Below are 45,799 nucleotides of genomic sequence, written 5' to 3' on the forward strand. Positions count from 1 at the left end.
TAACAAACGACTATGGCGTCAATCCTTTATTTTGGGCGATGTTTTGGTCCCACATAATGCCATCTCGAAGCATAGAGTTTAGGATGACCACCATCTTGCGAACGCAGGCAATAATTGCCACTTTCTTTGGTTTTCCAGCTTCGAGTAATCGAGCGTAAGTGTCCTTGAAAACAGGGTTACATTGCATGGCTGACATCATGGCCATGTACAAAACGGTTCTCACCTGTGCGCGGCCTCCTTGGATGACTCGTTTCCCTTTGTAGCGTCCGCTTTCTCGTGTAATAGGGGCGACGCCGATGAGTGAAGCCGCTTGTTTGTTGGTAATGTAGCCTAACTCAGGCACATTGCTGATGATAGACGCAGCGGCGATATTGCCAATACCAGGTACGCTTTGTAAGAGGGTATTTTTAGTTTGGTATTCGGGGCAATCTTCGATGAGTTTAACAAGCTTATTTTCAATCTTTGAGACCTGATTTTTTATCGCAGTCAGGATGGGTGTCATTGTCGAATGTAGGTGCTTAGGCAAAATTTGAATACGATTTTTCTCCATGGTCTGCATCGCGAGCAGCTGATTGCGGCGAATTACTAAGTCACTCATTAAACGTATGTTCTTAGCCTTTATGACCGTCAAATCAGGTTTAATGGCTTCACCATAATGGGCGATAAGCTGTACATCTAAGCGGTCATTTTTGGCTCTACGACCAATAGCACCGGCAAAGCGTTTGATATGAACAGGATTGGCACGAACAATAGGCAACTTGGCCTCGGTACACGCTAACACGAAGGGCATTTCTAGGCGCCCAGTCGCTTCGATAACGATACGCTGTGGGTTGTGTTTTTTGATAGTAGTTAAGGCCTGTTTGATACCCTTTTCGTTGTTTGGCACGGTAAAAAAGACATCGAGTGGACGGATGTAAATGTCGAGCTGTGATTTGCCAGTATCAACACCAATATTAATGTTTTGAAGTGGGTTTGTATTCATAATAAGCTAGCTCTTGCTTGCGAAATGCGGGTTCGAGACCCAGTCGACTATTCGAGGTTTATGCTTGGAGTCCTATGAGGCGTTCATGTTTGTTATCGGTCTCTCGACAGAGGAGCCAGCGTTCAACCGAACTGCCACATAGAAAGCTTTAGTTGCCGCTAAAGCCTGGGTCTCACTTTACCCTTTTGGCTTGCTTATTATCCATACAAGCGTTTAAGGCGGATTCGCAACGCTTGGCAGTTTCGCTTCGCTCAAGTTTAGCCAAGCGCTGCTCACACCTTAATGCGGCGTTATGTTTTAAGGTAGAAATCGGACATTGGAACAAATAACCGCCATCGCTACATTCTTTTTTGGAATTCTATTTGTCGTTGCCGCCATCTTTTTGTTTGTGATGGGCGTTAAGGAACAGAAACTAGAATCAAAGGGTTTTAGTTCATGGTGTAAAACTATTTTGGTTATTAGTATCTGCTTGTTTGCTGCCTACAACACATTAATAAGCGGCTACCTGAAAATGATAAATACTGGGATATTAAATTGAGTGTTTTAAAACATAACAAGCCAAGTCATCGGAAAACCACTCGCTGGCTGCGCCAAAACGCTCGCGTTTTCCGCTGCTTGGGGCGTTAAAAGGAAAAGGAGATCATTAGATGACTGTAGAATTCGAAGATATAAAGATCACTGGTGTCGACACTGCTGCCTCCGGAGGCGGTGATGGTAGCTCAGCCTTAGTTGATGTGGTTCTCACTTTGTCAAAAAGCACTCCTGCGGATTGGGCTTCATACTTCAATTCTCGTTGGGAGCAACACATCTATATGATGAAGAGACGAGCAAGAGTATCTGGTGGCCTACTGACGATTCACTGCGTTCCAGATGAGTTAGAAAATGATCACTTGCCGGAACTTAGGAAAATCGCAGATGAAACAAACGAGCGATATAAAGCGTATCTTGCTCAAAAGGAGCGTGATGATCGGCGGGAACAAGAGCGTGCCAATGCTCAAAAAGCTGAAATCGATAAGCTCAACAATATCAAGTTCGACTAAATGATTTTAACAAGGCCAGGCACGGCGACCGCTTTTCTGTTACGGCTTCGCCTTCACTACAAAGCAGCGCGTGCTGGCAGCGTTAGCCCATAAAAATTCTTATCTGAAATTCGCCTGATTTAGCCACCATCCTAACAAACTTTTGTCCAAACCTACGCTACAGCTAGCATGATACTTTAATACTCAGCTGTGGCCGGGCCCAGATAGGGTGTCCACGGCGAGTGTGAACCTATATCGCTTTCCTACAAATATCCCAAAAACTTTCACATGTGAAAGTGCTAACAGCGCTATCTAATCACCGCAAGCGCTCAAACTGCCCTCATTGGTACATTACAGGCATTAGGATCTCGATAGCTGTAGTCAATACTGGATGGCCTTTGGCGTTTCATATCCTCTGACATTTTTCTGCTTGCCTGACCGCAGCGGATGTGGAGTAGACTCAAGGCAGGCGTTTGCCCTTCCCATTCAAGCATTGCATCAAGGAATTTTACATGTTCAAACATAATCTACTGGCGCTGCTGACCATAGCGGCGCTAACCGGTGGATTGGCAGCGTGCCAATCGTCAGCCACGGCTGACCATCATCAAGAGGCCGCCAATGCTACCCATGGCAACATCGGTATCAGTCTGGCGGCCATGGATACCTCGGTAAAACCCGGCGATGATTTTTACAACTACGCCAACGGCCAGTGGATGCGGGATACGCAAATTCCGGCCGACAGGGCCTCTACCGGTGCTTTTATGGTGGCTTTTGACGCCACCGAGCGCCACAAGGCCGCATTGATAGCCGAGCTGGTGAATGCACCCCACCCGGCGGGCAGTGATGAAGCCCGCATTGCCGATTTTTATCGCGCTTATGTCAATACCGATGCCATTGAAAAAGCCGGGTTACAACCACTGCAGGCCGATCTTGCAAAAATCGCGGCGCTGCAAAACAAACAGCAGTTATCGGCAACCCTCGGAGCGACGCTGCGCGCCGATGTGGACCCGTTAAACGCCACCCATTACCACACCGAAAATCTGCTGGGGGTATTCGTCACCCAAGGCTTGGCCACGCCGGGCGAAGTGCTGCCTTACCTGCTACAGGGTGGATTGGGATTGCCAGAACGGGAATATTACCTGTCTGATGACCCCAAAATGCAGCAATTGCGCCAGGCATACCGCCGTTACATTGCCACCTTGCTGCAAACCGCCGGGATCAGTGACGCCACCTCCCGCGCTGAGCGGATTTTTGCGCTGGAGATGAAAATTGCCGCCGCCCATGTGAGCCGTGAAGCCAGTGAGGATTTTGCCAAATCATCTGCCGTATGGCACCGGGAAGATTTTGACACCAAGGCACCGGGCATTGACTGGCAAGCATTTTTTGAGGCGGCTCACCTGGGGCAACAATCCCGCTTTGCCGCCTACCACGGCCCGGCCATCAGCGGCCTTGCAGCACTGGTGGCAACTGAACCACTGGCAAGCTGGCAGGATTGGTTAACCTTCCATCAAATTAACAGCCATACCGACGTGCTGCCCCGGGCGCTGGATGATGCCCATTTTGCCTTTTACGGCACCACTTTGTCTGGCACGCCCATGCAGCGCAGCCGTGACAAGCGGGCACTGGCAGCGCTGGATAACTATCTGGGCGATGCGGTAGGCCGCGCCTATGTAAGCCGTTATTTCCCGGCATCGGCCAAGGCCAAAGTGAGCGAGCTGGTAGACAATATTGTGGGCGCTTTCCACAACCGGGTGGCCGCCATTGACTGGCTCACACCCGCTACCAAACAAGAAGCGCTGGCCAAGGTGAATACCCTTGTGGTCAGTGTGGGGTATCCGGATAACTGGCGCGACTACAGCCATTATGCGGTTGGCCACAGCGCCTATGCCAATGCCCTGGCCGGTGAACGGGCAGAATATGCCCACCAGCTGGGTAAAATCGGCAAGCCCCAGGACAAGGGCGAATGGTGGATGAATGCGCAGATTGTCAATGCGGTAAACCTGCCGGTGCAAAATGCGCTGAATTTCCCGGCCGGGATCCTGCAACCGCCATTTTTCGATGCCAAGGCTGACGATGCCTATAACTACGGCGCCATTGGCGCGGTGATCGGCCATGAAATCAGCCACAGCTTTGATAACAACGGCGCGGCCTTTGATGCAACCGGCGCCATGCGCAACTGGTGGACCCAGGCGGATTTTGACCATTTTGCCGCCCAGGGTGACGCCCTGGCCAAGCAGTTTGACCGCTATGCACCGTTTCCAGATCTGCATGTGAACGGCAAGCTGACACTGGGCGAAAACATTGCTGACGTAGCCGGCCTTGCCGCCGCATATGATGCCTACCGCGCTTCGCTGAATGGCCAAGCGGCACCGGTGATTGCCGGATTCAGCGGCGATCAGCGCTTTTTCATCGGTTATGCCCAGACCTGGGCCACCAAAATGCGCGACCAGGCCATGCGCCAGCGGATTGCCACCGATGGCCATGCACCCGGCAACTACCGCGCCCTGACCGTGCGCAATCTGGATGCCTGGTATCGGGCTTTTGATGTAAAACCCGGTGACGCCCTGTATCTGGCACCCAAAGACAGAGTGCGTATTTGGTAACACACGGGCCACTCCCTGCCTATCAGTTAAGGCCACCCATGGCGGTGGCCTTTTTCGTCCGACCGTGCCAGAGCCCCATCATGGCACCCAGGGCTCCCAGTGCCTCCCCTTTTACCCACGCCCGCTTTTGCAAATGCCGGCGGCTTATTGCACAGTAAGCTCAACAAGGCCACCGGAAAGGGAACATGTATGCAATGCTGGCAGGCGCTGATCATCCTGACACTGCTGGGCGGGCTTGCCGCCTGTAGTACGGTGCCGTCTTCTCAGACAACCGCCCAGTTGCGCCACGCAAACCACATGCCCCTGTCATCGGGGTTGCAGGCCATTGGCCAGGAGTGGCAAGGCGTGCCCTATCGTTTGGGTGGCATGAACAAAAAGGGCATTGATTGCTCCGCCTTTGTGAGCATGACCTATCAGCGGCTCACCTCCCTGATGCTGCCACGCACCGTTGCTGCCCAACAGCAACTGGGGGTTAAAGTGCCCAAACACCAGATGCAGGTGGGGGATTTGCTGTTTTTCAAAACCGGCTGGCGCAGTCGCCATGTGGGCATTTATCTTGGCAATCATGAATTTTTACATGCCTCGACCAGTCAGGGCGTAATGGTGTCGTCATTGGATAATCCCTATTGGCAGCAAACGTTCTGGCAGGCAAGGCGCCTGCTGTAGCACCGGGGGAGTGCCGCATGGACAGTTTGTTATTGGCAAAAATCATCACCGCCATACTGGCCGTACTGGGGTTGTCGCTGGTGGCGGAGCGGGTCAGCCCCAAAGTTGCCGGGGTATTATCCGGATACCCCCTGGGCACCGCCATTGCACTGTTTTTTATGGGTATTGAATTGGGGACCACATTTGCAGCGGCCAGTGCCACCGCTGCACTTTCAGGGTTTATTGCCTCGCTGCTGCTGGTATGGGGTTACTCCTGGGGCATGCGCCTGAGTGGCCAAAAGCCGCGGGTCATGGTGGCTTTGCTGGGGTCGAGCCTGGGGCTGCTGGCCTTTGGCATCAGCGGTTATCTGTTAAGCCTGCTGCAACTCGGGCTGGCAGGCGGCAGCGTGGCGCTGCTACTGGCCTTGTGCTTCATGGGCCACATACTGGCCAAAATGCCCGATGCCACGGTTGTCCGCCCGGTCAGGCTCAGCCCGTTGGTACTGCTGCTCCGGGCCGGTGGCGCCGCGCTGCTGGTATTGGCCATCACCGCTGCCGCCAAATGGCTGCCCCCGGCAGCAGCGGGCATTCTGGCGGCCTTTCCCATCACCCTCTACCCGTTTTTGCTGATTATCCATTTAGCCTACGGCCCGGCGCAGGCCCAAACCATCATCAAACACTATCCTCGGGGGCTTGGCGCCCTGATGTGCTATGCCATTAGCGTCAGCTGGCTTTATCCGGTCGTGGGCATTGCCGGTGGCACGGTGCTGGCATTTGGCGTTGCCACTCTTTATCTGCTGGGGCTGAGCGGTTGGCCCCATTTTAGGCGTGCCAAAAGGCAAAATCCCACCCTGCCGGATGAGCCACAATAGGGAATTGTGATATGTTATGCGCCATTGCAACGCATTATTTTTGCCAAGGGGAACAACATGGAAAAAGCCAAAATCGGGATTGTCACCGTGAGCGATCGGGCCAGTGCCGGTATTTACGAGGATCTGTCAGGCAAAGCGATTATGGATACCCTGAAAGAGTATCTGGTGAGCCAATGGGAAGCGGTTTATGAGGTCATTCCCGACGAGCGCGAACAGATTGAAGCCACGCTGAAACGCATGGCGGATGAAGATGGCTGCAGCCTGATTGTGACCACCGGCGGTACTGGCCCAGCCAAACGCGATGTCACCCCGGAAGCCACCGAAGCGGTATGTGACCGCATGATGCCCGGTTTTGGTGAGCTGATGCGGCAGGTGTCCCTCCAGTATGTGCCTACCGCCATTTTGTCGCGGCAAACTGCCGGACTGCGGGCCGATTCCCTGATTGTTAACCTGCCGGGGAAACCCAAATCCATCCGCGAATGCCTGGATGCGGTGTTCCCTGCCATTCCTTACTGCATCGACTTGATGGAAGGGCCTTATCTCGAATGCAATGAAGCGGTGATAAAACCCTTCCGCCCGAAAAAATAAGGGCCGTTGCCTCAAAAGATGAAACCATGAAAACCAATACCGGGCAGGCAGCCCGGTATTTTTGCATTGGCCTTTAGCGCAACTACGGCCGCAGCTTGATATACAGCTCGCCATCACGGATTTGGATGTCTTCCACACCGTCGGCAAAGGTTGTCCAAAACCCGCCATCCCCAAACTCACTCACCAGGTTGACGTTTTTCATGTTGCCAAGCCAGGCATTGGGGATGGGAACCCCCATCAAGCTCACGCCAACCAGAGCCACCACCGGGCGGCGCTGGGCATCCAGATGGATGTCCAGCCCGGCATTCACCCGCAAAATCTCACCGGCCATCACCGGAAAATCCGCCGGAATGGGAACCAGCACCTTGGCGCTGGCAAGACTATTGGAAAAATCGATGGCCACCCGCTTGGCAAAATCCGGACTGCGGCCAATCATGGCATTGACCTCTTTTTCGCTGAACGTCACCTGCCGTTTGCTGGGATCTTCCCGGTAAGGCTCTGGCGTCAACTCGGCGCTTTCCGCGTTTTTTGGGGGCGTTCTGGGTGTCACCTGCCACCCCAGTTGCTGCAGTTTGTCATCAAGCACCCGGGTTTCGTTGGCATTAAGCTTTACCGGTGTCAGCGGTTTGGGAAAAATGTAAGTGCGGATCACCACAAAACTCACCACGGCGGTCAGCACCACGGCAGCCAGTAACAACAGCATGACCTGCATGCCGGTAAAACCGCGCTGTTGGCGTCCAAAAACGATAACGGGTGGCATCATGGGGCATCCATGGCAAAAGAAAACATGGCTTAATAGTACAAGCTGCCGCCAAGGAAAGGCAAAAACTTACCCCTTGCAGCGCCCTGATGCCGCCTAAACGGCTAAAGGCAAACATGACGGGCTGGCCGCCATGTGCCCACTCACCGGCCATCAGCCTGCTGGTCAAAGCTGCCGATAACGATTAGTATCTGTGTGCTGTCGCAGATCAAAAGATTATGGAGTATCAACCTCATGGGCATCAGAGCCATTATTGTGGACACAGCAGGAACCACAACCGATCTCAACTTTATTCAGGATGTATTGTTTCCCTATTCCGTAAAGGCGTTGCCCGACTTTTTGCAACGCCACCAACAAAATTTTCTGGTGGATGCCTGTATCAGCGATACCCGGGATATTGCACTGGAAGCCGATGCAGACTTGCCCAGAGTGGCCGAAATCCTGCAGGGCTGGATTAAAGAAGACCGCAAGGCCACTCCATTGAAAACCCTGCAGGGATTGATCTGGAAAGAAGGCTATGCCCAAAATGACTTTACCGGCCACATCTACCCGGATTTCATTGAGGCCATAAAACTGTACCGGGCCCAAGGGCTGCGGGTATACAGCTTCTCCTCCGCATCGGTGGATGCGCAAAAATTGCTGTTCAGTCACAGCGATGGTGGCGATCTTACCGAGCTGTTCAACGGCCATTTTGATACCCGGACCGGCGGCAAACTGGACAAACAGGCCTACTGCAACATTCTCAACACCATCAGCCTCACGCCCAAGCAGGTGCTGTTTGTCTCCGATCTGCTGGGCGAACTCAAGGCGGCCGCCGCCGCTGGCATGCAAACCTGCCAGATGGTACGGGACAGTGCGGTCACAACCGCGGATTTCCGTATCGCCCATGACTTCAGCGAACTGCCCATCGACTAACCCGAAGCATTTTCCAGACACCGCAGCGGCACGAATTTGCCGCTGCGGTTATCTGCCCGCCCTGCTTGAATCAATGCGCTTGTGCCACCGCCACGGGGTTGTTATGCTGGGGTAAATTTCAAACGAGCGTTTTATTATGGATGATTTCAACCGCCGCTATCCCAATGCCTGCCAGGTGAAAGTCGCATGGGGGGATATGGATGCCTTGCAACACGTGAATAATGTGGCCTATTTTCGTTATTTTGAAGATGCGAGAATTGAGTTTTTTAACCGGGAGTTTCCGTTAACCGACATGTATCAGCGCGGTATCGGCCCGGTGATCAGTGAAAACCATGCCAGTTACCGGCGGCCGGTGGTTTACCCGGACACCCTGCTGGTGGGCATTTACGGCAGCGATATCCAGGAAGACCGCTTTACCCTTCATTATGAGGTTTTCAGCACCCAGCAGCAGCGGATTACCACCACCGGCAGCTCCGTGGGAGTCATGTTCAACTTTGCCCAAGGTAAAAAAATCCCGTTACCGGCGGATTTGCGGGCAATTCTGCAACGGTTGCAGCAATAATGGGATAACAGCCCTTGCGGCACGGGGACATTAAATTACACTTGGGCCAATCTTTTCATCCGACCCCTGCTGTAGGCCGATGTTTATGAGAGCAAAATTCCTGTGCTGCCTGTGTTGCTTGTTGGTTTTCCCTTTTGGCCTTGGTGCCAAACCGCTGCCTGACAGCCACCAGCCCCTGGCCGCCGTTAGCGCCCTCTTGGTGGATATTAACAGCAACGAAGAGCTGTACGCAGAACAGGCCGACATGCCCCTGCCCATTGCCTCCATCAGCAAACTGATGACCGCGCTGGTGGTGCTGGATGCCCAGCAACCCTTGCGTGAACGGATTGCGGTGAATGTGAGCGACATTCCGGGCATGGCCAATGTGGTCTCGCGCCTGCGCATAGGCAGCACCCTGCAACGCAAAGAGGCCATTGCACTGGCGTTGATGGCTTCTGAAAACCGCGCAGCCGCCACCTTGGCCCATCATTATCCCGGCGGGTTTCCTGCGTTCATCAAGGCGATGAATGCCAAAGCCAAAGCGCTGGGCATGCAGCAGAGCCATTTTGTGGAGCCCACCGGGCTTTCCAGCGCCAATGTGTCCAGCGCCCGGGATTTGGTCAAGCTGCTGGTGGCCAGTCGTAGCTATCCGCTGCTCGGGAAACTCAGCAGCGCCAAAAATCGCAGCGTTACCTTGCGCAAGCCCCGTTACAGCCTGGCCTTTTACAACACCAATCCATTGGTGAACAAACCGGGCTGGAAGATACAACTCACCAAAACCGGTTACACCGATGCCGCCGGACATTGCCTGGTGATGCTGACGGAAATGGCCGGTCGGCAGGTGGCTTTTGTGGTGCTGGACGCCTTTGGCAAATACACCCATATTGGCGATGCCGGACGGCTGAAACGCTGGTTGCATACCGGAAAGGTCAGCAAGGTGCCGCCCCAGGCGCTGCGGTACAAACAGGAAAAACGCGCCCTGCAGCAGCAAGCCGCCGCCCATTAACCCTCATCCAGACATGAAAAAGGCTGCATCACTGCAGCCTTTTCATGTTTGTGCTTAATGGCCGTACATGGCATTAATTTCGTTGGCGTATTTGTGGTAAATCATCTTGCGCCGCAGTTTCAGCGTTGGCGTGATAAGCCCCGCTTCCATGGAAAACGCCTCCGGCAACAGGGTGAATTTCTTGATTTGCTCAAATCCCGCCAAGCCTTGTTGCAACTGTTTTAGCCGCTCATCAAAATGGGCCACCACGGCAGAATGGCGGATCAACTCCATGGGCGATTCATAGCTCAGGCCTTTCTGTGTGGCCCACTCTTCCAGTGCCTCAAACGCCGGAACAATCAGGGCGGTCACATAGTTACGGGCATCGGCAATAATGGCCACCTGTTCAATGAACGGGCAACAGCCCACTTTGCCTTCCACCCGTTGCGGTGCAATGTACTTGCCGTTGGAGGTTTTCATCAGCTCTTTGAGGCGATCGGTGATAAACAGATTGCCGAGATCATCAATGCGGCCCACATCGCCGGTTTTCAGCCAGCCATCATCAAACACGGCGGCGGTATCTTGCGGCCGATTGAAGTAACCGCGCATCACCGTATCGCCGCGCACCAGAATTTCATTATCCGCGCCAAGGCGGATTTCCACGTCATCCAGCGGCTTGCCATTGGCGCCGGTCACCCGGTTAGCCATGCTGCAACAGGCAACGGTAGCGGTGGTTTCGGTCATGCCGTATCCCACCAGCAGCGGCACATTGATGGCGGCAAAAAAAGCGCTCACGTGAGGGTCCAGCGCTGCACCGCCGCAAGGGATGTATTTGATATTACCGCCAAGCGCCTGATTCAGCTTGCGATACACCAAACGGCTGGCCAGCAGCCACTGGGCTTTCAGCCACAGATTGCCTTTGGCCCGCCCTTGGGACACCTCAAACTGGCGCTGACCGACATCCATGGCCCAGGCAAACAGTTTTTGCCTGGAGGCAGGTGCCTTGGACAGCTTGTCCTGTACGGCGCTGTAGACTTTTTCAAGGAAGCGGGGCACCACGCACACGGTGTGGGGTTTTACCGCCAGCAGGGCCTCTTTCACTTTGTGGGTGTCTGACAGGTACACATTGCGCCCGCCCTGGCTCAGCACATAAAAACTCCAGCCCCGTTCGTACACGTGACTCAAGGGCAAAAATGCCAGTGACACATCGTCACGCTGAAATGGCACCCGCTTTTGGTGCTGGCGCATGGCAGAGGCGATATTGCGCTGATCAAGCATCACCCCTTTGGGATCGCCGGTGGTGCCGGAGGTGTAAATCAGCGTCATCAAGTCGTCCAGCTGGCTTTCTGCCAAACGCTTTTCCAGCTCCGGATGGGGTTGGTTGGCTTCTTCGCTGATCATCTTGTCCAGATAGAAGTGGCTGAAAGCCTTAAGCTCTACCTCGTTATCAAAGATGATGAGCTGCTGCAAAGTAGGGCACAGTTGCTGCAGCTTGCAAGCCATATGGTATTGTTCATCGTTGGCCACACACAGCACCTTGGCACCGGCATCACGGATAATGTACGCGGCCTGCTCCAGCGTGGAGGTGGGATAAATGGGCACCAGCACCCCGCGAGCCTTGATGGTGGCCACGTCAATACAAGTCCATTGAGGACAGTTGTTAGACAAGATGGCAACCCGGTCTTGTACCTCAAGCCCGCTGTCTATCAGTGCAGCCGCCAGTTGATCGGTAATCGTTTTAAACTGATTCCAGCTGACTTTATCCCAAGGGGCTTTGGTTTCGAAGCCTTCAAGGGCGATTTTATCCTGCTGTTGTTGCACCTGACGGTCCAGCAACCTGATAATTTGATACTGCTCAAGAGACATATTGCAACTTACCTTTTTAGCTTACAGCTGTTTCGCTTTTGTGCATTTTACCCCAAACCCCGGGCAAGCATAAACATTTTTGCTGCAATATCAGACGATGGTCCCAGGGCTGTTGGCAAATGGCGGCGCCTTTTACCGCCACCGGCATCTTGGTTGGCGCGGCGCTAAAAGCGCAGTTTTCCCCAATCACACCCGGATACAAATGCGCCTGTACAAGCACTTGCTTATCATCTTAATGCATTGATATGCTGAAAAAATCATATGTAACCTTCATGTTTCAAGGACACGTCATGAGGCTTTGTTATCCCCGCTGGCTTATCCCCGTGTACGGCTTACTGGCAAGTTACGCCATGGCCGCACCGCTGACCGCGACAGCGGATACCACCGATGGCAGCTGTTATGTGAACGGTTTGTCGGAGCGCTTACGCTGCGGCAGCATCACCGTGGCAGAAAATCCCGCCAAGCCGGATGGCCGCAAGATTGCCGTGCATTACGTTGTCATTCCCGCCATCAAGAATCTGGCCCCCCAGGAAGCGCTCCTTGGCATTGCCGGCGGGCCGGGGCAATCGGCCATCGAAAATGCCGCCGGCTTTACCCGCATGCTGCACAAAGTGCGGCAGCATCGCGACATATTACTAATTGATCAACGAGGTACCGGCCTCTCCAACCCGCTCACCTGTGAGGGTGAAGACCTGCTCTCCATGCTGGCCCAGGACGAGAGCGCGGTGGATATGGCCGCAGAAACCCGCCAGTGCCAACAGCAGTTGCAGGCCCGTGCTGACATCACCCAATATGGCAGCGAGCAGGCCCTCACAGATTTTGAAGCGGTGCGGCAACACCTGGGATACAAAAAGCTGCATATTTACGGCGTCTCTTACGGTACCCGCATGGCGCAGCTGTACATGCGACACTATCCGCAGGCCATTGCCAGTGTCACGCTGGATGGCGTGGTTCCCATGCAGCAAAGCGTATTGACCATTGGCAGCGCCATTGCCCGAGCCCAGGATCTATTGCTCAGTGATTGCGAGCAGGACCCGATGTGTGGCGCCCGCTACCCCACTTTACGGCAAGAGCTGCAAACATTAACCGCCCAGCTGCAGCGGCATCCGGTCATGGAAAAGGTGCAACATCCGGTTACCGGCGCTACCGCACTGCTGACCCTGACCCGGGACAAGCTCCAGAGCACGCTGCGCATGGCGCTTTACTCCCCGGCCATGCGAGCGCTGGTGCCCTTCACCATTCACCAGGCTTATCGCAAAAACTATCAACCCTTACTGGGGCTGTTATCCCTGCAAAGCGGCTCGCTGGATTTGGCCATGGGCATGCATGCCGCGGTGGTCTGCGGGGAAGACTGGCCACGGTTAACCCCACAGCAACGGCAAGCGTCCGCCCAAAGTGTCATTGGCAAAGCCATGCTGCAAGGTCTGGATGAGATCTGCCCCGTGTGGCAAATTCCGCCGGCCCCCAAAGCGTTTGCCGAGCCCATCGCCAGCGACATTCCCACCCTGTTGCTGTCGGGAGAGAAAGATCCGGCAACCCCGCCCGCCTGGGCCGAACTGGCCATGGTCAAGCTCAGCCACGCCAAACATCTGGTATCCCCTTACGCCACCCACAATGTGGCGGCACAATCCTGTGCCGGCGATTTGATTGCCACACTGGTGGAAAGCGGCTCGGTAGCGCACATTGACGGGAAATGCCTGCAAAAAGACGTGCGCCGCAGTTTTTATCTCAATGCCAGCACAGTGGAAGCCATACCGGAGGATGCCCGATGATCACCGTCAATAACATCAGTAAGCGTATCGGCAAGATACAAGCGTTGGATCAACTGAGCTTTAGCGCCGAAAACGGCATGATCACCGGCCTGCTGGGCCCCAATGGTGCCGGCAAAACCACCTGTTTGCGCACCATTTTTGGCCTGTTGACCCCCGATGCCGGCCATGCGGAAATCGACGGCATTGACGTGGCCAAGCAGCCCGTGGCCGCCAAACAGCAACTGGGGTTGTTTCCCGATCCCTTTGGCCTGTATGAAAGGCTCACCCCCCGGGAATATCTTCGTTATTTTGCCGTGCTCAGCGGCATGAACAAGCAGGATGCCGACACCGCCACTACCCGGGTGCTCAGCCAACTGCGCATGGAGGATATTGCCGATCGCCGCTGCAAGGGCTTTTCCCAGGGGCAGCGGATGAAAACCGCACTGGCCCAGGCCATTGTCCACCAGCCCACCAATATCATTCTTGATGAACCCACCCGCGGGCTGGATGTGATGAGCACCAGGGTACTGCGGGAACTGTTACTGTCACTGAAACAACAAGGGCACTGCGTGCTGTTTTCCAGCCATGTGATGCAGGAAGTGGCCGCCTTGTGTGACCGGGTGATAGTGATGTCCAGCGGCAAAGTGGCCGCCATCGGCAGCCCCCAGCAGTTATGTGAGCAGACCGGACAGTCCTCACTGGAAGAAGCGTTCATTCAATTGATAGGCACCGATGAGGGAATTGCCGCATGATGGCCAAGATAATAACCCTGCTGCGCAAGGAGCTGGTGGATGCCAGCCGCGACAAACGGTCGGTACTGGCCGGCCTTTATTATGCCATCGGCACGCCGCTGCTGATGTGCGGCCTGTTTATGGTGCTGATCAACCAGTTATCAAGCCCGGAAGATCTGCCCGTGAAGATCATCCATGCCGACAAGGCACCGGATCTGGTGCGCTATCTTGGGCAACAGGGCATCAATGATGAAACCGGCCCCAAGGCCGACAAACTGGTGCTGCAAATCAGCCAGGATTACCCGGCAAAAATGGCCCGCGGTGAAAGCGCCGAGGTGATTGTGATTGCCGACAACTCCGATGAAAAAATGCAGGATTCCATTCGTCGCCTGCAAAAAGCCCTGCAAGCCTATGCCTCGGAAATGGGCAGCCTGCGCCTGATTGCCCGTGGGATAGACCCGCGTATACTCAAACCGCTGGAGGTGCAGATGCACGATCAGGCCACTCCTGACTCCAAAGGCGGCATGATTTTGGGGCTGGCGCTGTTTACCATGCTGTATTCGGTGTTTATTTCCGGCATGAATCTGGCCATTGACACCAGCGCCGGAGAGCGGGAACGCAACTCCCTCGGCTTGCTGCTGAGCCATCCGGTGACCACTTGGCAACTGGTGATCTCCAAACTGTTGGCGGTCACCACTTTTGCCATGCTGGGGCTGGTACTGATTTTGCTTATCTCCCACTTCGCCTATCCCATGGTGCCCTGGGCCGAGCTGGGATTCAGCATCACCATCAGCCCCCAGTTCATGCTGTTAATGCTGATAGTGGGACTGCCAGTGGCCATGCTGGCAGCGGGTTTGCAGCTGTTTGTATCCTTTATGGCAAAAACCTTCAAGGAAGCCCAGTCCTACCTCACCATGGTGATGTTCATTCCGCTGGCATTGTCCATGAGTGCCAGCTATAACATTGCCCCGGAGGTACTGAAATGGCTGCCGGTATCGGGCCAGCAACAGGCACTGATGGAAGTGATTAAAGGCAAAAGCCTGCCTTGGTTGGAGCTTGCCGTATCTTCCGGCTTGACTCTGCTACTAGCGGTAATGCTCTCAGTAGCACTCACCCGCATGTTGCGCAGCGAAAAAGTGGTCTTTGGCCTGTAGCCTGGCCAATAACGCCAGATGCACACAGCAAAACGCCGACTTGCGTCGGCGTTTTCATCGCTACAGCAGCCGTTTAAAAACGGTATTCGTAACTGCCAAACAGGCTGGCGTCCGTATCCCGATCATTTTCGATGTACTGTGAACGGGAGGCGGTGCCGCCCACGGTTACCATGCCATCCAGCATCCCCCAGCGGTAACTCAGCTCCAGCATCAGCAGTTTCTCTTTCTTGGGTAAGGGTACCCAGCCGTTTACCCTGTTTTTACCGTCATCATTGAGCCGGGCATAACGCAGATAAGCCTGCATGCCGCGACTGTCGGTATATTGCCCAATCAGCCCCAGCACGTACACTTTGGCATCGCTGTCGTAGGTGGAACCCAAACTGCGGCGGTAGTAACGGGAGCCACTCAAATAAGTGCTGTGCTCATAAAAGCAGTTAAAGGCGTTGGGATCGCTGCCGCAATACACCATGGTGTCGGTGTATTCCAAAAACAGCTTGTACTGCTGCTGGCTGAAATTGAACCGGGTATCGGCACCATACAACATGGCGCAGTCGGCCAACTCCCAAGGTGACGGGCCGCTGGAGTCTTCACAGGTACGCTCCAGATACAGCCCCACCGGCACCCCAAACCAGTCATCGGCATAGCGCATGTCAAATCCGGCCATCTGGTTACCGATTTTGGTATTAAGCGCCGCATCACAGGTATCTGAGCCATCGGCACATTCGGTACCACCGGAAATGCTGTCCCAGAAAGAGCTCAGGCTGCATTCCTGATCCTTGCCGCACATCTGGGTGGTCCAGGAAAAACCGATTTCCAGCTGGCGCAATGGCCGCAGGGTACCCCGAAAATTCCACAGCAAAGTGTCTTCCACCGCACGCTCATCATCGGCCAGACTGAAACCTGCGGTCAGTGTCCAGGGGCCAATCCAGGATAACCAGGGGGTTTCAAATGCGTGGGCATCATAACGGCTCACGAGCAGTGACGGCATGGGCCTGGCGTTGTTGCTTTTAATCAGACCGCTATCAAATCCGGGGCCCCACCATTGAGGCAAGGTGCCGGCCGTAACCACCCAGTTATCCAAAATCACCGCCAGATAGGAATCATCCAGCCGCAGTGCTTTATTATCGGTGGCATCCATGGCACCGGTAGCAGAAACCTTGTACGCAAACCATTTCCCCACATATTCATGGGATGCGGTCAATTCGCCTTTTTCCCGGTAATCCGAGCCAAAGTGCTGAAAACGGGCCGCATCGGTAGCCAGCGTGGCTTTTATCCGGCTGTTGCCCTCATTGCCCATGGCTTTCTGGTAATAATAATTGACCCGGGCAAATGCCTGTTGCTGTGCCCCATTCAGCAGTTCTGGCTCTACTTTGGCCAAATCGACCCCAATGCCGGACCACATCAAAGGATAGGTGTTAACCGGTACCGTAATCACGCCGGCATCAGCCAGCGCCTGAATGTCTGCCCGCAAGTAAACATCCTGGCTATCCACCCAAGGGGCAGCCTGCACCAAAGCGCTGACCCATAATGGACTGGCGCAGCCAAGGGTTTTTACTAGTTTTTTTAACATCAATGACTTCCTTGTTTAGGGAATTGCTGCATTAAGGCTTTTGCAACCTCGGGATGAACAAACTGGCGCACATCGCCGCCATGCAACGCCACTTCTTTTACCAGCGTTGAGGAAATAAAGGCATTTTCTTCAGAAGGGGTTAAAAACACGCTTTCAAGCCCGGGATACAAACGGCGGTTCATGCTGGCCAGCTGAAACTCGTATTCGAAATCCGATACGGCGCGCAGTCCCCGCACCAGTACCGAGGCCTGCTGCTGCTTGGCAAAATCCACCAGCAAGCCGCTAAAGCCGACCACTTCCACGTTTGGCAGATGTGCCGTAACGGTTTGCAGCATTGCCACCCGCTGGGGCAGGGAAAAACGCGGCTGTTTTGACGGGTTGGTTGCTACGGCAATCACCAGTGACGGAAACAGCGAAGCTGCCCGGTTTATCAGGTCGGCATGGCCGTTCGTCACTGGATCAAAAGTGCCTGGATAGATGGCTCTGGTGTGCATTGTCCCTCCGCAAGCCCGGGATGTTGCGGCAAAACATAGGAACCCAATGCCCATGCTACCGCTGGAATCATCCTGTATAGGCGCCATATATTGCCATAACTATGCGCCACCATCCATGCCCGCAAACGGTTGGGATTAATCCGCAGGGATCAACGCCAGATAACGCTCAACAATCGCATCCAGTGTCACTTTATCCAGAATGTCTGCATCACTCACATCCGGGGACTGCTCCAGCACCACATCCAGTTTTGCCGCCAACGCTTGCGGGTCGCGCCGGGGCACCAGCCACTGGGCCAAATAACCGCTTAATATCTCTTTGGGACCATGTTTGCACAGGGTACTGACAACCGGTGTTCCTACCGCCAAAGCTTCGATTAACACAGTTGGAAGTCCTTCATAATCAGAACTGAGCATTAACACCTTGGCCCGCTTAATCCACGGAAAGGGATTTTGCTGAAAACCGGGGACAATCACCCGCTGCTCCAACCCAAATTTACGCACCGCCTTCAGGGCTTTTTTACGATTACTGCACAGCAATACCAGCGGTATGTCGTGTTGCATCTTCGCCAGCGCGGCAAACAGCACGTCATGGCGTTTTTGCCGGGCAAAGCGCCCCACGTGGATCATGTAATCACCAGCCGGCAATTCGCTCACCGGCTGCTGTGCCAATTGCCGGATTTCATCCAGCTCAAAGGGGTTGTAAATGGTGGTCACCGATGCCGGGGTAATCCGGCGGGAATGACGCAATTCATCCGCAACCCCTTCGGATACCGCGACCAGATGCTGTCCATCCAGCGCCTTGTGGGCTCGCCACATATCCAGCCAGGCAAAAGGCCCCAGCTTACGTTGGCGCTTGAGCTCCTCATTCATGGAGTTATGCACCACGCAATATAAAGGCGCCACGCCAGTGCGGGTCATCAGCAGATTGGTTTGATGCAGGTTGGACAAAAACAGATCAAAGCTGCCCACGTGTTGCTGCAGCTGTGAGATGAACTGTTTCAGCTTGGCAGCTGAAGCGCCCAGCTTCCAGAAACTATCAAGATTCCTGTCATCATCAGCAAAGCAGAAATGGACGGGAATATCTGCCGGTACGGCATGTTCTACCGCCCGCTCCAGCACCAGCAAATGAGGCTCATGCCCCTTCGCTTGCAATCCCTTTGCCAGTGTCAGCATGACCTTTTCAGCGCCACCACCGGATAAACTGTTGATCACTATTGCAATTCTTTTCAAGGATATATTCCTCACTTCATATATGTCTGCAATTCATCTAGGGCGATTTGCAAACCGTTCATATGGTGCTGCTGACACATCTGTTGCCTCAACATCTCTTGGGTTTGCGGATTGATTAACCGGGTGAGTTTTTCCACCATGGCATCCGCTTCTGCCGGGGCAGTCAAAATCAGCCCGTGTTTCTCACATGCGGCAATTCTGTCTGCCTGATCTTTAGCGACGGCCACCGCCAGTGTGGGCACCTGCATGGCTATGGCCTGCAATACCGTGCCACCGCCGCTTAATACCGCCCCGCGGGCATTTTGCAGCAATGCAATAAATTCGTCATTTTTCAGGGTATCCAGGGTTTCGACCCCGGGCAGGGTAACGGTTTCCCCCGGATAATTCGCGCCGTAGATGAAAATCACCGGCAATTGTGTCAGTTGATGCACCGCTTGGGCGACTTGAGCAAAAACATCCGCGGCCAATTGCTTGCCAAGAAGATGCCCTCCGGAGCCGGCATTGACGATAAAATATTGTTGTGCCGTTAAATGATGGCGCTGCAGCACGCGCTCAATCACCGCTTGCTCAGGCGTGGCGTAAATCACCCCGATATTTTGGGGCTTAGGCAGATGCAGCGCCTTTAGCTTGCATTGTTGCCACAAACTGACCGGCGCCATAACGTAATCAGGCTGCACCACCCAATGCAAATCCGTATGGCGGGCCCGGGAAATTTTTAAACCCCGTGCCCGCTTTTTACGGTGCTGGCTGATAAAGACCACTTTTGCCCCGCATTTTTTGGCACATGCCAGTTGCTGTGCCCGGCCAGAGGCGTCAAATACCACCACATCTGGCTGCAATGACTGGATAAGGGCATTCACGGCGCTTGTTTCTTTGGTGGGCGATTGATTCACCAAATGCGTGGTAAACGGACAATCATCCCGATAGGGCGCCTCGCGGCTCAGGATGAAGTGGATATCGGCGTGGGGCCAACGCTTTTTGACACCTTCGGCAATGATCACGGAACGCGCAAATTCACCAATGCCTTGTGCTGAGGAAACGGGGATGAACAGAAAGGTTGGCTGCTTCATATAGTCATATAGCCTTGTGACGAACAATAAGACGTATTCCGGCATCCATTGCACGAGAACTATGGGTCATTTTAAATACGATTAATGCTTGCACGGGTCGCGTCCCTTTCACACCACGAAAGCGATGGCGTTAGGAATGTTCCGGCAACATTGTCTCAATCTGCGCCATCATAACATCAAGTCCGTTATGCAGCCCCTGTGATGCCATCTGCTGCTTTAACCGTTGTTGCAACGCTGGCACCTGCAGCTGCATGGCGCTACACGCCAACGCATCCGCCTTGGCATCGGCCTGCAGGCATAGGGTCTGGCTGACGCAGCGTTTGACCCTGGCATGCTGATCCGGCGCGACCGCCACGGCTACGGCGGGAATATGCAATGCCAGCGCTTGCAATAAGGTATCGCCGCCTGCCAGTACGGCACCTTTGGCCGCAGCCAGCAAGCTGATAAACGCCATGTTATCGATACTGGCGATGCCAATCACCCCCTCATGTTGCGGTAAGGCGTGGGGATAGTTGGAGCCAAACACCATCACGCAGGCAATGCCGGTACGCTGATATAGCGCTGCGGCCGCTGCGGCAAAGGTATCAGCCGCCAGTTTTCCCTGTAACCGGTGCCCACCAGAACCCGCATTAAAAAACCAGAATCCCTGGGCCGGTAAATCATACTGGGCCAGCAAGGCTTGCTGGCGCTGCAAATCCGGCGGGCAAAACACCGGGCCAATACACGCGGGTGCCGCTTTTTTCTGCAGTGCCAGTTTGCAACGCTCAAACCAGCTGAGTTTGCCCATCAAAAAGGCTGGCTGTACCACCCAGTGGCAATCCGTCACCTGCAGCCGCCGCCATTTAAGGCCGCGACGGCGCTTACGCCGGTGCTGGCTGATAAAAACCACCTTGGCCCCGCAACGTTTGGCATGTCGCAACTGGGCACTACGGCCGGAGGCATCAAAAATCACCATGTCCGGCCGGTATTCGGACAACTGCTCATTAACCGCCGGGATGCTCTTGGTGGGGGTGTTATCAATTAACGCTGCCGGATAGGGGCAGTCGCTGGCGTAGGGGGCGTGCCGGCTCAAGATGAAGCGCACATTGGCATTTGGCCAGCGCCGGGTAATGGCATCGGCCACTATCAAACAGCGCATGTACTCGCCAATGCCCTTGGTGGACGATACCGGCACAAACAAAAATTTCAACGGTTTAAGGGATAATCCCGTCATAACGTCATCCATGGATTGTCACTGACGAACAGCCATCAGCTGGTCAAACACCTTGATAACCGCTGCCACGGAAATGCGCGCCATCAGGTGCTCTCCCTTGGCACGGGTGCCCCAGGGCACGGTTTTACCGGGGAACTGCTCGGCAATCACTTCATCGTACACACTCACCACCTGTTTTTGGAACAGATAGGGGCCGGTGCGACCGGGGTTGGAATGGGCATACAGGCCTATGACCGGCGTGCCTTGGGTGACCGCCATATGGGCCGGGCCGGTATCGGGGGCCAGCACCACGCTTGAGCGCTGTAACAAGGCCAGCAGTTGCACCAGCGAGGTTTGCCCCACCAGATTGGTCAGCTCATGGCGGCAATGCGCCTCAATGGCACTGGCAAGCTGTTGCTCCTGCGCCGCCGGGCCGCCGCACAACAGCACCCGGTAACCTTGCGCAATGGCATGCTCGGCCACAGCGGCATAACGCTCCGGCAACCAGTTGCGTTCGGCTTTGCTGGCAGCGGCACAAATGGCCAGCACCCTGTCGTTATCGCCAATCTGGCTGGCAGCAAAGGCAAGCGCCTCATCGGGCAGGTGCATGTTCCAACGGGGTGTCAGGTCCGTCACCCCCAGCTTGGCGGCAAAGCCCATGAAACCTTCCAACACATGGGGCGTTGCCAACGGTGCAACCCTAGCATTGGTTACCAGCCATTGTCCCTCTTTAGCCCGGGCACGGTCAAAACCGATGCGCACGTTAGCGGGGATCATCAATGATGCAATGGTGGCCCTGAGCGCCACCTGCATGTGCAGTAACACGTCAAACCGTCGTCCTTTGAGGGTGCGCCTGAGCGTACCGTAGGCCTTCAGGCCCAGGGACTTGTCAAACACCACAAACTCAATGCCCGGCAAATGCTTTAACAACTGGTATTCCACCTTGCCTATCACCCAGGTGAGGCGCAGCTGCGGATACTGACGCTGAATGGCCTGCACCATGGCCACCGCATGGCAAACATCACCAATGGCGGATAAACGCAACAGACACAGGGAACGGATTTGGCGGGGATCAAAACTCATCGGAACAAATGCCGGTTTAGGATGCAAGCTGCAGATCTTAATGTAGAATGGCCACAGGTTCCACGCTTAACCGTAGATTTCCCCATGCAACTGATAAAAACTGCTGCCGGTTATCTGGCCACCACCGATGCCACCCCGGCGGACATAACGCCCAAATGGTTTTGTAAAGCCTTCTGGCAGCAACGCCAGGCAATCATCGGCAGCTCCAAAGGGCGTTACACCACCTGGTTTGTGCAATATGAGCATCAGCAATGGGTGCTGCGCCATTACTGGCGCGGCGGACTGGTGGGCAAGATGAACCGGGATGCTTACCTGTATAGCGGCATTCACCGCACCCGGGCGGTGGCCGAGCTGCAGTTGCTGGAGCGGTTGCATCAACAGGGGATGCCCGTGCCCAAACCCATTGCCGCCCATGTGGCACGCTTTGGCCTGTGGTACCGCGCCGATCTGCTGATTGAGCGCATTGCCGATGCCAGGGATCTGGTGGCCATACTGAGCCAAACCTCATTGACGGACGAGCAGTGGCAGCGCCTTGGGGCTCAGATTGGCGAATTTCATCGCCATGGGGTGTTTCACGCCGATTTGAACGCCAAAAACATTCTGCTGGCCGGTGAACAATTTTACCTGATTGATTTTGACCGGGGCTGCATCAAGCCCCCAGCAACTGCCTGGCAGCAAGCCAACCTGGCGCGGCTGCTGCGCTCCTTTAACAAGGAGCAAAAAAAACAGCCCTCACTTGCCTTCACCCCCCAGAACTGGCAACAGCTGCTGGCAGGCTACCAGCGGGTTAATCCGCTGCCTTGATCTCACTTAAACAGGCCAACGCCAGGGTGGACTGGCGCTGCAGTGCCCCTTTATTGGCGGTGACTACCGAGAGCCCGGCCTTGCTGGCTTGTTGCCAACGGGCGGGGCTCGACCACAACTGCCCAATGGCCGCTGCCAACTGCGCGGCATCACTCACAATGTGCATGGCGCCGGCGGCCACCAGCATGTCGGTAATCTCTTTAAAATCCCGGTAGTTGGGGCCCATCAATACCGGCAGCCCCAAGGCGGCGGCCTCCAGCGGATTATGGCCACCGTGCACAATCAGGCTGCCCCCCACAAAGGCCACATCGCCGCAGCTGTAAAGCCCCAGCAATTCGCCCATGGTATCCCCCAGCAACACTTGGGTCTCGGCCGTAATCTCAAGCGTCTGGCTGCGCCGCACAAAAGCCAGGCCCGCGCGCTTAATGGCATTGGCGGCATTGTCAAACTGCTCAGGATGGCGGGGCACCATAATCAGCAGCGCCTGTGGCCAGCGCGCCAATAACTGCTGGTGGCAGGCCAAAATGGCATCGAATTCCCCCGGATGCACACTGCCCGCCACCCAAACAGGCACCTGATCCCGTCCCCACTGTTGCCGCTGTGCCCGCGCCTTGGCAATCTTGTCATTATCCAGTTGCACGTCAAATTTAAGGCTGCCGCAGACCTGCAAGCGCTCAGCAGCTACGCCCAGCGCCACAAAACGCTCCGCCTCAGTCGCGGTTTGCACTGCAATGGCATTGAGTTGTTGCAACATGGGCCCGCTGAGTTTGGGCCATTTGTGGTAGTTGTCAGCGGATTTGGCAGACAGGCGGGCATTGGCCAATAACACCTTGGCGCCCTGTTGCCGCGACAGGTGCAGCAGGTTGGGCCATAGTTCGGTTTCCATGATGATCAGCAGCTGCGGCTGCACCTGGCGCAAAAAACGCCGGATGCACCAGGGCAAATCAAAAGGCAGATAACAATGCTGCACCCGCCCGCCAAGGGCTTTTAACACCTCTCGGGAACCGGTGGGGCTGGTGGTGGTGACGGTAAAGCGCAAATCCGGACGTTGCTGCAATAACGTTTTTATCAGCGGCAACGCTGCCAGGGTTTCTCCCATGGACACGCAGTGAATTAACACCTCGCTGCGCTGCAGTTTGCCAAGCGCGAAACGCTCGCCCCAACGACCGCGGTAGTCGGCACTTTTCACCGCCCTAAACGCCAGATACAGCCACAGCAATGGCGTGAGCAGGTATAACAATAACGAGTAATAACGCAGATTCATCGGCTATTTATCAGGAGGTGCAACCATCATGGGGAGAATGTTAACATAGTCGCCGGTACTGCAATAATCAGGACTTGTGTTTGCAAAGGAATCCCATGAAAACCCGTGACCGCATCATCCAGGCCAGCCTACAGTTATTCAATGAACATGGTGAGCGCAGTACCACCACCAATCATATTGCCGCCCATCTGGGCATGAGCCCGGGCAACCTCTATTACCATTTCCGTAATAAAGAAGACATTATCCGCAGCATTTTCGCGTTGTATGAAGACCATCTGGAATCCGCCTTTCAGCCCTACACACCGCAACAACTGGATGTGGAACTGCTGATCCGCTATTTCGACGCCATCTTTTACACCATGTGGCAATTCCGCTTCATGTACGCCAACCTGGTGGATATTCTCGGACGTGACGATGCCCTCAAACAGCGCTACCTGACAGCCCAATCCCGGGTGCAGGCCCACGCCACCGAGCTGCTTACCCAGTTGTGCCGTGACGGTTTCCTGTGTGTCGCCCCCGGCAAAATCAGCCAGCTGGCAGACACCATCCGCCTGATGGTCAGTTTCTGGATAAGCTACCAGCTAACCCAGTCCCGCAACGACGGGGTTACCAAAGCCGCCCTGTATGAAGGCATCTTGCGGGTACTGATGATTTTTCATGGCTATGCTACCGACAGCTCTGAAAACACGTTTGCCCGGCTGGAGCAACACTATCAGGCACTGGCCCAGCAACCCCAGTAATCCAATCAGGGCCGTTGCGCAAAGGTGTCTGCCGGCAAGGCGGCACGCCTCTTTTTCCTGTCACCACATGCAGGCGCAATACCGCCGGCCATCAGGGCATTGACAGCCCGACTCATCCTACCTGCCTAGCAGGATGAAAGCCGCCCTCAGCCATGAAAAGTGAATCCTCCTCAGGCGGATAAAAATCACTGTAGAGCGCCAGGCTTTAGGGTTAAAATGCCGCCAGTCCATGAGTCAGCATAATCAAATCAAGGAGACTTCAGGTGGCCTCTTCCCCATTCTATGCCCAAATTCGCCAACAGTTGGCAGACACCAAAGCCGAAGGCTTGTACAAAAGTGAGCGGGTGATTGTCTCCCCGCAGCAAACCGCCATTCAGGTTGGCAATGATGAAGTGATTAACTTCTGCGCCAACAACTATCTCGGTCTGGCCAATCACCCTGAGCTTATCAAAGCGGCACAGCAGGGCATGGACGAACACGGATTCGGCATGGCATCCGTGCGCTTTATCTGCGGCACTCAGGACAGCCACAAGCAGTTGGAGGCCAAACTGGCCGATTTCCTCGGCATGGAAGACAGCATTCTTTACTCTTCCTGTTTTGATGCCAACGGCGGTTTGTTTGAAACCCTGCTGGGGGCAGAAGATGCCATTATCTCCGATGCGCTGAACCACGCTTCCATCATTGACGGCGTGCGGTTGTGCAAGGCCATGCGTTTTCGCTATGCCAATAACGACATGGCCGATCTGGAACAGCAACTGAAAGCGGCCAAAGCCGCCAATGCCCGCCATATCCTGATTGCCACCGACGGTGTGTTTTCCATGGACGGGGTGATTGCCAACCTCAAAGGTGTCTGTGACCTGGCAGAGCAATACGGCGCGCTGGTGATGGTGGATGACTCCCACGCCGTAGGCTTTGTTGGCGCCCATGGCCGTGGCACCCATGAATATTGCGACGTGATGGGACGGGTGGACATTATCACCGGCACGTTGGGCAAAGCCTTGGGCGGCGCCTCCGGTGGTTACACTGCCGCCAAAAAAGAGGTGATTGAATGGCTGCGCCAGCGCTCACGCCCTTACCTGTTTTCCAACTCCCTGGCGCCCGCCATTGTCAGCGCGTCCATCAAGGTGCTGGAACTGCTGGAAAACGGCGATGAACTGCGTAACGCCCTATGGGAAAACAGCCGTTATTTCCGGGAAAAAATGACCGCGGCAGGTTTTACCCTCGCCGGTGCTGACCATGCCATTATTCCAGTGATGCTGGGCGATGCCAAACTGGCCGGTGACTTTGCCGATGCCCTGCTCAAAGAGCACATTTACGTTATCGGTTTCTCGTTCCCGGTCGTGCCCAAAGGTCAAGCGCGCATTCGCACCCAGATGTCTGCCGCCCATACCAAAGCGCAACTGGATAAAGCCATCGACGCCTTTACCCGTATCGGTAAACAGCTGGGTGTTATTTAATTCTTTGACAGGAATACACAATGAAAGCTCTCAGTAAACTCAAACCCGAACAGGGGATCTGGATGGTGGATGTGCCGGCGCCAGCCATGGGTCCTAACGACTTGCTGATCAAAATCCGCAAAACCGCCATCTGTGGCACCGATGTACACATTTACAACTGGGACGAATGGTCACAAAAAACCATCCCGGTACCCATGGTGGTCGGCCATGAATATGTGGGTGAAGTGGTTGGTGTTGGCACCGAAGTGCGCGGCTTCAGCATCGGTGACCGGGTATCCGGCGAAGGCCATATCACCTGTGGTCACTGCCGTAACTGCCGCGCCGGCCGGACACATTTGTGCCGCAACACCTTCGGGGTGGGCGTTAACCGTGAAGGCTGCTTTGCCGAATACCTGGTGATCCCGGCCTTTAACGCGTTTCGCATTCCGGATGACATCAGCGATGAACTGGCAGCCATTTTTGACCCGTTTGGCAATGCCGTGCATACCGCCCTGTCGTTCGATCTGGTGGGGGAAGACGTACTGATCACCGGTGCTGGCCCCATCGGCATCATGGCGGTTGCCATCTGCAAACACGTGGGTGCCCGCCATGTGGTGATTACCGACGTTAACGAATATCGGCTGTCGCTGGCGCGCAAGATGGGCGCAACCCGGGCCGTGAACGTGGCCAAAGAAGACCTCAACGCAGTGATGCAAGAGTTGAAAATGACCGAAGGGTTTGACGTGGGCCTGGAAATGTCCGGCGTACCTTCCGCTTTTCACGCCATGCTCGATACCATGAATCACGGCGGTAAAATTGCCATGCTCGGCATTCCCGGCGGCCAGATGGCCATCGACTGGAGCAAGGTGATTTTCAAGGGGCTAGTGATCAAGGGGGTTTACGGACGGGAAATGTTTGAAACCTGGTACAAAATGGCCAGCCTTATCCAGTCAGGCCTGGACATCTCCCCGGTGATTACCCACCAGTTCGCCATTGATGATTTTCAGCAGGGATTTGATGCCATGCGCTCCGGACAATCCGGAAAAGTCATCCTGAACTGGGATTAAACCACTGCAGGGCACTGTACGGATGCGGTGCCTTGATGCAAAATGTGACACAAATCACTTTTTACACTATCAGGAACTACATGACCACCTACCAGATCATCTCTGCCACCGGACTGAAACAGCTGCAACAACAAGCCGAGGTACAAATTGTGGATATCCGTGACCCGGCCAGTTTTGAAAAAGGTCACATTCCCGGCGCGGTGCAGCTTGGCAATCATAATCTGACCACGTTTATAGCCCAGGCGGACATGGATAAACCGCTGGTTGTCGTGTGCTATCACGGCATCAGCAGCCAAAGCGCTGCCGAATACCTGCACCAACAGGGATTTGATGAGGTTTATAGCCTGGATGGCGGTTTTGCCGCCTGGCCTTGGTACGACTAAATGCAGGAAATCGGTCGTCTTCCCAATGAGCGTGCCGCACTGGCACTGATTGATTACCTGCGTGGCCAGGGCATTGAATGCCGCTTGCAATATCTGGAGCGCGGCGTGGCCATTTGCGTGGTGCACACCGCGCAAACCGAAGTGGCGCGCCAGGCATTTTTCGATTTCATCCGCAATCCGGCTGACAATAAATACCGCCAGGCCTCCTGGGAACATGGCGACAACCGCCAGGCACCGGATTACGGCGCGCCCACGTTGCAACTGCTCAGCCAGCTACTGACCGGCGCCGGGCCGCTAACGCTGCTCATCATGATCAGTTGCATCATCATCTATCTCGTGATGATGCTAGGGGGCGGCGATGGCATCTTTAACGCCCTGGGATTTTTTGGCAGCACGCCAGATGCCGCCACATGGCAGTTCTGGCGCGTGTTTACCCCCAGTTTGCTGCATTTTTCAGCCCTGCATATCGTGTTTAACCTGATGTGGTGGTGGGTACTGGGCGGCAAGATTGAAAACCAGCTGGGCAGCACGGCGCTACTGATGATATTGCTGGTAAGCGGCACCTTGCCCAACCTGCTGCAATACGTGGTGGTTGGCCCGAACTTTGGCGGACTTGCCGGCGTGGTCTATGGCCTTTTGGGCTATAGCTGGGTAATGGGACGCTTAAAACCTGCTGCTGGCGTTAGTGTGCAACCGGCATTGGTGGGCTTCATGCTGCTGTGGCTGGTGTTCGGTTTCAGCGGCATGTTCGGCATGAACATCGCCAACACCGCCCATCTGGCAGGGCTATTGGTGGGCATGACCCAAGGCTGGTTCGACAGTCGCAAGTAACATGCCGCCACCGCAAACAAGCCGTTGCTGTTGCACGGCTTGTTACGTCAAAACAACATCATCCGCCGCTTATGCCAAGGTCAGCACTTTAGCCACCAGCTTTTCAATACCGCTGTTTGCCTGGGCAATCGAGCCTGCCAGCATGTATGCCGGCGTGCTGACAATCTTGCGGGCATCATCTACCACAATGTCTGACACCTGAGCTGCCACATGCTCGCCGCCCATGGCGCAAAAGGCCGCGGCGGTTTGGGGATCATCCCCAATGGTGCCTTTGGCCCCGGCGCCATACAGTGCGGGGATCATCATCGGGGCAATGCAGATAAAGCCCACCACTTTAGCGTTATCCACAAACTGGGCAATAAAATCACGTACAGCCGGGGTCACCACCGCATCAGCGCCGGCCACGGCAAAATCACACAAGTTTTTGGCAGCCCCAAAGCCTCCCGGGATCACCAGGCCGTCATACTCGGCAACATTCAAGGCCGATGTGGATAAAATCTCGCCCCGGGCAATGCGGGCCGCTTCCACCAGCACATTGCGCTGCTCGTCAGGAGCCACCTCGCCAGTAAGGTGATTGACCACATGCATTTGGGGAATATCCGGGGCAAAACACTGGTAGCTTGCACCTGCTTTGGACAGGGCCAGCAGGGTCAAAACGGCCTCGTGAATTTCACTGCCATCAAAAACCCCACAGCCGCTTAACAGTACCGCAATTTTTTTCATTAAAAATTCCCTCTTATGTCATTTACGTTTAACAGACGGTCGTACAAGTGTTGATCTGCTCAAAAATCATGCTAACTTATTCTATCTATTCCAGCGAGCACTGAAAGCCGTCAGTCTCCGAGGTAAATCTGGGAAGTTATGAGAGAAATCCACAACCGGGAAGATTTACACAAAACAGAAGCAAGCTCACAAAAAGCATAAAAAACAATAAAAATCAAAATATTAGATAAAGAGAAACGCGAACTCCCTATCTTGCCGTTATTTTACACCCTATTTAACTCACAGACTTATCCACAGGCTGTGGGGCATTTTGTCGTGGCCGAAAATCCCCTGTTGTGGCATGCTTAACAGCCTGATGGAAACCAATAATCGTAAGCCAACTATGCCAAAAATTGCTGAAAATCCCTTAATCCTTGTGGATGGTTCTTCTTATCTTTACCGCGCCTATTACGCACCACCACATCTGACCAATTCCAAGGGAGAAGCCACCGGTGCAGTTTATGGGGTAGTCAATATGCTGCGCAGTTTGCTGGGCAAGTTCCAGCCGCAGCAAATGGCGGTGATTTTTGATGCCAAAGGCCCGACATTTCGCAATGAAATGTACCAGGAATACAAGGCAAATCGCCCCCCCATGCCGGAAGATTTGCGCAGTCAGATCCAGCCGTTGCATGACATCATCAAAGCCCTTGGCCTGCCACTCATCTGTCAGCCCGGGGTAGAAGCCGATGACATTATCGGCACGCTGGCATCCCGCGCCAGCAAAGACGGACGCGCCATTCTTATCAGCACCGGCGATAAGGACATGGCTCAATTGGTTGACCATAACATCACCTTAATCAACACCATGACAGACACCGTCATGGGGCCGGATGAAATCTGCGAAAAATTCGGCGTTGGGCCAGAGCGTATCATCGATTTACTGGCATTAATGGGGGATAAGGCCGATAACATTCCAGGCCTGCCGGGCGTGGGGGAAAAAACCGCGTTGGCCATGCTGCAAGATGGCAACTCCGTGGCCCAGCTACTGGCCAATCCGGAAAGTGTCAGCACCCTCACCTTCCGCGGTGCCAAATCCATGGCAGCCAAAATCCGGCAAAATGCCGCCATTCTGGAATTGTCCTATCAACTGGCCACCATTAAAACCGACTGTTCCCTGGAACTTGACTGGCCGCAGCTGAACATTGCCGAACCCGACCGGGATGCATTGGTGCAGCTTTACGGGGAGATGGAATTCAAGCGCTGGCTGGGTGAGGTGCTGGAAAATCGCTTGCCCCATCCCCTCACCAGCCATGCCAATGTGGGAGCCGCCGCAACCATTGCGCCGCAAAACGAGACGCCCGCACTGGAAAAAGCCGAATATGACACCATTCTCACCCAAGATGCCCTGAACACCTGGCTTGATAAACTCGCCAACGCCGACTTAATCGCGGTTGATACGGAGACCACCAGCCTTAATTACATGGATGCCAAACTGGTGGGGTTATCTTTTGCCGTCAATGTGGGTGAAGCCGCTTATCTGCCTTTGGGGCACGACTATGACGGGGCGCCAGAGCAGCTTCCCCGGGACGAAGTGTTAGCCAAACTGAAACCCTTGCTGGAAAACCCGGAGATCCAAAAAGTCGGGCAGAATCTCAAATATGACATGAGCATTCTGGCAAATGCGGGGATTAAGCTGCAGGGGGTGCGTTTTGACACCATGCTCGAATCCTACGTATTCAATTCGGTGGCATCCCGCCACGACATGGACGGCTTGGCCCTGAAATATCTGGGCTACAAGTGCATCAGTTTTGAAGATGTGGCCGGCAAAGGCGCCAAGCAACTGACCTTCAACCAAATTCCGCTGGAAGTTGCCGCGCCATATGCCGCAGAAGACGCCGACATCACTTTGCGGCTGCACCAGCACCTGTGGCCACGCTTAACCAAGGAGCAAGGGCTGTCACAGGTCTTTGACGTACTGGAAATGCCGCTGATCCCGGTGCTGTCGCAAATGGAGCGGGACGGCGTGATGATTGACACCATGCTGTTAGCCCAGCAAAGCGAAGAACTGGCCCGGCAAATTGACACCTTGGAACAAAAAGCCTACGACATTGCCGGAGAAACATTCAACCTGGGCTCGCCCAAACAGCTGCAGGCCCTGTTTTTTGACAAGCTCGGCTATCCGGTCATCAAAAAAACCCCCAAGGGCGCGCCATCCACGGCCGAGGAAGTCCTGGTTGAACTGGCACTGGATTACCCCTTGCCCAAGATCATTCTGGAACATCGCAGCCTGACCAAACTGAAAAGCACCTACACCGATAAGCTGCCCGTAATGGTCAATGGCAAAACCGGCCGGGTGCACACCAGTTATCATCAGGCCAATGCGGCAACCGGCCGCTTGTCATCCAGCGACCCCAACCTGCAAAACATTCCGGTGCGTACCGAATCCGGGCGCAAAATTCGCCAGGCCTTTATTGCGCCTACTGGCCGGAAAATCCTGGCAGCGGACTACTCGCAAATAGAACTGCGCATCATGGCCCATCTGTCAGAAGATGCCGGCTTACTGAAAGCTTTTGCCGAAGGCAAGGATATTCACCGGGCCACGGCAGCAGAAGTATTTGATATTCCTTTTGAAACGGTCACCACTGAACAGCGCCGCCGGGCCAAGGCGGTGAATTTCGGGTTAATCTACGGCATGTCGGCATTTGGACTTTCACGCCAGCTGGATATCCCCCGTAACGAGGCACAAAGCTATATCGATACCTACTTCAAGCGCTATCCCGGCGTATTGCGTTACATGGAGCAAACCCGGGCACTGGCAGCGGAGCAGGGATATGTCGCCACATTGTTTGGCCGCCGGCTTTACCTGCCAGAGATTCGGGATCGCAATGCCATGCGGCGCCAAGCCGCAGAGCGCGCCGCCATCAATGCCCCCATGCAGGGCACGGCTGCTGACATCATCAAAAAAGCCATGATCAGCATCGCCAAGTGGATTGAACAGGAAGCGAGCGGCGATATCACCATGATCATGCAGGTGCATGATGAACTGGTATTTGAAGTGTGTGAAACCAAAGCGGAAGCGCTCAAGCAAAAAGTGTGTGAACTGATGGCCGCCGCCGCCCAACTGCATGTCCCCTTGCTGGCAGAAGCCGGCATTGGTGACAACTGGGAGCAAGCGCACTAAACAATTTCTCTGTCGCCCCGAGGCCGCCAAATGGCGGCCTTTTTTCGGATTATCTGCCGGCAACGCCGGTTTTCACCCCGTTACGCCCCCGGTAATCACCAACCCAAAAGCACCTGTCACACGGACATCCTGCGCTGCCACCGCCACAAAATTTTTGTTTTATCCAATAAAAACATATGGATAGTGTTTATAGTTTGCGGAGTGCTAATTGCAGGTGTGATCCATAAAACATTATTTATGCGCAAAATAAAAAACTGTTTTCAAAATTACGGCTAATGGGCTATGATGCTGCGCGTAGGGTACAGAGGTTAAGATGTTCTATCTTTCAGACCTTTATTTCACTTTTAAGTGATGCCAAATTCTGGCGCCCCGGCAACAAGATTGCCGGGGCTATTTTTTTGGGGATAAATTAGAGTAATTACTTTAATCTGTGGTTAATCTGAGCTATGCTTTGGGCCGTTACTATCAGACCCCAAATTTGATGGTATTTGAGTCTTGTTGAAAATTTAGCTTCTCCCCAAAAGAGCTAAAATTATTGAGCCGAAGATCCGCTTGATCTTCGGTTTTTTTTATACCTCTTGCCAACGCCCGCTGGCATCATTCCTCTGCATTTGCCGCTTGTTGGGCTTGCAACAACCATTCTGGATGACACCAGTTGTCCAAAATCGCCAGTACCTTTTCCTTGCCTGTACCCTTGAGGGAGGAAAACGGCTCAACAATCACCTCGCCTTGCAAGGATTTAAGTTTATTGCGCACCTCGTTGACGGTTTTCATCCTGGCACTTTGGGTAAGCTTGTCTGACTTGGTGAGCAACACCAGTACCGATAAGCCACTGGCCACAGACCATTCCACCATCTTCTGATCCAGATCTTTTAACGGATGGCGGATATCCATCAACACCACCACGCCGGCAAGACATTCCCGATGCTGCAGATATTCGGCCAACGCCTGTTGCCACTTCAATTTCATGGCCTGGGGTACCTGGGCAAAACCGTAACCGGGCAAATCCACCAACCGCCGCCACTCATCCACCGCAAAAATGTTGATAAGCTGGGTCCGGCCGGGAGTCTTACTGGTCCTGGCCAGGTTTTTCTGATCTGTCAGCGCATTCAGCGCACTGGATTTACCGGCATTGGAACGTCCGGCAAACGCAATCTCAATGCCGTTGGCTTCTGGCAAGTGTTGTTCCAGATGTGCCAAGTCCGGCGCGCTGAGTAAAAAATGTGTTTTATGAAAGTTGATACGAGTAGTCGTCACAGGGGCAACTCCATCAGTGAACATGGATGACCACCACTATCATTATCACGGGATGGTCAGTATGGGTTAAATTAACCGTTGAGTTGTGTCATATTATCATGCCAATGGCAGACAACGGCCAGTCTCTGAAACTGAACTTCTGGTTATTATGAAAATACTCCCCATTTTTTGGCCCGCACTGTGGCTGGCATCGTCACTGTTTCAGGTAACAGCCGCCACCATTCCTGAAAAAATCAACCTTTGCAGCAGTTGCCACGGTGTTGATGGCAACAGTACCAACCCTCTGTATCCATCACTGGCAGCCCAGCGCCCGCTTTACCTGCAGCGGCAACTGCAAGCTTTTAAGGATGCGGCTCAGGATGCCAAAACGGCCGAGCGTTATGACCCGGTCATGACCGCACTGGCCGCCACACTCTCAGCAGCGGAAATCGAGGCTCTGGCGCAATACTATGCAGCGCAGCCGCGCCAGCATATGACGGCAGCGCTCATTGATGAACAGGGCAGAAAATTATACCAAGGCGGTGACCTGTCCCGGGACATTGCCGCCTGCGCCGCCTGTCACGGACGCAACGGCGAAGGGCTTGCCACCGCAGGTTTTCCGGCACTGGCAGGACAGCATCCCCAATACATTTTACTACAACTGCAAAAATTCAAAAACGGTACACGCCAGGATCACTTCCAGGGCATGATGCAAAACAGCAGCGCCAAATTAACCGAGCAAGACATGGCGATGTTGGCAGAATACATTGCCCAGTTACCCAATTTTTAGCAAAAAGATGTGATTGTTATCGGTAAGTGAAGGATTGGTGACTTGACAAGGATCTCATAATTTCCTTTAATGTGCAGCGAATGCTGATGTTATGAACAGGCAACTTATAAGAACAATCAATGCTCGTTGATACCGTTGTGCATGTAGGCAAGGATTGTCTGCTTGGCGTTATGGAGTGACGATGGTTGATGGCAATCACGACATCAATCGCAAATGAGTGCAAAACGCGGCTCATCGCCAAAAAGGTCATCCATTGACCACCAATAACGAGACGCAGGAAGCGGTAACAAAAACATGGATTTTGACCGGGAGCGTCGTTTGACACAGCACGGATGGCTGGTCAATGAATCAGGTGTTGGACACCAGGATTGAACGGCAGTCATACTGCCGTTTTTTTATGGCATAATGTTACCACTGTGCCATTAACACATGCCGCTTTAATGCCTCACTGCCCATTGTGCTTTCAGGAACAGGTCAGGCCGTTTTTTGAAGACCGCCGCCGTTATTTCTTGCGCTGCGAGCATTGCCACCTGGTATTTGCCAATCCCGGCAGTTACCTGTTACCCGATGCCGAAAAGCAGCGTTATGGACACGCCAAGCAAGGCAACAAGCAAAAACAACTGGCCCGGTTTATCGCCATGCTGTTGACGCAACTGCAAACATTGCAGCCTAACAGCACACTCAGCGGCATGAATTTTGGCAGGGTGCTGGCGCCAGCATTACTGCAGGGCATATTGCAGCCACAACAACAACTGCAGCAATACGACCCGTTTTTTGCCCCTTGCCATCAACTGTTGCACCGGCAATATGATTTCGTCAGCTGTTACCGGGTGTTTGAACACTTTCAGCAACCCGCCAAAGAGTGGCAACGGTTAATTCAGGCCCTTAAATCCGGCGGCTATCTGGCCATATCCACCCCGTTTTTACAATCAGCCACGGCATTTGCCAAATGGCATTACAAAAATAACCCGACCCACGTCAGTTTCTACCAACCCCAAACCTTTCATTACCTGGCGCAACAAGGACAATTACAACTAATATTTGCGCAGAGCGACTTTGTTCTGATGCAAAAAGCATCATAATTTGCTATAACACGCGCCCCAGACAGACTCACGGCGATAATGGCGTGAGCGTTAAACCTGGGCTTAAACATTTAGTTTATCGTCGAGAATGTCATGACCCGAATGAAAAAATCGCGTAAAGCCGGTGAATCTGCACCCAAGCATCCGCCCAGAAGCAAAAAGTCTGAGCGCGTCATTGCGCGTAAAAAACAAGACTCCGGTAATAAATCCGGTAGCCGCCAAAATCCCACCGGCAGCCAGGCAACAGCCGCTGCGGGCAAAAATACCAAAGATCCACGCATCGGCAGCAAAAAGCCGGTGGCGCTGGGCCTGGTGACCCCAACCAGCCAGCAGCCCAAAGCCGTAAAAGTGAAGCTTACCGATGAGCAGCAATTGCTGCACCTGGAAGAAGACCCAAGACTGAACCAGTTGCTGGACATGCTGGAAGAAGGACGGGATCTCAGCCCAGAGGATCAATTATGGCTGGATAAGCAACTGGCCAAAATCGAAGCATTGATGCAAAAACTTGGCATTGATGATCTTGATGAGCATCAGCCCGAAGCCCGTCATGGAGATGATGACCTGCTGGACAAATTTGATGCACAATTAACCCAGTTACAGCAGCAAAAACTATAAAAGGATGTTGTTTTGGAGATAGCGCTGATTGTCATTGCCATGCTGATCATTGCAGGGCTAAGCATGTATGCCACCATCTTGTTGTTACGCCTGAAAAAACAGACTGCGGCTCACAAAGCCATCGCGGCAGCCCAGCAGCAGGCGCTAGAACAAAAACAGCAAAAACTGCTGGGTGACATTCATTACATTGCCAGTGCCATGACAGAAGATCGCTGTGAAATCTCCGAAGGGGTTTACCGAATTGCCAAACTCTTTGAGCTGTTATCCATGACCGAACGGGTCATGGATGAATTTCCGGCGTTTTATCAACATTTTGAGGTGATAAAATGCCATCCCATCAGGGAGGCACGCAACCAACTGCCCAAACAGGAACGCATGCGGCTGGACTTGCAACGGATGAAATCGGAATCCGCACTGCAGCAGCGCATTCTGGATGAAGCCAAACAGCTGAGCCAATTTACGCCTGTCACCCATTAACCCGTTATCATCGTTAGGTATTCACGGTGATGCTAACAGCTAAAGCATGACGTGAGTCGGTGCACAAAACCCGGACAAGGCGGCAGACATTGCCGCTTTTTTCATGGATATTCCCTACTTTCCCTGCGGCCGATTGTGTTTTTTCAACCTTGATCAAGGTTATTTGACCAATAAAGCCGCATACTTCGCCCATTGCTAAACTACTGTCGGAGGACTCGCCTTGAAGCAGCCCACACACATAAGTTGGGATCAGTCGATGATCGAAAAGTATAACTACAGCGGCCCTCGTTACACCTCGTATCCCACCGCCCTGGAGTTTGATGAATCATTCACTGAAGGCGATTTACTGTCGGCGATAGCCAACAGTAAAGGGGAACACCTGTCGTTATACGTGCATGTGCCGTTTTGTGCCAAGCTGTGTTACTACTGCGGCTGCAACAAGATAGTGACCCGTCATCAGCATAAAGCCGATCAATACATCGAATACTTGGCAAAAGAGATCATCACCCGTGCACCGCTGTTTAAAAAATACAAGGTGACCCAAATGCACTGGGGTGGCGGTACACCCACCTTTTTGTCACCGGAACAGATCCTGCGCCTCACATCGTTGCTGAAAGCCAATTTCAATTTTGCCGATGAAGGGGAGTTCTCCATTGAAGTGGACCCCCGTGAAATTGAATTGACCATGCTGGACACCCTTAAAGAAGCCGGCTTCAATCGTATTTCCATTGGGGTACAGGACTTCAATAAGCAAGTTCAGGCCGCGGTGAACCGGGAGCAGGATGAACAGTTTATCTTCGATTTGATCCACAAAGCCAAAGCAATGGGATTTGTATCCACCAACGTGGATTTGATTTATGGCTTGCCGTTTCAAACCCCAGAAAGCTTTGCCCAAACCATCAGCAAAATCCTGGAGCTGGATCCGGACAGGCTTTCGGTATTCAACTATGCCCACCTGCCGGCCCGTTTTGCTGCCCAGCGGAAAATCAAAGACGAAAACCTGCCAACGCCCCAGCAGAAATTGGAAATTCTGCAATACACCATTGAAACCCTCACCGGCGCAGGCTACCAGTACATCGGCATGGATCACTTTGCCAAACCCGATGATGAGCTGGCCAAACTGCAACGTGAAGGGCGCCTGCACCGTAACTTCCAGGGCTATACCACCCAGCCTGAGTGTGACTTGTTGGGCTTAGGGGTATCTTCCATCAGCCAGATTGGCGATTGTTACGCACAAAATCAAAAGGACATCCATCCTTACTATGAAGCCATTGAGGCGGATGGCCATGCCTTGTGGAAAGGTTGCAAACTGAACCGTGACGATGAAATCCGCCGTGCTGTCATCAAGCAACTGATTTGCCACTTTGAGCTGGATATGGCGCAAATGGAGCAACAGTTGGGGATCCAGTTTGAGCAATATTTTGCCGAAGATTTAAAACTGCTGCAGACATTCATTGACGACAAATTGGTGACCATAGAAGACCGCAAAATTGAAATCAGTCCTACCGGTCGCTTGTTGATCCGTAATATCTGTATCTGTTTTGACGTGTATTTCCGTGAAAAAGCCCGTCAGCAGCAATTCTCCCGGGTAATTTAAGCATCCCTCACCGCCATGCAATCACACCAGGATTGCATGGCGCAAACGGCCCCATTGTTTGGGCCGTTTTCTTTTCCTGCCACTTTTACCGTAATGCTGCCGCACACATTTTTGCATAAAATGGCTGTTTAAGTGATTATTTTGCCGTGTTAAGCTGTTTTCCCCAGCTAAATCGTCACCAGAAAGGCTTTCATTATGTTGTCGGATGCAGTTAAAACTCGCTATCAGCAAACCCTGGCGCAATGTGAATACACCCTGGCCCGCCACCCGGCACAAACCATGGCGCAAAAGCTACAGGCAATCATGCCACTGGCAGAACAATATGCAGCTCAGGACGTCTACGGACAAGGCAAACTCATTAACGAGTTTGAACAAGATGTAGCCCGTTTGCTGGGACAGGAGGCGGCGATATTCATGCCCTCTGGCACCATGGCACAGGCCATGGCACTGCGCATCTGGGCAGATGCCAAGCAATGCCGGCAAGTTGCCTTTCATCCCACCAGTCATCTGCAATTGCATGAACACCTCGCCTACCAACAACTCCATGCGCTGGAAGCCACATTAGTGGGCGCTGCGGATGCGGCCATTAGCAGCATGGATTTGCACGCACTGAAACAACCGTTGGCCGCATTATTGCTGGAGCTTCCCATGCGGGAAATCGGCGGCCAATTACCCTCATGGGATGATTTGCTAGCCCAAGCGCAATGGGCGAAAGCGCACAATGTGGCATTACACATGGACGGCGCCAGAGTGTGGTGTTGCAGCAGCTATTACCAGCGCTCACTGGCCGAAATAGGTGGTCTGTTTGATTCTGTTTATGTCAGTTTTTACAAGGATATGGGGGGTATTGCGGGGGCAATGCTAGCAGGCTCCACAGCATTTATCGCCCAGGCCAGAATTTGGTGTCGCCGCTGTGGCGGCAATATTTTCACCCAATTTCCTGAAGTGCTGGCCGCCAAAGCGGGGCTGGAAAAACACCTGCCGGCCATGGCGGAATATGTACGCAAAGCCGGGCTCTTGAGCGAATGTTTCCGGCAGCAAGCGGGAATTGAAGTCATCCCCCACCACACCCAAGGGAACCTGTTTCATCTGCTGATAAACCAGCCAGCGGAGACACTGATGCCAAAAGTTGATACTTGGTCAAGGCAGCATCGCGTTGCCATTTTACCACTGCCCAGAACCATGACCCGCGACAGCTGCCGTTTTGAAATCACCATTGGTGAAAACGCCTTGGCGCAATCAGACCTGGCCTGGCAGCAAGCCATCACCCGTTTTGCGGCATTTATCCAGTAAATGCCGCAACTGCAAGAGCCGCCGACTGGTGGCTCTTGGCTTCCCCAGACAGGTTTGTCAACACAAAAAACCAACACATTGGTAACCTTTTATTGCCATTATCGGCGTGAATAAAGCATTACACTTAAATTTTCTGCGTTTAAATGCTTTAATGCTCCGGCAATTGCCTAATACTCAATGGGCTTTATCTGCTGGATATGGAAATGAAACGACTCATCGTGGACCTAGATGGCACCCTCACCCAAGCTGATCATCAAGACTACAGCCAAGTTTCTCCCCGCAAGGAGATAATCGCCAAACTGCAACAATACAAAGCTGCCGGTTTTGAAATCGTTATCGCCACGGCCCGCAATATGCGTACCTTTGATGGGAATATCGGTAAAATCAATATTCATACCTTGCCCGTTATCATCGCCTGGCTGGAACAGCATCACGTTCCCTACGATGAAATCCTGGTGGGAAAACCCTGGTGTGGCACTGAAGGATTTTATATTGATGATCGGGCCATAAGACCGTCAGAATTCGCATCACTTGCACCGGAAGCTATCGCGCAATTGCTGGCGAACGAGAAGCCATAGGGAGGATGGGTATGTACCTCATTACCTCTGCCACCAAGGTAGCCCCAGAGCTTCAGTCTGAATTCGGCCCGTTACCGCCCTGCTTTTTACCTGTAGGAAACCGGCGTTTATTCCACCACCAACTGGCATTAATTCCCAAGGGAGAATCGGTGGTCATGACGCTGCCGGAAGGATTCTCTCCTGGGAAGTACGACCTGGACAGCCTTAATCAATATGGTGTCAAGCTGTTGTTCTTGCCCCCGACGCTAAGCCTGGGAGAGTCTGTGGTATATGCCCTGAACCTACTGGAATTTGAGGCTGGGGAACCCTTGTTCATTCTGCATGGTGATACCTTGTTTGATGCACTGCCAACCACGTCGGATTGCTTAGGGTTAAGCCAAGTAGAAGATAACTATAACTGGGCTGCATTTGATCGGGAAAATAACCGACTATGCCAGCAGCACGATGAAACCAGCCCAACACGAGAATTGATTGCCAACGGTTTTTTCAGTTTCTCGTCACCCCATGCATTAGTGCGCCACATTACCCAGGCAAAATGGGATTTTATCACCGGGTTAAACGGTTATATGGCAGAAAAAGGACTTAGGCCCGTCACCTTTACCCACTGGTATGATTTTGGCCATAACCACACTTATTATCAGTCAAAAAGCCGCATGACCACCCAGCGGGCTTTTAATGAAATGCTGATCACCGGGCAGGTGGTGCGCAAACTCAGTCACAAGAAACAGAAATTAGCCGCAGAGGCTAATTGGTATCGCACCCTACCGGGACTGATGCGTGGGTACATTCCTCAATTACTCGCAACCCACGAAACGCCAACTCACTTTGGTTACAGCGTAGAATACCTGCACCTGACGGCGCTTAATGAACTGTACGTCTTCAGCCAATTACCCGCCTTTGCCTGGCGCAAAATTCTGAAAGCCTGCAGCCAATTTATTCAGGACGCAGCGCAATATCGGGTAAAAGATGCCCAGACACTGACAGGGTTGTTTATTGACAAAACCCAGGCGCGACTGCGTGATTTTAGCCAACAGGGTTATTTCCCCTTAAACCAGCCGATAACATTCAATGGCCAACTTCAACCGTCATTACAGGCGTTGGCACAAGCAAGCCAGCAAGCATTGCCCGCAGATGATGGTCAGCAAACATTGCTTCATGGGGATTTCTGCTTCAGCAATATCCTCTATGATTTTCGCACCTGTAATATCAAGGTGATCGATCCCAGAGGATTGGACAACCAAGGGGATCAAACCATCTACGGTAACCGTCTTTATGACATTGCCAAACTGGCGCATTCCGTATTGGGCCTTTACGATGTCATTATTGCCGGTTATTTCAAGGCCAGCTATCAGCATCAGCATCTGGAATTCACATTGGCCATTAGTGCTCGGCGCGAACGGATTATGGCTGATTTTATCCAGCTAATAAGCGCTGAGTTTGGCGTCAGTGAAGCGGAGCTTTACGCAATGCAAATCCAGCTGTTCCTCTCCATGCTACCCTTACACAGCGACAGACCGGATCGTCAGTTAGGCTTTATCGGCAACGCTTACCGGCTTTACGGGCAGCTTCTGGCCTGCACAGGAAACACATTATGATAGTCATCCCGATGGCGGGCCTCAGCTCCCGTTTTTTCAACGCCGGCTACACCCAGCCCAAATACATGCTCAAGGCCCAGGGCAAACCGCTGTTTGACCATGCGTTGCTGAGCTTCAGCACTTATTTTAGTGATACGCCATTTCTGTTTATTGTGCGCGAGCTGTATGACACGCCCGCTTTTGTCACGGCTCGCTGCCATGCATTGGGCATTAAAAATTTCCATATCGTGACCCTGACCAACCCCACCAGGGGGCAGGCGGAAACGGTCTACTTAGCCCTTGATAACATCCCGGCAGATGAACCGCTGACCATCTTTAATATCGATACCTTCAGACCAGGATTCACCCTGCCGGCCATTGCCCATGAGAGCGACGGTTATCTTGAGGTTTTTCATGGTGAAGGGAGTAATTGGTCTTACGCGAAAGCCGCTGACGCCAACAGTACCCAGGTTGTGGCGACAGCGGAAAAACAGCCCATATCCAATCTGTGCAGCACAGGACTTTACCATTTTCGGCGCTGTGCCGATTTCTGTCATGCCTTTGAAACGGAAGTCGCCCGCCCACAAAGTGAATGGCAAAAACAAGAGCTTTACATTGCCCCGCTATACAACCACCTCATTGGGGCAGGCAAAGCCATTCATTACCATCTCATTAGCGCTGATGACGTGATTTTTTGCGGTGTACCGGCTGAGTATCAAGCCTTACTGGCCAAGGATGATAACTGACCGCCAGCCAAAACATAATGCCATCAAACCGTGGCAATACTTATGTGACAATCCAACATGTGTATTAAATTCAAAGATATTACCGTTGTGGTACAAGGCCCGGTACAGGCATATCAAGGTCGAAGCCAAGCGGAGGGGATCACCCACCAGTGCCTTGAGAGCATCCGCACACACCTGCCGGGAGCCCGCATTATCCTCTCCACCTGGGAGGGGCAAGACTGTAGTGGGCTAACGCCAGATCTGTTGCTGCTCAATCAAGACCCCGGCGGCACCGTTGTGGCTTTTGATGCCGCAGGCAAGCCTCAAAAACTCAACTTCAATCGGCAAATCATCTCATCCAGCGAGGGGTTAAAACAGGTAAAAACCCGGTATGCCGTAAAACTACGTTCAGATAACTTTTTGACAGGCAACGGCTTTGTAAAAGCACTCTCTCAATTTCCGGCCAGAAATGCGCAAGACCGCATATTTCTGGAGCCGGTAGTGGTGAATACCAGTTATTTTCGTTGTTATGCCGAAGGCCAACGGGTTGTCATGCACCCCAGTGACTTTTTTCATTTTGGCCGCACCCAAGACCTGCTGCGTATTTGGGATCTTCCGCTGTTTAGCGACAGGGTTTACAACCCCAAACAGGCAGGTCAGGCCCAATATCACGGCGCCCCCCTTAGCTGCCCCCATGCTGAACAGATTTATTGCAGCAGATGGTTGCCACTATTAGATGAACGTTTCCCGCCACTGGTGCATCGCCACCAAAATTCACCTGAGTTACAAACCCTGTGGGAACGGTTTATGGCATCCAACCTGAGAGTGATGGAACCGGAGCAACTGGGATTGGGGCTGATTGACCGTTTTATTCCAAAACACAAGCGCCCCAATGAAATGAGCCACCTGGATTGGCTACTACTGTACCGGCGTTACTGCGACCCGAACTACCCGGTCTCAGCACTGACACAGTTCACCCACATTGGCTGGCAACGCATGCTCAAAATGCCATTGCGCCGCCTAAAGTTCCGTTTGGCGCCAAATCATAAATAAGCCATCTGGTACTTAAACTGTCTGCGCTGCCGCTTTTTGCCGGTACAGTGCCAGGCGTTCGCTATCAGATAAAAAAGCCATGGCCACACCGTTACGCTGAATCTGGGATAGCTGGGTGTCAGTCAAGCCCATTTGGGTTTGGGCCACCTGATATTCATGCTGGATATCAATACCACTCACCCCCGGATCGTCCGTATTCAAGCCAACACACACGCCATATTCCAGAAAAGTGCTTAACGGATGGGTTTGATAAGATGCCACGGTTGAGGTCTGCAAATTGCTGGTAGGGCATGATTCAATGCCAATTCGGTGCGTGGCCAGGTAATCAAGCAAACGGGCATCTGACACAGCATTAACACCATGGCCAATACGGCTGGCGCCCAACTGCTCAATTGCTTGCCAGATGCTTTGTGCCCCGGCCGCTTCACCGGCGTGTACCGTCACCTGCAGTCCGGCAGCCCGGACTTGCCGAAAATGGGAGCAAAAAAGTTCACCCGGAAACCCTTGCTCATCGCCGGCCAAATCAACAGCCACCAACCCGTCCGCATAGGCCAGCAAAGCCTCCAGCTCTTGTTGGCAGGCCTCATGACCGTATGACCGAGACAGGATACCTATCAGTTTCACCCCGACCGGATACAACCGGCAGCCTGCGCGCACCCCATCCATGACCGCTTCAACAACCCCCTGCAGCGGTAAATGATGGGCTTTGGCCATATAGTAAGGACTAAACCGCAACTCCACATAATCCAGGCCAGAGGCTGCGGCATCGGCCACATTCTCCAGCGCTACCCGTTGCACCGCATCCAAATCGGCCAGTACCTCCACCATCCAATCCAGTTTCCGAAGGAAAGCCAACAAGTTGGATTCCGTTCCTTGTATCTGCACCAAGGATTGCAGCGCTTCCACCGATGTCACCGGCAGTGTAATCTCATGTTGCTGTGCCAATTGCCAAATGGTGTTGATACGCACATTACCGTCAAGATGACGGTGAAGATCCACTAACGGAATGGAGGGATCAATCATAACCAGCCTTTTATTATGGGTATTGGTAACGTGCGTCTTATTGTAACATGCGGCTATAGGCGGCTGTAAAATCAAGAAAAGTTTACTATCAGCAACATAAAGCCTTGCGTGTTGGCAACCTGACAAGAGAGTGGATATGTCTTTGACAATAAATGATCACCATAAGCAACAACCGTTCTGGCAACATGTGACCCAAGCCAGACTCCCGCTTCAGAATCATTTGTCATTGGCATACTGTTTCATCCGGCATCCCGCTTCGGACAAAGCGATTGTCATCAGCAATGGCCGGGTAGAAAGCTACCTGAAATACCAGGAAACCATCCACGATTTTTACTGCCAAGGATACAGCGTATTCGTCCTTGATCATATTGGCCAGGGATTATCCAGCCGATTGACACGAAATCCCCACAAAGGCCATATCGACAGCTTTAGCCGTTATGTGGAACACTTTGAATTCTTCATGGATAAAGTGGTAAAGCCTCAAGCCCCCACCCAGCTTTATCTGCTGGGGCATTCCATGGGGAGCGCCATCGCAACACTCTATTTGGCACGGCATCCCGCTACCTTTAATGCCGCAGTTTGCTGTGCACCCATGTATGGCATCAAGCTGCCATTACCCCGCGGTTTTATTTTGTGGTTGGCCAAAAAACTCAATGCGTTTCCCCGCTCGGCAGAACCCAATTACATTATCGGGGGCACAGATTATCAACCGGCAGCTTTTGCCAAAAACCCCCTGACCCATAGTCCAAAACGCTACCAGCAACTGCTTGAGCTCTATCAGGATTTTCCTCAAATTCAGCTGGGCTCGCCCACCTATCAATGGTTAATCGAAGGCTTGCATGCCAGTGAACAAGCCCGGCAAGCAGCCGCAGCAAATACCCAAATACCGTTGCTTATACTACAGGCAGGAAATGATCAGATTGTGGATAACCATGCTCAAACCCATGCCACATCATCCATGACACAACTGGAGGTTATCCCCGGAGCCCGGCATGAAATATTAATTGAGGATGATTGTTACCGGGAAATCGCCATGAATAAAATCTTGGCATTTTTTGCACAACATACCCGTGTACCGGCATGACCACATCATGGACATACCTTCCAGGGAAAATTGATGAATTTCAGATGCAAAAAAGCCTCAGTGTTAACTGAGGCTTTTCTGTTTTTAATTGGCGCCTGGCGATGACCTACTCTCACATGGGGAGACCCCACACTACCATCGGCGCGATTGTGTTTCACTTCTGAGTTCGGGATGGGATCAGGTGGGACCACAATGCTATTGTCACCAGGCAAA

At 53.3% G+C, this 45,799-nt stretch carries 42 protein-coding genes and 1 rRNA gene; 29 read left to right on the forward strand and 14 right to left on the reverse strand.

Annotated elements, in window-relative coordinates; all coding sequences use genetic code 11:
- Nucleotides 1-10 precede the first annotated feature (10 nt).
- Nucleotides 11-982 (reverse strand): IS110 family RNA-guided transposase, encoded by a 972-nt coding sequence (locus tag ACIDEJ_RS14300; protein ID WP_411988047.1) that lies wholly within the window; start codon nucleotides 980-982, stop codon nucleotides 11-13.
- Nucleotides 983-1,629: 647 nt separating this feature from the next.
- Here ACIDEJ_RS14300 and ACIDEJ_RS14305 point away from each other — a divergent pair.
- The 5 genes from ACIDEJ_RS14305 (at nucleotide 1,630) to mog (ending at nucleotide 6,709) form a co-directional block, all read left to right on the forward strand.
- Nucleotides 1,630-2,022 carry a hypothetical protein gene (locus ACIDEJ_RS14305; RefSeq protein WP_411988746.1) on the forward strand — a complete coding sequence of 131 codons (393 nt, stop codon included), beginning with the start codon at nucleotides 1,630-1,632 and terminating at the stop codon, nucleotides 2,020-2,022.
- Nucleotides 2,023-2,513: 491 nt separating this feature from the next.
- Nucleotides 2,514-4,604, forward strand: coding sequence for a M13 family metallopeptidase (locus ACIDEJ_RS14310; RefSeq protein WP_411988747.1), 2,091 nt, complete (start codon nucleotides 2,514-2,516; stop codon nucleotides 4,602-4,604).
- A gap of 189 nt (nucleotides 4,605-4,793) precedes the next feature.
- The gene (locus ACIDEJ_RS14315; protein WP_411988748.1) at nucleotides 4,794-5,270 is read left to right on the forward strand and encodes an NlpC/P60 family protein; all 477 of its coding nucleotides are present in this window, start codon (nucleotides 4,794-4,796) and stop codon (nucleotides 5,268-5,270) included.
- Between the two features lie 17 nt (nucleotides 5,271-5,287).
- Nucleotides 5,288-6,121 carry a hypothetical protein gene (locus ACIDEJ_RS14320; RefSeq protein ID WP_411988749.1) on the forward strand — a complete coding sequence of 278 codons (834 nt, stop codon included), beginning with the start codon at nucleotides 5,288-5,290 and terminating at the stop codon, nucleotides 6,119-6,121.
- 57 nt (nucleotides 6,122-6,178) lie between these two features.
- Nucleotides 6,179-6,709 (forward strand): molybdopterin adenylyltransferase, encoded by a 531-nt coding sequence (mog, locus tag ACIDEJ_RS14325; RefSeq protein ID WP_411988750.1) that lies wholly within the window; start codon nucleotides 6,179-6,181, stop codon nucleotides 6,707-6,709.
- Between the two features lie 82 nt (nucleotides 6,710-6,791).
- Here mog and ACIDEJ_RS14330 read toward each other — a convergent pair whose 3' ends face one another.
- On the reverse strand, nucleotides 6,792-7,472 hold the full coding sequence (locus ACIDEJ_RS14330; RefSeq protein WP_411988751.1) for an arginine N-succinyltransferase: 681 nt from the start codon (nucleotides 7,470-7,472) through the stop codon (nucleotides 6,792-6,794).
- A 231-nt stretch (nucleotides 7,473-7,703) separates the two neighbouring features.
- On the opposite strand from ACIDEJ_RS14330, the gene mtnC reads away from it, so the two are divergent.
- The 3 genes from mtnC (at nucleotide 7,704) to pbpG (ending at nucleotide 9,931) form a co-directional block, all read left to right on the forward strand.
- Nucleotides 7,704-8,384 (forward strand): acireductone synthase, encoded by a 681-nt coding sequence (gene mtnC / locus ACIDEJ_RS14335; RefSeq protein WP_411988752.1) that lies wholly within the window; start codon nucleotides 7,704-7,706, stop codon nucleotides 8,382-8,384.
- Between the two features lie 136 nt (nucleotides 8,385-8,520).
- Nucleotides 8,521-8,946, forward strand: a complete 426-nt coding sequence (locus ACIDEJ_RS14340) for an acyl-CoA thioesterase (protein WP_411988753.1) — start codon at nucleotides 8,521-8,523, stop codon at nucleotides 8,944-8,946.
- An 85-nt stretch (nucleotides 8,947-9,031) separates the two neighbouring features.
- Complete coding sequence (pbpG, locus tag ACIDEJ_RS14345) at nucleotides 9,032-9,931, forward strand: D-alanyl-D-alanine endopeptidase (RefSeq protein ID WP_411988754.1); 900 nt, start codon at nucleotides 9,032-9,034, stop codon at nucleotides 9,929-9,931.
- Between the two features lie 54 nt (nucleotides 9,932-9,985).
- Here the strand turns inward: pbpG and ACIDEJ_RS14350 are convergent, their stop codons facing one another.
- A complete protein-coding gene (locus tag ACIDEJ_RS14350) occupies nucleotides 9,986-11,776 on the reverse strand; it encodes an AMP-dependent synthetase/ligase (protein WP_411988755.1) in 1,791 nt (596 codons plus the stop codon).
- 350 nt (nucleotides 11,777-12,126) lie between these two features.
- Here ACIDEJ_RS14350 and ACIDEJ_RS14355 point away from each other — a divergent pair, with 350 nt between their 5' ends.
- From ACIDEJ_RS14355 to ACIDEJ_RS14365, 3 genes are read left to right on the forward strand one after another with little or no spacing between them, the layout of a single operon-like run.
- Nucleotides 12,127-13,548: an alpha/beta hydrolase gene (locus ACIDEJ_RS14355; protein WP_411988784.1), complete on the forward strand. Its 1,422-nt coding sequence runs from the start codon at nucleotides 12,127-12,129 to the stop codon at nucleotides 13,546-13,548.
- The gene (locus ACIDEJ_RS14360) at nucleotides 13,545-14,279 is read left to right on the forward strand and encodes an ABC transporter ATP-binding protein (RefSeq protein ID WP_411988756.1); all 735 of its coding nucleotides are present in this window, start codon (nucleotides 13,545-13,547) and stop codon (nucleotides 14,277-14,279) included. Before ACIDEJ_RS14355 ends, ACIDEJ_RS14360 begins: the two co-directional genes overlap by 4 nt.
- Complete coding sequence (locus ACIDEJ_RS14365) at nucleotides 14,279-15,412, forward strand: ABC transporter permease (protein ID WP_411988785.1); 1,134 nt, start codon at nucleotides 14,279-14,281, stop codon at nucleotides 15,410-15,412. The genes ACIDEJ_RS14360 and ACIDEJ_RS14365 overlap by 1 nt, the downstream gene beginning before the upstream one ends.
- Nucleotides 15,413-15,485: 73 nt before the next feature.
- Here the strand turns inward: ACIDEJ_RS14365 and ACIDEJ_RS14370 are convergent, their stop codons facing one another.
- The 6 genes from ACIDEJ_RS14370 to ACIDEJ_RS14395 form a co-directional block, all read right to left on the reverse strand.
- Nucleotides 15,486-16,982 carry a capsule assembly Wzi family protein gene (locus ACIDEJ_RS14370; protein WP_411988757.1) on the reverse strand — a complete coding sequence of 499 codons (1,497 nt, stop codon included), beginning with the start codon at nucleotides 16,980-16,982 and terminating at the stop codon, nucleotides 15,486-15,488.
- Nucleotides 16,982-17,476, reverse strand: a complete 495-nt coding sequence (gene coaD / locus ACIDEJ_RS14375; RefSeq protein ID WP_411988758.1) for a pantetheine-phosphate adenylyltransferase — start codon at nucleotides 17,474-17,476, stop codon at nucleotides 16,982-16,984. The genes ACIDEJ_RS14370 and coaD overlap by 1 nt, the downstream gene beginning before the upstream one ends.
- A gap of 135 nt (nucleotides 17,477-17,611) precedes the next feature.
- Nucleotides 17,612-18,712 (reverse strand): glycosyltransferase, encoded by a 1,101-nt coding sequence (locus ACIDEJ_RS14380; protein ID WP_411988786.1) that lies wholly within the window; start codon nucleotides 18,710-18,712, stop codon nucleotides 17,612-17,614.
- A 5-nt stretch (nucleotides 18,713-18,717) separates the two neighbouring features.
- Nucleotides 18,718-19,776 (reverse strand): glycosyltransferase family 9 protein, encoded by a 1,059-nt coding sequence (locus ACIDEJ_RS14385; RefSeq protein ID WP_411988759.1) that lies wholly within the window; start codon nucleotides 19,774-19,776, stop codon nucleotides 18,718-18,720.
- A 130-nt stretch (nucleotides 19,777-19,906) separates the two neighbouring features.
- Nucleotides 19,907-20,989, reverse strand: a complete 1,083-nt coding sequence (locus tag ACIDEJ_RS14390) for a glycosyltransferase family 9 protein (protein WP_411988760.1) — start codon at nucleotides 20,987-20,989, stop codon at nucleotides 19,907-19,909.
- Between the two features lie 18 nt (nucleotides 20,990-21,007).
- Nucleotides 21,008-22,051, reverse strand: coding sequence for a glycosyltransferase family 9 protein (locus ACIDEJ_RS14395; protein ID WP_411988761.1), 1,044 nt, complete (start codon nucleotides 22,049-22,051; stop codon nucleotides 21,008-21,010).
- An 84-nt stretch (nucleotides 22,052-22,135) separates the two neighbouring features.
- On the opposite strand from ACIDEJ_RS14395, the gene ACIDEJ_RS14400 reads away from it, so the two are divergent.
- Nucleotides 22,136-22,855: a 3-deoxy-D-manno-octulosonic acid kinase gene (locus tag ACIDEJ_RS14400; protein WP_411988762.1), complete on the forward strand. Its 720-nt coding sequence runs from the start codon at nucleotides 22,136-22,138 to the stop codon at nucleotides 22,853-22,855.
- On the opposite strand, the gene waaA is transcribed toward ACIDEJ_RS14400, so the two are convergent.
- Nucleotides 22,839-24,119: a lipid IV(A) 3-deoxy-D-manno-octulosonic acid transferase gene (gene waaA / locus ACIDEJ_RS14405; RefSeq protein ID WP_411988763.1), complete on the reverse strand. Its 1,281-nt coding sequence runs from the start codon at nucleotides 24,117-24,119 to the stop codon at nucleotides 22,839-22,841. The genes ACIDEJ_RS14400 and waaA overlap by 17 nt on opposite strands.
- Nucleotides 24,120-24,214: 95 nt before the next feature.
- On the opposite strand from waaA, the gene ACIDEJ_RS14410 reads away from it, so the two are divergent.
- The 5 genes from ACIDEJ_RS14410 (at nucleotide 24,215) to glpG (ending at nucleotide 28,576) form a co-directional block, all read left to right on the forward strand.
- Nucleotides 24,215-24,859: a TetR/AcrR family transcriptional regulator gene (locus tag ACIDEJ_RS14410; RefSeq protein WP_411988764.1), complete on the forward strand. Its 645-nt coding sequence runs from the start codon at nucleotides 24,215-24,217 to the stop codon at nucleotides 24,857-24,859.
- Nucleotides 24,860-25,122: 263 nt separating this feature from the next.
- Nucleotides 25,123-26,316 (forward strand): glycine C-acetyltransferase, encoded by a 1,194-nt coding sequence (locus ACIDEJ_RS14415; RefSeq protein ID WP_411988765.1) that lies wholly within the window; start codon nucleotides 25,123-25,125, stop codon nucleotides 26,314-26,316.
- Between the two features lie 20 nt (nucleotides 26,317-26,336).
- Nucleotides 26,337-27,362, forward strand: coding sequence for an L-threonine 3-dehydrogenase (gene tdh, locus ACIDEJ_RS14420; RefSeq protein WP_411988766.1), 1,026 nt, complete (start codon nucleotides 26,337-26,339; stop codon nucleotides 27,360-27,362).
- An 80-nt stretch (nucleotides 27,363-27,442) separates the two neighbouring features.
- Entirely contained in the window at nucleotides 27,443-27,745 is a 303-nt protein-coding gene (gene glpE / locus ACIDEJ_RS14425; protein ID WP_411988767.1) for a thiosulfate sulfurtransferase GlpE, read from the forward strand.
- Entirely contained in the window at nucleotides 27,746-28,576 is an 831-nt protein-coding gene (gene glpG, locus ACIDEJ_RS14430; RefSeq protein WP_411988768.1) for a rhomboid family intramembrane serine protease GlpG, read from the forward strand. It begins immediately after the preceding gene.
- 69 nt (nucleotides 28,577-28,645) lie between these two features.
- On the opposite strand, the gene elbB is transcribed toward glpG, so the two are convergent.
- Nucleotides 28,646-29,299 (reverse strand): isoprenoid biosynthesis glyoxalase ElbB, encoded by a 654-nt coding sequence (gene elbB / locus ACIDEJ_RS14435; RefSeq protein WP_411988769.1) that lies wholly within the window; start codon nucleotides 29,297-29,299, stop codon nucleotides 28,646-28,648.
- Nucleotides 29,300-29,681: 382 nt separating this feature from the next.
- Between elbB and polA the strand changes: the two genes are divergently transcribed.
- Nucleotides 29,682-32,459 carry a DNA polymerase I gene (gene polA / locus ACIDEJ_RS14440; protein WP_411988770.1) on the forward strand — a complete coding sequence of 926 codons (2,778 nt, stop codon included), beginning with the start codon at nucleotides 29,682-29,684 and terminating at the stop codon, nucleotides 32,457-32,459.
- 597 nt (nucleotides 32,460-33,056) lie between these two features.
- On the opposite strand, the gene yihA is transcribed toward polA, so the two are convergent.
- Nucleotides 33,057-33,716, reverse strand: a complete 660-nt coding sequence (yihA, locus tag ACIDEJ_RS14445) for a ribosome biogenesis GTP-binding protein YihA/YsxC (RefSeq protein ID WP_411988771.1) — start codon at nucleotides 33,714-33,716, stop codon at nucleotides 33,057-33,059.
- A gap of 148 nt (nucleotides 33,717-33,864) precedes the next feature.
- Between yihA and ACIDEJ_RS14450 the strand changes: the two genes are divergently transcribed.
- From ACIDEJ_RS14450 to ACIDEJ_RS14495, 10 genes are all read left to right on the forward strand, one after another.
- Nucleotides 33,865-34,485, forward strand: a complete 621-nt coding sequence (locus ACIDEJ_RS14450; RefSeq protein ID WP_411988772.1) for a c-type cytochrome — start codon at nucleotides 33,865-33,867, stop codon at nucleotides 34,483-34,485.
- Between the two features lie 440 nt (nucleotides 34,486-34,925).
- Entirely contained in the window at nucleotides 34,926-35,567 is a 642-nt protein-coding gene (locus tag ACIDEJ_RS14455; protein WP_411988773.1) for a methyltransferase domain-containing protein, read from the forward strand.
- A gap of 93 nt (nucleotides 35,568-35,660) precedes the next feature.
- Complete coding sequence (gene yihI / locus ACIDEJ_RS14460; RefSeq protein ID WP_411988774.1) at nucleotides 35,661-36,182, forward strand: Der GTPase-activating protein YihI; 522 nt, start codon at nucleotides 35,661-35,663, stop codon at nucleotides 36,180-36,182.
- 12 nt (nucleotides 36,183-36,194) lie between these two features.
- Nucleotides 36,195-36,659: a DUF2489 domain-containing protein gene (locus tag ACIDEJ_RS14465; protein WP_411988775.1), complete on the forward strand. Its 465-nt coding sequence runs from the start codon at nucleotides 36,195-36,197 to the stop codon at nucleotides 36,657-36,659.
- 220 nt (nucleotides 36,660-36,879) lie between these two features.
- On the forward strand, nucleotides 36,880-38,256 hold the full coding sequence (gene hemN, locus ACIDEJ_RS14470; protein WP_411988776.1) for an oxygen-independent coproporphyrinogen III oxidase: 1,377 nt from the start codon (nucleotides 36,880-36,882) through the stop codon (nucleotides 38,254-38,256).
- A 195-nt stretch (nucleotides 38,257-38,451) separates the two neighbouring features.
- Nucleotides 38,452-39,549 carry a threonine aldolase family protein gene (locus ACIDEJ_RS14475; RefSeq protein ID WP_411988777.1) on the forward strand — a complete coding sequence of 366 codons (1,098 nt, stop codon included), beginning with the start codon at nucleotides 38,452-38,454 and terminating at the stop codon, nucleotides 39,547-39,549.
- Nucleotides 39,550-39,752: 203 nt separating this feature from the next.
- On the forward strand, nucleotides 39,753-40,127 hold the full coding sequence (locus ACIDEJ_RS14480; RefSeq protein WP_411988778.1) for an HAD-IIIC family phosphatase: 375 nt from the start codon (nucleotides 39,753-39,755) through the stop codon (nucleotides 40,125-40,127).
- 11 nt (nucleotides 40,128-40,138) lie between these two features.
- Nucleotides 40,139-41,722, forward strand: coding sequence for a phosphotransferase (locus tag ACIDEJ_RS14485; RefSeq protein WP_411988779.1), 1,584 nt, complete (start codon nucleotides 40,139-40,141; stop codon nucleotides 41,720-41,722).
- Nucleotides 41,719-42,447 (forward strand): glycosyltransferase family 2 protein, encoded by a 729-nt coding sequence (locus tag ACIDEJ_RS14490; RefSeq protein ID WP_411988780.1) that lies wholly within the window; start codon nucleotides 41,719-41,721, stop codon nucleotides 42,445-42,447. Before ACIDEJ_RS14485 ends, ACIDEJ_RS14490 begins: the two co-directional genes overlap by 4 nt.
- Before the next feature lie 57 nt (nucleotides 42,448-42,504).
- Entirely contained in the window at nucleotides 42,505-43,479 is a 975-nt protein-coding gene (locus ACIDEJ_RS14495; protein ID WP_411988781.1) for a WavE lipopolysaccharide synthesis family protein, read from the forward strand.
- Between the two features lie 12 nt (nucleotides 43,480-43,491).
- On the opposite strand, the gene add is transcribed toward ACIDEJ_RS14495, so the two are convergent.
- Entirely contained in the window at nucleotides 43,492-44,502 is a 1,011-nt protein-coding gene (add, locus tag ACIDEJ_RS14500; protein WP_411988782.1) for an adenosine deaminase, read from the reverse strand.
- A 136-nt stretch (nucleotides 44,503-44,638) separates the two neighbouring features.
- Here add and ACIDEJ_RS14505 point away from each other — a divergent pair, with 136 nt between their 5' ends.
- On the forward strand, nucleotides 44,639-45,586 hold the full coding sequence (locus ACIDEJ_RS14505) for an alpha/beta fold hydrolase (RefSeq protein WP_411988783.1): 948 nt from the start codon (nucleotides 44,639-44,641) through the stop codon (nucleotides 45,584-45,586).
- Between the two features lie 93 nt (nucleotides 45,587-45,679).
- Here ACIDEJ_RS14505 and rrf read toward each other — a convergent pair.
- A 5S ribosomal RNA gene (gene rrf / locus ACIDEJ_RS14510) occupies nucleotides 45,680-45,795 on the reverse strand.
- Nucleotides 45,796-45,799 lie beyond the last annotated feature (4 nt).

It is taken from the genome of Shewanella mytili, from assembly GCF_046765975.1.
GTDB lineage: Bacteria > Pseudomonadota > Gammaproteobacteria > Enterobacterales > Shewanellaceae > Shewanella > Shewanella mytili.

Excerpts from the sequence above, each read along its gene's own strand:
- ACIDEJ_RS14300 (WP_411988047.1), bottom strand. The coding sequence starts at position 982 with ATGAATACAAACCCACTTCAAAACATTAATATTGGTGTTGATACTGGC.
- ACIDEJ_RS14305 (WP_411988746.1), top strand. The coding sequence starts at position 1,630 with ATGACTGTAGAATTCGAAGATATAAAGATCACTGGTGTCGACACTGCT.
- ACIDEJ_RS14310 (WP_411988747.1), top strand. The coding sequence starts at position 2,514 with ATGTTCAAACATAATCTACTGGCGCTGCTGACCATAGCGGCGCTAACC.
- ACIDEJ_RS14315 (WP_411988748.1), top strand. The coding sequence starts at position 4,794 with ATGCAATGCTGGCAGGCGCTGATCATCCTGACACTGCTGGGCGGGCTT.
- ACIDEJ_RS14320 (WP_411988749.1), top strand. The coding sequence starts at position 5,288 with ATGGACAGTTTGTTATTGGCAAAAATCATCACCGCCATACTGGCCGTA.
- mog (WP_411988750.1), top strand. The coding sequence starts at position 6,179 with ATGGAAAAAGCCAAAATCGGGATTGTCACCGTGAGCGATCGGGCCAGT.
- ACIDEJ_RS14330 (WP_411988751.1), bottom strand. The coding sequence starts at position 7,472 with ATGATGCCACCCGTTATCGTTTTTGGACGCCAACAGCGCGGTTTTACC.
- mtnC (WP_411988752.1), top strand. The coding sequence starts at position 7,704 with ATGGGCATCAGAGCCATTATTGTGGACACAGCAGGAACCACAACCGAT.
- ACIDEJ_RS14340 (WP_411988753.1), top strand. The coding sequence starts at position 8,521 with ATGGATGATTTCAACCGCCGCTATCCCAATGCCTGCCAGGTGAAAGTC.
- pbpG (WP_411988754.1), top strand. The coding sequence starts at position 9,032 with ATGAGAGCAAAATTCCTGTGCTGCCTGTGTTGCTTGTTGGTTTTCCCT.
- ACIDEJ_RS14350 (WP_411988755.1), bottom strand. The coding sequence starts at position 11,776 with ATGTCTCTTGAGCAGTATCAAATTATCAGGTTGCTGGACCGTCAGGTG.
- ACIDEJ_RS14355 (WP_411988784.1), top strand. The coding sequence starts at position 12,127 with ATGGCCGCACCGCTGACCGCGACAGCGGATACCACCGATGGCAGCTGT.
- ACIDEJ_RS14360 (WP_411988756.1), top strand. The coding sequence starts at position 13,545 with ATGATCACCGTCAATAACATCAGTAAGCGTATCGGCAAGATACAAGCG.
- ACIDEJ_RS14365 (WP_411988785.1), top strand. The coding sequence starts at position 14,279 with ATGGCCAAGATAATAACCCTGCTGCGCAAGGAGCTGGTGGATGCCAGC.
- ACIDEJ_RS14370 (WP_411988757.1), bottom strand. The coding sequence starts at position 16,982 with ATGTTAAAAAAACTAGTAAAAACCCTTGGCTGCGCCAGTCCATTATGG.
- coaD (WP_411988758.1), bottom strand. The coding sequence starts at position 17,476 with ATGCACACCAGAGCCATCTATCCAGGCACTTTTGATCCAGTGACGAAC.
- ACIDEJ_RS14385 (WP_411988759.1), bottom strand. The coding sequence starts at position 19,776 with ATGAAGCAGCCAACCTTTCTGTTCATCCCCGTTTCCTCAGCACAAGGC.
- ACIDEJ_RS14390 (WP_411988760.1), bottom strand. The coding sequence starts at position 20,989 with ATGACGGGATTATCCCTTAAACCGTTGAAATTTTTGTTTGTGCCGGTA.
- ACIDEJ_RS14395 (WP_411988761.1), bottom strand. The coding sequence starts at position 22,051 with ATGAGTTTTGATCCCCGCCAAATCCGTTCCCTGTGTCTGTTGCGTTTA.
- ACIDEJ_RS14400 (WP_411988762.1), top strand. The coding sequence starts at position 22,136 with ATGCAACTGATAAAAACTGCTGCCGGTTATCTGGCCACCACCGATGCC.
- waaA (WP_411988763.1), bottom strand. The coding sequence starts at position 24,119 with ATGAATCTGCGTTATTACTCGTTATTGTTATACCTGCTCACGCCATTG.
- ACIDEJ_RS14410 (WP_411988764.1), top strand. The coding sequence starts at position 24,215 with ATGAAAACCCGTGACCGCATCATCCAGGCCAGCCTACAGTTATTCAAT.
- tdh (WP_411988766.1), top strand. The coding sequence starts at position 26,337 with ATGAAAGCTCTCAGTAAACTCAAACCCGAACAGGGGATCTGGATGGTG.
- glpE (WP_411988767.1), top strand. The coding sequence starts at position 27,443 with ATGACCACCTACCAGATCATCTCTGCCACCGGACTGAAACAGCTGCAA.
- glpG (WP_411988768.1), top strand. The coding sequence starts at position 27,746 with ATGCAGGAAATCGGTCGTCTTCCCAATGAGCGTGCCGCACTGGCACTG.
- elbB (WP_411988769.1), bottom strand. The coding sequence starts at position 29,299 with ATGAAAAAAATTGCGGTACTGTTAAGCGGCTGTGGGGTTTTTGATGGC.
- polA (WP_411988770.1), top strand. The coding sequence starts at position 29,682 with ATGCCAAAAATTGCTGAAAATCCCTTAATCCTTGTGGATGGTTCTTCT.
- ACIDEJ_RS14450 (WP_411988772.1), top strand. The coding sequence starts at position 33,865 with ATGAAAATACTCCCCATTTTTTGGCCCGCACTGTGGCTGGCATCGTCA.
- ACIDEJ_RS14455 (WP_411988773.1), top strand. The coding sequence starts at position 34,926 with ATGCCTCACTGCCCATTGTGCTTTCAGGAACAGGTCAGGCCGTTTTTT.
- yihI (WP_411988774.1), top strand. The coding sequence starts at position 35,661 with ATGACCCGAATGAAAAAATCGCGTAAAGCCGGTGAATCTGCACCCAAG.
- ACIDEJ_RS14475 (WP_411988777.1), top strand. The coding sequence starts at position 38,452 with ATGTTGTCGGATGCAGTTAAAACTCGCTATCAGCAAACCCTGGCGCAA.
- ACIDEJ_RS14480 (WP_411988778.1), top strand. The coding sequence starts at position 39,753 with ATGAAACGACTCATCGTGGACCTAGATGGCACCCTCACCCAAGCTGAT.
- ACIDEJ_RS14485 (WP_411988779.1), top strand. The coding sequence starts at position 40,139 with ATGTACCTCATTACCTCTGCCACCAAGGTAGCCCCAGAGCTTCAGTCT.
- ACIDEJ_RS14490 (WP_411988780.1), top strand. The coding sequence starts at position 41,719 with ATGATAGTCATCCCGATGGCGGGCCTCAGCTCCCGTTTTTTCAACGCC.
- ACIDEJ_RS14495 (WP_411988781.1), top strand. The coding sequence starts at position 42,505 with ATGTGTATTAAATTCAAAGATATTACCGTTGTGGTACAAGGCCCGGTA.
- add (WP_411988782.1), bottom strand. The coding sequence starts at position 44,502 with ATGATTGATCCCTCCATTCCGTTAGTGGATCTTCACCGTCATCTTGAC.
- ACIDEJ_RS14505 (WP_411988783.1), top strand. The coding sequence starts at position 44,639 with ATGTCTTTGACAATAAATGATCACCATAAGCAACAACCGTTCTGGCAA.